Origin of the sequence: Undibacterium sp. RuTC16W, assembly GCF_049339445.1 — a bacterium.
Lineage (GTDB): Bacteria > Pseudomonadota > Gammaproteobacteria > Burkholderiales > Burkholderiaceae_D > Undibacterium.
Genome location: NZ_JBMPPE010000003.1, coordinates 173015 through 230685, shown reverse-complemented (window position 1 = coordinate 230685; position 57671 = coordinate 173015). Strand labels below are relative to the sequence as shown.

Annotated in this window: 54 protein-coding genes and 3 tRNA genes (2 of these 57 running past the window's edge); 39 read left to right on the top strand and 18 right to left on the bottom strand. The window is 48.3% G+C overall.

Going from position 1 to position 57671, the window contains the following annotated elements:
• The 15 genes from nuoG to ACO0K4_RS07705 all read left to right on the top strand — a co-directional run.
• A protein-coding gene (gene nuoG / locus ACO0K4_RS07775; protein ID WP_422956056.1) for an NADH-quinone oxidoreductase subunit NuoG crosses the window boundary here: on the top strand, positions 1 to 508 show its end. The gene continues 1820 nt to the left of window position 1, outside the view; the window shows 508 of its 2328 coding nt (coding positions 1821-2328); its start codon lies off the left edge, out of view; it ends in the stop codon at positions 506 to 508.
• Positions 508 to 1572 carry an NADH-quinone oxidoreductase subunit NuoH gene (gene nuoH / locus ACO0K4_RS07770; protein WP_422956055.1) on the top strand — a complete coding sequence of 355 codons (1065 nt, stop codon included), beginning with the start codon at positions 508 to 510 and terminating at the stop codon, positions 1570 to 1572. The genes nuoG and nuoH overlap by 1 nt, the downstream gene beginning before the upstream one ends.
• 12 nt (positions 1573 to 1584) lie before the next feature.
• Complete coding sequence (gene nuoI, locus ACO0K4_RS07765; RefSeq protein ID WP_422956054.1) at positions 1585 to 2073, top strand: NADH-quinone oxidoreductase subunit NuoI; 489 nt, start codon at positions 1585 to 1587, stop codon at positions 2071 to 2073.
• A 27-nt stretch (positions 2074 to 2100) separates the two neighbouring features.
• Positions 2101 to 2748 (top strand): NADH-quinone oxidoreductase subunit J, encoded by a 648-nt coding sequence (locus tag ACO0K4_RS07760; RefSeq protein WP_422956053.1) that lies wholly within the window; start codon positions 2101 to 2103, stop codon positions 2746 to 2748.
• Positions 2749 to 3057 (top strand): NADH-quinone oxidoreductase subunit NuoK, encoded by a 309-nt coding sequence (gene nuoK / locus ACO0K4_RS07755; RefSeq protein ID WP_262835889.1) that lies wholly within the window; start codon positions 2749 to 2751, stop codon positions 3055 to 3057. It abuts the gene before it with no gap.
• 101 nt (positions 3058 to 3158) lie between these two features.
• Entirely contained in the window at positions 3159 to 5219 is a 2061-nt protein-coding gene (gene nuoL, locus ACO0K4_RS07750) for an NADH-quinone oxidoreductase subunit L (RefSeq protein ID WP_422956052.1), read from the top strand.
• 21 nt (positions 5220 to 5240) lie between these two features.
• Entirely contained in the window at positions 5241 to 6734 is a 1494-nt protein-coding gene (locus tag ACO0K4_RS07745; RefSeq protein ID WP_422956051.1) for an NADH-quinone oxidoreductase subunit M, read from the top strand.
• Between the two features lie 158 nt (positions 6735 to 6892).
• Entirely contained in the window at positions 6893 to 8368 is a 1476-nt protein-coding gene (nuoN, locus tag ACO0K4_RS07740; protein WP_422956050.1) for an NADH-quinone oxidoreductase subunit NuoN, read from the top strand.
• Positions 8369 to 8390: 22 nt separating this feature from the next.
• Complete coding sequence (locus tag ACO0K4_RS07735) at positions 8391 to 8699, top strand: DUF2818 family protein (protein WP_422956049.1); 309 nt, start codon at positions 8391 to 8393, stop codon at positions 8697 to 8699.
• A complete protein-coding gene (locus ACO0K4_RS07730) occupies positions 8692 to 9267 on the top strand; it encodes an NUDIX domain-containing protein (protein WP_422956048.1) in 576 nt (191 codons plus the stop codon). Before ACO0K4_RS07735 ends, ACO0K4_RS07730 begins: the two co-directional genes overlap by 8 nt.
• 215 nt (positions 9268 to 9482) lie before the next feature.
• On the top strand, positions 9483 to 9914 hold the full coding sequence (locus ACO0K4_RS07725; protein WP_422956047.1) for a hypothetical protein: 432 nt from the start codon (positions 9483 to 9485) through the stop codon (positions 9912 to 9914).
• A gap of 92 nt (positions 9915 to 10006) precedes the next feature.
• On the top strand, positions 10007 to 11014 hold the full coding sequence (gene dapA / locus ACO0K4_RS07720; RefSeq protein ID WP_422956046.1) for a 4-hydroxy-tetrahydrodipicolinate synthase: 1008 nt from the start codon (positions 10007 to 10009) through the stop codon (positions 11012 to 11014).
• Between the two features lie 38 nt (positions 11015 to 11052).
• Positions 11053 to 11721, top strand: coding sequence for a ParA family protein (locus ACO0K4_RS07715; protein WP_422956045.1), 669 nt, complete (start codon positions 11053 to 11055; stop codon positions 11719 to 11721).
• Positions 11722 to 11740: 19 nt separating this feature from the next.
• On the top strand, positions 11741 to 12427 hold the full coding sequence (locus ACO0K4_RS07710; RefSeq protein WP_422956044.1) for a hypothetical protein: 687 nt from the start codon (positions 11741 to 11743) through the stop codon (positions 12425 to 12427).
• 19 nt (positions 12428 to 12446) lie between these two features.
• Positions 12447 to 13007: a hypothetical protein gene (locus ACO0K4_RS07705; protein ID WP_422956043.1), complete on the top strand. Its 561-nt coding sequence runs from the start codon at positions 12447 to 12449 to the stop codon at positions 13005 to 13007.
• A 293-nt stretch (positions 13008 to 13300) separates the two neighbouring features.
• On the opposite strand, the gene ACO0K4_RS07700 is transcribed toward ACO0K4_RS07705, so the two are convergent.
• A complete protein-coding gene (locus ACO0K4_RS07700) occupies positions 13301 to 14923 on the bottom strand; it encodes an electron transfer flavoprotein-ubiquinone oxidoreductase (RefSeq protein WP_422956278.1) in 1623 nt (540 codons plus the stop codon).
• A 395-nt stretch (positions 14924 to 15318) separates the two neighbouring features.
• Between ACO0K4_RS07700 and ACO0K4_RS07695 the strand changes: the two genes are divergently transcribed.
• Complete coding sequence (locus ACO0K4_RS07695; RefSeq protein ID WP_422956042.1) at positions 15319 to 16095, top strand: SDR family oxidoreductase; 777 nt, start codon at positions 15319 to 15321, stop codon at positions 16093 to 16095.
• Positions 16092 to 16556, top strand: coding sequence for an acyl-CoA thioesterase (locus tag ACO0K4_RS07690; protein ID WP_422956041.1), 465 nt, complete (start codon positions 16092 to 16094; stop codon positions 16554 to 16556). The genes ACO0K4_RS07695 and ACO0K4_RS07690 overlap by 4 nt, the downstream gene beginning before the upstream one ends.
• A gap of 40 nt (positions 16557 to 16596) precedes the next feature.
• Here ACO0K4_RS07690 and ACO0K4_RS07685 read toward each other — a convergent pair whose 3' ends face one another.
• On the bottom strand, positions 16597 to 17157 hold the full coding sequence (locus tag ACO0K4_RS07685; protein ID WP_422956040.1) for a LuxR C-terminal-related transcriptional regulator: 561 nt from the start codon (positions 17155 to 17157) through the stop codon (positions 16597 to 16599).
• A gap of 268 nt (positions 17158 to 17425) precedes the next feature.
• Here ACO0K4_RS07685 and ACO0K4_RS07680 point away from each other — a divergent pair, with 268 nt between their 5' ends.
• Together ACO0K4_RS07680 and ACO0K4_RS07675 are read left to right on the top strand one after the other, a co-directional pair.
• Positions 17426 to 18127: a CoA transferase subunit A gene (locus ACO0K4_RS07680; RefSeq protein WP_422956039.1), complete on the top strand. Its 702-nt coding sequence runs from the start codon at positions 17426 to 17428 to the stop codon at positions 18125 to 18127.
• Between the two features lie 10 nt (positions 18128 to 18137).
• On the top strand, positions 18138 to 18779 hold the full coding sequence (locus tag ACO0K4_RS07675; RefSeq protein ID WP_422956038.1) for a CoA transferase subunit B: 642 nt from the start codon (positions 18138 to 18140) through the stop codon (positions 18777 to 18779).
• 208 nt (positions 18780 to 18987) lie between these two features.
• On the opposite strand, the gene ACO0K4_RS07670 is transcribed toward ACO0K4_RS07675, so the two are convergent.
• Both ACO0K4_RS07670 and ACO0K4_RS07665 read right to left on the bottom strand, forming a co-directional pair.
• A complete protein-coding gene (locus tag ACO0K4_RS07670) occupies positions 18988 to 19539 on the bottom strand; it encodes a DUF3617 domain-containing protein (RefSeq protein ID WP_422956037.1) in 552 nt (183 codons plus the stop codon).
• Between the two features lie 373 nt (positions 19540 to 19912).
• A complete protein-coding gene (locus ACO0K4_RS07665; RefSeq protein ID WP_422956036.1) occupies positions 19913 to 20707 on the bottom strand; it encodes a 3-hydroxybutyrate dehydrogenase in 795 nt (264 codons plus the stop codon).
• A gap of 240 nt (positions 20708 to 20947) precedes the next feature.
• Between ACO0K4_RS07665 and ACO0K4_RS07660 the strand changes: the two genes are divergently transcribed.
• From ACO0K4_RS07660 to ACO0K4_RS07650, 3 genes are all read left to right on the top strand, one after another.
• Complete coding sequence (locus ACO0K4_RS07660) at positions 20948 to 21811, top strand: alpha/beta fold hydrolase (RefSeq protein WP_422956035.1); 864 nt, start codon at positions 20948 to 20950, stop codon at positions 21809 to 21811.
• Between the two features lie 65 nt (positions 21812 to 21876).
• The gene (locus ACO0K4_RS07655) at positions 21877 to 22227 is read left to right on the top strand and encodes a RidA family protein (protein ID WP_422956034.1); all 351 of its coding nucleotides are present in this window, start codon (positions 21877 to 21879) and stop codon (positions 22225 to 22227) included.
• Positions 22228 to 22231: 4 nt separating this feature from the next.
• Positions 22232 to 24469 (top strand): RelA/SpoT family protein, encoded by a 2238-nt coding sequence (locus ACO0K4_RS07650; RefSeq protein WP_422956033.1) that lies wholly within the window; start codon positions 22232 to 22234, stop codon positions 24467 to 24469.
• Positions 24470 to 24679: 210 nt separating this feature from the next.
• Here the strand turns inward: ACO0K4_RS07650 and ACO0K4_RS07645 are convergent, their stop codons facing one another.
• A complete protein-coding gene (locus tag ACO0K4_RS07645; RefSeq protein WP_422956032.1) occupies positions 24680 to 25630 on the bottom strand; it encodes a cation diffusion facilitator family transporter in 951 nt (316 codons plus the stop codon).
• Positions 25631 to 25855: 225 nt separating this feature from the next.
• On the opposite strand from ACO0K4_RS07645, the gene ACO0K4_RS07640 reads away from it, so the two are divergent.
• The 10 genes from ACO0K4_RS07640 (at position 25856) to ACO0K4_RS07595 (ending at position 35342) form a co-directional block, all read left to right on the top strand.
• Positions 25856 to 25932 (top strand) — tRNA-Val (locus ACO0K4_RS07640).
• A gap of 241 nt (positions 25933 to 26173) precedes the next feature.
• Positions 26174 to 28084 carry a threonine--tRNA ligase gene (thrS, locus tag ACO0K4_RS07635; RefSeq protein WP_422956031.1) on the top strand — a complete coding sequence of 637 codons (1911 nt, stop codon included), beginning with the start codon at positions 26174 to 26176 and terminating at the stop codon, positions 28082 to 28084.
• 43 nt (positions 28085 to 28127) lie between these two features.
• Complete coding sequence (gene infC / locus ACO0K4_RS07630) at positions 28128 to 28664, top strand: translation initiation factor IF-3 (protein WP_262835906.1); 537 nt, start codon at positions 28128 to 28130, stop codon at positions 28662 to 28664.
• Between the two features lie 157 nt (positions 28665 to 28821).
• Complete coding sequence (gene rpmI, locus ACO0K4_RS07625; protein WP_262835907.1) at positions 28822 to 29019, top strand: 50S ribosomal protein L35; 198 nt, start codon at positions 28822 to 28824, stop codon at positions 29017 to 29019.
• A gap of 27 nt (positions 29020 to 29046) precedes the next feature.
• Positions 29047 to 29406, top strand: coding sequence for a 50S ribosomal protein L20 (gene rplT / locus ACO0K4_RS07620; protein ID WP_262835908.1), 360 nt, complete (start codon positions 29047 to 29049; stop codon positions 29404 to 29406).
• 131 nt (positions 29407 to 29537) lie between these two features.
• On the top strand, positions 29538 to 30554 hold the full coding sequence (pheS, locus tag ACO0K4_RS07615) for a phenylalanine--tRNA ligase subunit alpha (protein WP_422956030.1): 1017 nt from the start codon (positions 29538 to 29540) through the stop codon (positions 30552 to 30554).
• A gap of 191 nt (positions 30555 to 30745) precedes the next feature.
• On the top strand, positions 30746 to 33172 hold the full coding sequence (gene pheT / locus ACO0K4_RS07610) for a phenylalanine--tRNA ligase subunit beta (RefSeq protein ID WP_422956029.1): 2427 nt from the start codon (positions 30746 to 30748) through the stop codon (positions 33170 to 33172).
• A 105-nt stretch (positions 33173 to 33277) separates the two neighbouring features.
• Complete coding sequence (locus ACO0K4_RS07605; RefSeq protein WP_422956028.1) at positions 33278 to 33691, top strand: integration host factor subunit alpha; 414 nt, start codon at positions 33278 to 33280, stop codon at positions 33689 to 33691.
• A gap of 8 nt (positions 33692 to 33699) precedes the next feature.
• A complete protein-coding gene (locus ACO0K4_RS07600) occupies positions 33700 to 34071 on the top strand; it encodes a MerR family transcriptional regulator (protein WP_422956027.1) in 372 nt (123 codons plus the stop codon).
• Between the two features lie 407 nt (positions 34072 to 34478).
• Positions 34479 to 35342 carry a class I SAM-dependent methyltransferase gene (locus ACO0K4_RS07595; protein ID WP_422956026.1) on the top strand — a complete coding sequence of 288 codons (864 nt, stop codon included), beginning with the start codon at positions 34479 to 34481 and terminating at the stop codon, positions 35340 to 35342.
• Positions 35343 to 35487: 145 nt separating this feature from the next.
• Here the strand turns inward: ACO0K4_RS07595 and ACO0K4_RS07590 are convergent.
• From ACO0K4_RS07590 to ACO0K4_RS07580, 3 genes are all read right to left on the bottom strand, one after another.
• Positions 35488 to 35563 (bottom strand) — tRNA-Asn (locus ACO0K4_RS07590).
• A 63-nt stretch (positions 35564 to 35626) separates the two neighbouring features.
• Positions 35627 to 35702, bottom strand: a tRNA-Asn gene (locus ACO0K4_RS07585).
• A 130-nt stretch (positions 35703 to 35832) separates the two neighbouring features.
• Positions 35833 to 37047, bottom strand: a complete 1215-nt coding sequence (locus ACO0K4_RS07580; RefSeq protein ID WP_422956025.1) for an amino acid aminotransferase — start codon at positions 37045 to 37047, stop codon at positions 35833 to 35835.
• Positions 37048 to 37168: 121 nt separating this feature from the next.
• Here ACO0K4_RS07580 and uvrB point away from each other — a divergent pair, with 121 nt between their 5' ends.
• Positions 37169 to 39283, top strand: coding sequence for an excinuclease ABC subunit UvrB (gene uvrB / locus ACO0K4_RS07575; protein WP_422956024.1), 2115 nt, complete (start codon positions 37169 to 37171; stop codon positions 39281 to 39283).
• A 342-nt stretch (positions 39284 to 39625) separates the two neighbouring features.
• Here the strand turns inward: uvrB and ACO0K4_RS07570 are convergent, their stop codons facing one another.
• The 7 genes from ACO0K4_RS07570 to ACO0K4_RS07540 form a co-directional block, all read right to left on the bottom strand.
• A complete protein-coding gene (locus ACO0K4_RS07570) occupies positions 39626 to 40837 on the bottom strand; it encodes a hypothetical protein (RefSeq protein ID WP_422956023.1) in 1212 nt (403 codons plus the stop codon).
• 54 nt (positions 40838 to 40891) lie between these two features.
• Positions 40892 to 41659 (bottom strand): hypothetical protein, encoded by a 768-nt coding sequence (locus tag ACO0K4_RS07565; RefSeq protein WP_422956022.1) that lies wholly within the window; start codon positions 41657 to 41659, stop codon positions 40892 to 40894.
• Between the two features lie 5 nt (positions 41660 to 41664).
• On the bottom strand, positions 41665 to 42243 hold the full coding sequence (locus ACO0K4_RS07560; protein WP_422956021.1) for a hypothetical protein: 579 nt from the start codon (positions 42241 to 42243) through the stop codon (positions 41665 to 41667).
• On the bottom strand, positions 42240 to 42518 hold the full coding sequence (locus tag ACO0K4_RS07555; RefSeq protein ID WP_422956020.1) for a DnaJ domain-containing protein: 279 nt from the start codon (positions 42516 to 42518) through the stop codon (positions 42240 to 42242). Before ACO0K4_RS07555 ends, ACO0K4_RS07560 begins: the two co-directional genes overlap by 4 nt.
• 195 nt (positions 42519 to 42713) lie before the next feature.
• Complete coding sequence (gene pcp, locus ACO0K4_RS07550) at positions 42714 to 43427, bottom strand: pyroglutamyl-peptidase I (protein WP_422956019.1); 714 nt, start codon at positions 43425 to 43427, stop codon at positions 42714 to 42716.
• 397 nt (positions 43428 to 43824) lie between these two features.
• Positions 43825 to 46089 carry an OPT family oligopeptide transporter gene (locus tag ACO0K4_RS07545; RefSeq protein ID WP_422956018.1) on the bottom strand — a complete coding sequence of 755 codons (2265 nt, stop codon included), beginning with the start codon at positions 46087 to 46089 and terminating at the stop codon, positions 43825 to 43827.
• Positions 46090 to 46271: 182 nt separating this feature from the next.
• Positions 46272 to 47549, bottom strand: coding sequence for an MFS transporter (locus ACO0K4_RS07540; RefSeq protein ID WP_422956017.1), 1278 nt, complete (start codon positions 47547 to 47549; stop codon positions 46272 to 46274).
• 302 nt (positions 47550 to 47851) lie between these two features.
• On the opposite strand from ACO0K4_RS07540, the gene ACO0K4_RS07535 reads away from it, so the two are divergent.
• From ACO0K4_RS07535 to dcd, 5 genes are all read left to right on the top strand, one after another.
• Positions 47852 to 48736, top strand: a complete 885-nt coding sequence (locus ACO0K4_RS07535; protein ID WP_422956016.1) for a DUF1653 domain-containing protein — start codon at positions 47852 to 47854, stop codon at positions 48734 to 48736.
• A 568-nt stretch (positions 48737 to 49304) separates the two neighbouring features.
• Positions 49305 to 49772, top strand: coding sequence for a (2Fe-2S)-binding protein (locus ACO0K4_RS07530; RefSeq protein WP_422956015.1), 468 nt, complete (start codon positions 49305 to 49307; stop codon positions 49770 to 49772).
• A gap of 10 nt (positions 49773 to 49782) precedes the next feature.
• Positions 49783 to 51921 (top strand): molybdopterin cofactor-binding domain-containing protein, encoded by a 2139-nt coding sequence (locus ACO0K4_RS07525; protein ID WP_422956014.1) that lies wholly within the window; start codon positions 49783 to 49785, stop codon positions 51919 to 51921.
• Between the two features lie 168 nt (positions 51922 to 52089).
• A complete protein-coding gene (locus tag ACO0K4_RS07520) occupies positions 52090 to 53109 on the top strand; it encodes an XdhC family protein (RefSeq protein WP_422956013.1) in 1020 nt (339 codons plus the stop codon).
• A 147-nt stretch (positions 53110 to 53256) separates the two neighbouring features.
• Positions 53257 to 53823 (top strand): dCTP deaminase, encoded by a 567-nt coding sequence (gene dcd / locus ACO0K4_RS07515; protein WP_422956012.1) that lies wholly within the window; start codon positions 53257 to 53259, stop codon positions 53821 to 53823.
• A gap of 67 nt (positions 53824 to 53890) precedes the next feature.
• On the opposite strand, the gene ACO0K4_RS07510 is transcribed toward dcd, so the two are convergent.
• A complete protein-coding gene (locus ACO0K4_RS07510; RefSeq protein WP_422956011.1) occupies positions 53891 to 54625 on the bottom strand; it encodes a substrate-binding periplasmic protein in 735 nt (244 codons plus the stop codon).
• Between the two features lie 10 nt (positions 54626 to 54635).
• Entirely contained in the window at positions 54636 to 55343 is a 708-nt protein-coding gene (locus ACO0K4_RS07505) for a hypothetical protein (RefSeq protein ID WP_422956010.1), read from the bottom strand.
• A 191-nt stretch (positions 55344 to 55534) separates the two neighbouring features.
• Here ACO0K4_RS07505 and ACO0K4_RS07500 point away from each other — a divergent pair, with 191 nt between their 5' ends.
• Entirely contained in the window at positions 55535 to 56467 is a 933-nt protein-coding gene (locus ACO0K4_RS07500; RefSeq protein ID WP_422956009.1) for a glutaminase, read from the top strand.
• A 125-nt stretch (positions 56468 to 56592) separates the two neighbouring features.
• On the opposite strand, the gene ACO0K4_RS07495 is transcribed toward ACO0K4_RS07500, so the two are convergent.
• A protein-coding gene (locus ACO0K4_RS07495; protein WP_422956008.1) for a DUF1501 domain-containing protein crosses the window boundary here: on the bottom strand, positions 56593 to 57671 show its 3' portion. The gene runs 367 nt beyond the window's last position; 1079 of the gene's 1446 nt are visible here — the last part of the coding sequence; its start codon lies beyond the right edge, outside the window — the gene reads right to left on this strand; its stop codon occupies positions 56593 to 56595.

The following is a 57671-nucleotide window of genomic DNA, read 5'->3' as shown; positions in this document are numbered from 1 at the left end:
GGTGAAGCCGCTGGGTGATACTCGTCCGGCTTGGAAAGTATTGCGCGTGCTCGGTAATCTGCTTGACTTGCCTGAGTTTGAGTTCGAAACCTCCGAGGCAATTCGCGATGCTTTGCTGGGCAAGGATGTCGCGACAGTAGCGACAAGCCTCAATAATATGAGTGTCACTGACATTCCTGTGCTGGCGAGTGCTGTTATTTCTCAAGGCCTGGAAAGGATTGCGGATGTGTCGATTTACAGTACAGATGCCATTGTCAGAAGATCTGAGTCCTTGCAAAAGACCAGAGATGCAAAGGCGCCTGAAATTCATCTGAGTGCAGCGCAGTTTGCAAAGTTAAGTTTAAAAGACGGCGATTACGTCAAGATCACACAAGGCCATGGGTCTGCAGTATTGCCAGTGGTTCTGGGTAAGAACTTACCTGATAACGTTGTCCGCCTTGCCGCAGGCCATATTTTAACTAAGTCATTAGGTCCAATGTTTGGTGCTGTTACTGTGGAGCGTGCGTAATGAATTTGTTACTCACTATTCAAGCATATGGACAGCAATATCTGGGCGGCCTATGGCCTCTGGTGTGGACTCTTATAAAAATTGTCTGCATCACTTTGCCTGTAATGGGTTGCGTTGCTTACCTGACCTTATGGGAACGTAAGATGATAGGTTGGATGCATATCCGCCTTGGTCCGAATCGCGTGGGTCCCGCTGGTTTACTGCAACCAATCGCTGATGCACTGAAATTGCTGCTGAAGGAAATTATTGTTCCCGCCAAGGCCAATAAAGTATTGTTTATTCTGGCTCCAATCATGACGATTATGCCGGCATTGGCTGCTTGGTCAGTGATTCCATTCGGACCAGAAACAGTACTGGCAAATGTCAACGCTGGTCTTTTGCTGGTAATGGCGATCACTTCAATGGAAGTGTACGGGATCATCATTGCCGGCTGGGCATCCAACTCAAAGTATGCATTTCTTGGTGCGATGCGGGCTTCAGCCCAAATGGTTTCGTATGAAATTGCGATGGGCTTCGTATTAGTCATCGTACTGATGGTCTCTGGTAGCTTAAATTTGACAGATATCGTGAATAGTCAAACTCACGGTTTTGCTGCCAGCCACGGATTGAATATTTTTTCATGGAATTGGTTACCTTTATTGCCGGTGTTCGTAGTTTATGTAATTTCTGGTATTGCAGAAACAAATCGTCATCCGTTCGACGTGGTTGAGGGTGAATCAGAGATTGTTGCCGGGCATATGGTGGAATATTCAGGAATGTCATTTGCAATGTTTTTCCTTGCCGAATATGCAAACATGATTTTGATTTCTGCAATGGCATCTCTGATGTTCCTCGGCGGTTGGTCTGCACCGCTAGGTTTCTTGGATTTCATACCAGGCTGGATCTGGCTTGGTATCAAGACCTTCTTCGTAGTTTCCATGTTTATTTGGGCACGTGCATCTTTCCCACGCTATCGCTATGATCAGATCATGCGTTTGGGCTGGAAAGTATTTATCCCGTTGACCCTAGTGTACCTGGTGATTGTCGCAGCATGGATGCAAACTCCATGGAATATTTGGAAGTAAGAGGCTAAAAAAATGGAAGCAATTAAGGATTTTTTTGGCAGCCTGATGCTGCGCGAATTACTAAAGGGACTGGCTTTGACTGGTCGCTATATGTTCGCACGCAAAATTACAGTGCAATTTCCAGAAGAAAAAACACCGCAATCTCCACGTTTTCGTGGTTTACATGCTTTACGTCGTTATCCGAACGGAGAAGAGCGTTGCATCGCCTGCAAGTTGTGTGAAGCAGTCTGTCCGGCAATGGCGATTACGATTGAGTCTGATCAACGGGAAGACGGATCACGTCGCACGACGCGTTACGATATCGATCTAACCAAGTGTATTTTTTGCGGATTTTGCGAAGAATCATGTCCGGTAGATTCGATTGTAGAAACTCACGTATTGGAATATCACGGTGAAAAGCGTGGTGATTTATATTTCACCAAAGAGATGCTGTTGGCCATAGGTGATCGCTATGAAACAGAAATCGCTGCCGCTCGCGCCGCTGATGCGGCTTACCGTTAATTCGGTGTAACTAGGATTTAGCTCGCTATGGAATTTACCACTGCTTTATTTTACGTGTTTGCTGCGATTCTGATTTTCGCATCGATTCAGGTTATTACCGCCCGAAGCCCGGTACATGCTGCGTTATTTTTAGTTCTCGCTTTTTTTACTGCAGCAGGTATCTGGTTGTTGTTGAAGGCTGAATTTTTGGCGATCGTACTGGTGCTAGTGTACGTCGGCGCAGTGATGGTGTTGTTCTTGTTTGTTGTGATGATGCTTGACATAAATATGGATAAGTTACGTCAGGGCTTCTGGAGTCATTTTCCTCTTGCTGCTTGTGTCGGTGTCGCCATTGTTCTGGAAATGTCAGCAGTGCTATGGCGCGGATTTTTGCGTCCTGATAATCATATTCCTGCTGCATCAGACAATATTGGTAACACCAAGTCACTAGGCATAGAAATCTTCACTCACTACATGTTTGCTTTCGAGGTTGCTGCTGCGATTCTCCTGGTGGCGATCGTAGCCGCTGTCGCGCTGACTTTACGCCGTCGTAAAGATAGTAAATATTTTGATCCTGCCGAAGCAGTCAAAGTGAAGCGTAATGACCGTGTTCGTATGGTCAGTATGGTTGCCGATTCTGAACGTGCCCGCGACAGAGCTGGCCTGGGTGGAACAACAGAACAGACAGAGGCGTAAATGACTTTAACATTGACACATTACCTGATATTGGGTGCGATTTTATTCGCTATCTCTATCGTCGGTATTTTTCTGAATCGTAAAAATATTATTGTTCTGTTGATGGCAATTGAGTTGATGCTGCTTGCCGTCAACATGAATTTCATTGCATTTTCGCATTATCTTGGTGATGCAGCGGGGCAGATTTTTGTGTTCTTTATCCTGACCGTGGCTGCTGCAGAATCTGCGATTGGCCTTGCTATCCTCGTGGTGATGTTCCGTAATATGGATACCATTGATGTAGAAGATCTGGATGCGCTCAAAGGATAATGAGTTTTGCCTGTTGTCTAATTGTGATCTTTGGATGCAATGACAACCAGATTAAACTCACTGGCGATTTAAAAAAAGTAATAAGCTAACAAAGGGTCATCATGGCGGGGCAACTTAACCCACATTTACTACTGGCTGTACCATTGGCACCTCTTGCAGGCTCTGCCATTGCGGGTCTGTTAGGTACAAAATTTTTTGGCAATCTGGTAGGTCGTAAGGTATCTCATACTGCGACTATTTCAGGCGTGTTGATTGCGTTCATTATTTCCTGCATGACGTTGTCAGCAGTGGCGGATGGCGCAACTTATAACGGTACTTTATATCAGTGGATGCAAGTCGCAGGCTTGAAACTGGAAGTCGGTTTCTTAGTCGATAGCCTGACAGCGATGATGATGTGCGTCGTTACCTTCGTTTCATTGATGGTACATATCTATACCATCGGCTATATGGCAGAAGATGAAGGTTACAACCGCTTCTTTTCATATATTTCCTTATTTACGTTCTCCATGCTGATGCTGGTCATGAGTAATAACTTCTTGCAGTTATTCTTTGGCTGGGAAGCGGTTGGTCTGGTCTCTTACTTGCTGATCGGTTTTTGGTATACCAAGCCAACGGCGATTTACGCAAATATGAAAGCCTTCCTGGTAAATCGAGTAGGCGACTTTGGTTTCATTTTGGGAATTGGTTTGTTATTAGCCTATGCAGGTTCGATGAACTATGCGGAAGTGTTTGCTAAAAAAGAAGAGCTGGCGAAGGTTTTATTGCCCGGAACAGATTGGATGCTAATTACTGTTGCGTGTATCTGCTTGTTTATTGGCGCAATGGGTAAGTCTGCACAATTCCCGCTGCATGTCTGGTTGCCAGATTCGATGGAAGGCCCGACCCCGATCTCCGCTTTAATCCACGCGGCGACCATGGTTACCGCAGGTATCTTCATGGTATCGCGCATGTCGCCATTGTTTGAACTGTCTGATACGGCCTTATCCTTTATTTTGGTGATCGGTTCGATTACTGCGTTATTCATGGGTTTCCTGGGTATCATCCAGAATGACATCAAACGCGTCGTGGCGTATTCAACTCTGTCGCAGTTAGGCTACATGACGGTTGCCTTGGGTGCTTCCGCTTATTCTGTCGCTGTATTTCACCTGATGACTCATGCGTTCTTCAAAGCGTTATTGTTCTTAGCCGCTGGTTCAGTGATCATTGGAATGCATCATGATCAGGATATCCGCAACATGGGCGGCTTGCGTAAATACATGCCAATTACCTGGATCACTTCTTTGCTGGGTTCATTAGCATTGATTGGTACGCCGTTTTTCTCTGGTTTCTATTCCAAAGATAGCATTATTGAAGCGGTACAGGCATCCCACTTACCAGGCGCAAGCTTTGCCCAATTTGCAGTACTTGCCGGTGTGTTCGTTACCGCTTTTTATTCCTTCCGTATGTATTTCCTGGTGTTCCACGGAAAAGAGAATTTCGGACAGACGCATCATCACGATGCCCATGACGATCACCACGCAGGTGCGCACGATGACCATGATCATCATCACGGTTTGGCTCCGGGTCAAAAACCACATGAGTCACCAATGGTCGTCTGGCTGCCCCTGGTCTTGCTGGCGATTCCATCTGTCGTGATAGGGTTCCTCGCGATAGAGCCAATGTTGTTCGGTGACTTCTTCAAGGGCGTTATTTTTGTTGATGAAGCGCATCATGCAATGGAAGAGCTTAAACACGAATTCCATGGCCCGGTAGCGATGGCAATACATGCACTGACATCTCTACCATTCTGGCTGGCTCTGGCTGGCGTAGCGACTTCTTATGTGTTTTATATGTTTAAGCCATCAATTCCTGCGGCAATTAAAAAGAACGTAGGTCCAATCTACGCGCTGCTTGATAATAAATATTATATGGACAGGTTTAATGAAATCGTCTTTGCTGGTGGCGCACGTTTATTGGGTGGCGGCTTGTGGAATGTCGGCGATAAAAGCTTGATTGATGGCCTCATCGTTAACGGTAGTGCCAAACTGGTTGGTTGGTTATCTAAGGGAGTGCGTTTGTTGCAGACTGGTTATCTGTATCACTATGCGTTTGTGATGATTCTTGGAGTATTAGGCTTCTTGTCTTACTTCATGTTCCCCTTCATGTTCCCGTTAGCTAAATAAGTAATTCATAAAAAAGAACTCATGATGCAGTCAACTTCTTACTTACTCAGTCTCGCAATATGGTGTCCCATTATTTTTGGACTCTTTGTGCTGGCATTTGGTCGCGATAGCAATCCTGGTCTGACACGGGGTGTCTCGTTAATCGGCTCACTAGCTAGCCTGCTAGTGACAGTCCCTTTGATTGAACGCTTTGATAATGCAGCGCATGGTATGCAGTTTGTAGAAAAGAGTGCCTGGATCGAGCGCTTGAACGTCTTTTACGCATTAGGCATCGACGGTATCTCACTATGGCTGGTGCCATTGACTGCCTTCATTACGGTAATTGTTGTGATTGCTGCCTGGGAAGTCATCGAAAAACAAGTGGCGCAATACATGGGCGCTTTCCTGATATTGTCAGGTCTGATGATTGGTGTTTTCTGTGCCACTGACGGATTGCTGTTTTATGTATTTTTTGAGGCGACTCTGATACCGATGTTCATTATCGTTGGTGTCTGGGGGGGGCCAAATCGCGTGTATGCCGCATTCAAGTTCTTCCTCTACACATTGATGGGTTCCCTGCTGACTTTGGTCGCCATTATCTACCTGTATTTTAAGGCTGGGAATAGCTTCGATATTTTGGCCTGGCATCAGTTGCCATTGCCATTGTCAACACAGATTATGATTTTCCTGGCGTTCCTGATGGCGTTTGCGGTCAAAGTACCAATGTGGCCAGTACATACGTGGTTGCCTGATGCCCACGTAGAAGCGCCAACCGGCGGTTCGGTTGTTCTGGCGGCCATCATGTTGAAATTGGGTGCCTATGGTTTCTTGCGTTTTTCTCTGCCGATTGCACCAGATGCTAGTCATTATTTGTCCGGATTTATTATTACCTTGTCCCTGATCGCCGTTATCTACATTGGTCTGGTGGCACTGGTACAGGCAGATATGAAGAAGCTGGTTGCGTATTCTTCCATCGCTCACATGGGTTTTGTGACACTAGGTTTCTTCATGTTTAACGACATGTCGGTGCAAGGTGCGATTGTTCAGATGATTTCGCATGGCTTTATTTCCGGTGCGATGTTCTTGTGTATCGGTGTTTTGTATGACCGCGTGCATTCTCGTCAGATCGTTGATTACGGCGGCGTTGTGAACACGATGCCTAAATTTGCCGCTTTATTTGTTCTCTTCTCAATGGCGAACTGTGGCTTACCAGCGACATCGGGATTTGTCGGCGAATTCATGGTGATCCTTGGTGCGGTCCAATTTAATTTCTGGATTGGTATGCTAGCGGCAACCGCGCTGATCTTCGGTGCTGCTTACTCCCTCTGGATGGTAAAGCGGGTTGTGTTCGGTGCGATTGTGCATGAGCATGTCGCACAATTGACAGACCTTAATAAACGCGAATTTTTCATGTTGGGTGTTTTAGCGATTGCGGTGATTGCAATGGGTTTGTATCCAGCGCCATTCACTGATGCAATGCAAGTGTCTGTTGCGGATTTATTAAAGCATGTTGCAGCGACAAAGATCACACCCTGAGTACGTTGAGTAATTTGCTGAACAATGAGTTGAGCGGCTAACTGAGCAATAAGCCGGACGATACGCTTGGAAATAATAAAAGACTGGATTGTGAACGAGCATACAAAATGCTTGCGCAACTACAGATCGATGCTAGCACTTAGTACAAACGAAACTATATGAACCTGATACCACTTTATCCTGAAATCTTTTTGCTCCTGGCGATCTGCGTAATTTTGTTGATCGACATGTTTTTAGCAGATGATAAACGTAACGTGACATACGCACTGAGTATCCTGACTCTGGCGGTATGTGGCGTGTTGACAGTGATGAATCCTAGCGGAGATATTTCGGTTTACCTAAGTAATAAAATGTTCGTGTCTGACCCGATGTCGAATTTGCTTAAATTATTTTCTTATATAGCAGTCGGTTTGACATTGATTTATGGTCGCCAATATGCGGCTGATCGTGGCATGACTAATGATAAATTAGGTGGCGAGTTCTATGTACTTGCCTTGTTTTCTTTGCTTGGTCAGATGGTAATGATTTCGGGTAATAATTTCCTGGTGATTTATCTTGGTTTGGAATTGATGTCATTATCTCTTTACGCCCTGGTTGCATTGCGCAGAGATCATACTGTGTCAACAGAAGCGGCAATGAAGTATTTCATTCTCGGCGCTCTGGCATCTGGTTTCCTGTTGTATGGGATATCCATGTTGTATGGTGCAACTGGGTCGCTGGATCTGGCAGAAGTAGCCAAGGCGGCCGCTTCACCTGCTGCAAACAAGCAGATTTTAGTATTTGGTATTGTCTTCCTTGTCGCTGGTCTGGCATTTAAACTAGGTGTCGTACCCTTCCATATGTGGGTGCCTGACGTTTATCAGGGATCTCCAACCGCAGTTACGTTGTTACTGGGCGGTGCGCCGAAACTCGCTGCGTTCGCTATTTGTTTCCGTCTGCTTGTTGAAGGACTTTTCCCACAAGCGATAGACTGGCAGCAAATGCTGGTCGTATTAGCTGTCATGTCAATGGCAATCGGTAACATCACGGCGATCGCTCAGACAAATCTGAAGCGTATGCTTGCTTACTCGACGATCTCCCAGATGGGATTTATGCTATTGGGCTTGTTGTCAGGTGTGGTAGGTCACAATACAAGTTTTGCTGCCGAGGCTTACAGTGCCTCTATGTTCTACAGCATCACTTACGTGCTGACGACGCTGGGTACTTTTGGCGTGATTATGTTACTGGCGCGTTCAGGTTTTGAAGCTGAAAATCTCGACGATTTGAAAGGCCTGAACAAACGTAGCCCATGGTTTGCACTGGTGATGCTGCTATTGATGTTCTCATTGGCGGGTATCCCGCCAATGATGGGTTTCTACGCAAAATTGTCTGTATTAAAAGCTGTGTTGGCAACTGGCCAGGTATGGCTCGCTGTGGCAGCGGTTCTGTTCTCATTGATAGGCGCTTTCTACTACATTCGCGTAGTGAAATTGATGTACTTTGATCAGCCGGCAGATCAGCATGCGATCGTCGCTAGCACAGATATGCGTATTGTTCTTAGTATTAACGGCATTGCTGTTCTGGTGATGGGTTTAATGCCAGGTTCTTTGATGTCGGCTTGCACCAATGCAATCATCAAGACCCTGGCGTCTTGATGTATTTTCCGGACACTCCGTAGTGGAAGTTTCTGCATCTGCCTGGCTGGTGATTATCCTGGCGATAATCGCAGCCAATTTACCGTTTTTCAACGATCGCCTGTTTGGAATCATTCCATTATCAAGCTGGCTCGCAAAGCCTTTTTGGTTACGGTTGCTTGAACTAACTACTTTCTATTTCTCGCTCGGGTTTATCGCAAGTTTGCTCGAATCTACAGCAGGTAATCGCTTCCCACAGACCTGGGAATTTTATGCGATCACCTCATGCCTGTTCATAGTTCTTGCGTTTCCGGGTTTTGTATATCGCTACCTGAGAAAACAGCATGGATAAGCTGACACTGAGTCCGGATGCGAATCCTCATCTCGCTGAAATAAAACTGAGTGGTGAGCTCGCTTACTCGGGTAGTTTTCTTAAAGTCGAAAAAGATATCGTTCGTTTACCTGATTCTAATCAAGTTACCCGTGAATATATAAAGCATCCTGGCGCGGTCGTCATTTTGCCATTGCTTGATGACGGTACTGTGTTGATGGAGCGTCAGTTTCGCTATCCGCTCAATCAGGTATTTATCGAATTCCCGGCTGGTAAAATTGATCCGGATGAAGATGCCTTAGTTTGCGCTAAGCGCGAATTGCTTGAAGAGACTGGCTATACCGCAACCGATTGGCGCTATCTGTGTACGATTCATAACGCAATTGCGTACTCAGACGAGCATTTGGATATTTTTCTCGCCAAAGGCTTAGTCGCCGGAAAAGCGCAGTTAGATGAAGAAGAGTTTCTCGAAACGTTTACTGCGACTATTCCTGAACTTTTAGACTGGGTGAAAACTGGCAAAATCACGGATGTGAAAACTATCATCGGCAGTTTCTGGCTTCAAAAAATAATTTCTGAAAACTGGTGATGCTTTAATAGTCATTAGAAAAATTGACAATGTAAGTTGAAAATCCACATCAAAATCAAACCAGCCACTTTGTGAAAAGTGGCTTTTTTATTGCCGTGAAAAAAACAGACGTAAGTCATTTTTACGTCATGTTTATATCTTGAACGGACCTTTTTAGAGAATCTTTACCGTGCTGGTGCTATCTTGAAATCACCACAACAACTTGTGTTACTTCTATGAATCGCATTACCTCAGCATCTAGTTCTTCGCGCTTTTCTTTGGTTTCCGCATTGACCTCCGCAAAAACTCTCTCATCGGGTAGTAGCAATAATAACCCGTCTCTTGCGAAACCAAAATACACGTCAACAACAGTTACGTTTCCTAAGGTGTCTTATCGTATTCAACGACAAGTTGTGGCACCAGATTTTATGATGAGAATTACTGTGGATAGTGATTGCGCTGCCGAATTAAGGCATCTGATATTAAATCGTTGTGGCAAGTTGGTTACCTATATCCGCATGCAGCCTGTGGATCACGCTAGTCGTATGATCGTTTGGTTGTGTCTGGCAAAACCAGCAATTGAAATCATTATTCATACAGTTATGATGGCTTTGCCAAGTGCTGAGTTTGGAAAAATTACGCCACTGTCTCCGACGCTTATCCGTTAAGTTTCTGATCTGATCAACGGGAAGATGAGTGGCTAAAAGCATACTCATTTTTTGCAATTAATCCCTCTTTGTATCAATAGGAGAAAACGATTATGACTACTTTTGATGGTATTTGGGTGCCTTTGGTTACACCATTCCAACAACAAAAAATTGATTTGAGAGCTGCTCAGCAACTCGCTGTGCGGATAACTGATGCTGGGGTAAAAGGTCTGGTTGTTTGTGGCACTACCGGTGAGGCAGCGACTCTGGATGATGCGGAACAAGCGCGATTACTCGCTGCGATTCAAGAAGCTGTTCCTGCCAATTGTCCTGTCGCACTAGGTTTAAGTGGTAGCGGCACGTACGCAATGGTAGAGCGCTTGAAACGTTTTGGTACTTCGCCTGCCGCTTACCTGATTTCTGCACCAGTTTATGTTCGCCCATCGCAAGAAGGTATTCGCTTACATTTTGAAGCCCTGGCCGTAGCGAGTGAGCGTCCCATTATTTTATATAACATTCCCTCCAGGACCGGAGTGAATATTGATGTAGAAACGGTCGCCGCGCTTGCCGTTAATCCTAAGTTTGTCGCAATCAAAGATTGCGGCGGTCAATTAAATCAGACCAGCGCACTGCTTAGTCAGAGCGGATTCAATGTTTTATGTGGTGATGACGGATTGATGTTGGATGTATTTGCTATGGGCGGGCAGGGCGCTATTTCTGCATCTGCACACATACGCCCTGATTTATTTGTCCATTTATTGCACTTAATACGGCACTCAAAAATGCGAGAAGCCTTAGCCTTATTTAGTCAACTACTACCATTGATTAAAGCCTTGTTTTCAGAACCTAATCCGGCGCCAATCAAAGCTGCTCTATCCATGTTGTGGGGTATGGAAGACAGCGTGCGTTTACCGATGACTCCTATGTCCAATAAAGGAAAACTCCAGTTAGCAAAAGTCCTAGAGCAAGTAATGTCAATACCTAGTCCTAGTGTATCCAATTTTAATTCGCCAAAAATATCACAGAGCGAATTGCAATTACAGTTAATCACCGAGACGACATTTTGTCCTAAATGTTCTGCTGATCTGGCTTCCGAACATTGCGCAGAACTGATTCATTAAACTCCGACTAAAACTGAGTCAGTACAAAAGGGAACACTATGATAGTTACGATTGCAAACCAGACTGGCGGTACCGAAAAATCAATGCTGGCGGATAGTCTTGCGGCCTTACGCACCCAAACCGGTCGCAGAGTTTTGTTGCTTGACAATGATCCCAAACAATCCTCTTTAGGTTGGTGCGCTGAACGCAATGCCAGTGGCATCCGTCCCGCCGTAATGGCGCGTGCCATCAGTGGCAAAGGTATGCAGCCAGAGCTAGAGAATTTAGGCTGTCGTTTTCAAGACATCGTGATCGATACAGAAGCCCGCGACTCTCTTGGTAGCAGATCAGCGTTGATTGCCGCACGTTTGGTCATCATTGTCTTGGACTCCGATCAATTTAATGTAGGTAAGCTTGATTCTGAGAGCTCAAATTGCTTTAGCGAAGATAAACTCACCGCAAGAATCGCCACCGCACGTGAACTCAATCCCAGTCTTCGTATTCTCGTTGTAATTACTTACCGTTCTACCTATCCCACATTTGCCTGTTTAGACGCTGCCAGACAATTTGTCGCTGGCATTCCTTGCGCGGAGTTCTTTGCCAGACCGATACATGCCGATGCAGTTTTGCATCAATCCTACTTGGAAGGGCTGGCAATCAGCGAATGTGCGGATCAGCAAACAGCGCAAGAAATACAAGATTTATACAGCAAAGTTTTTGGTGATTAAGTGATCTTTTAGCGCGGCTATGTCATTTACCTTCTCATTTTTTATTGTTTTACTTTTGGTGCTCAATCCCATGTTAAGTATGCCGCCTAAGTTGATCGTAAAGTCTCAGCCCGATTTGCTAACGATGTCGAAAATGACTGCGGGAGTAAGCTCAGGAGTGGCTTCGTCACCAAGCGATCGCCAGATTTTCGCAGCGTGTGCGGGTTTGTTGTTGACACTGCTTTTGCTTTCATTCTTCGGTCAGTCGTTTCGATATTGGATTCCAATATCGATAGCCAATACGGCGAGTCTGCAAGTGAGTGCTGGATTGATTTTGCTGGTGGCTGCGCTAGGTATGGTATTTTTTTCCAAGACGAAGAAGGTATTTTCGCCTACAAATCGGCAAACAGATCGTCAAGCTAATCAAACCTCCGATCTGTTTAATGATAAGTGCTGGTCTTTGTGGCGACTTTTTAGCCCGACAGCAATGCTGACAGTCTTGTTGTTAAGCGCGACACAGCCAGAACATGTGGGGCAAAATGTGGCTGCTTTGGCTGCCGCCATGCTGGTGTTGGCCATCCTTCTTATCGCTCTAAAAAATATACAAAACTATCGCAGATTTGCATTAGTCGCTAATGGTGTCCAGACCTTGTTAGGTTTGATTCTGGTGTTGATTGCGATCGATAGAATGTTGACTGGTCTTCATCTATATTTTCAGCATGGATAGGACTCAGATGATTTTGACCATGGTAGCTGATTCCTCGCTGCATTCAATGCGCGCCAGCGCTATGCTGGCGAAAGCTGTTGCACAACAGCGGGCAGATGCCGGTAGAAATGTACTGCTGGTTTCTCAGCAGTCTGATGCTGAGCTTGGTTGGAATGCGATCGAACTAAAAGCTGGCGCCGCATTGCATTCAATTTACGCCGGTAGTCTTGCAGCCAAACTTGAAACGACTTACTGCTCTTATCACACTACCTTGATCCATTTATATCAGGACCAAGACCGGCTGCAGCATCTCGAACATCATGTATTGATGGCATCCTGTGATATGGCTATATTTCATTTGCACGCGGCACATTTTGATGTCCAGGCGCAGCAACGCTTACTCACGCAGATTGCCGCAGTGCGCCTCAGTCGTTGGGATCGACCGGTCCTATTGGCGATTGAATCTACAGCAGCCAGCCTTGAACAAATTGCCAGCCTCATCGCGTTGGAGAAAAATCTACAAATCAAAATCGTTTTGCTACCCGCTGATATAGATAGTCCGGACAGATGCAAAAGTCTGTATCGAGCGCTATTTCGTTGACTTCAGCTGTTTTTATATATTCTGAATAACACTTATTTTAATAAGCCTCTCATATGAAACATTTAATTTACTTTAGCACTTGCACCTAATAGTCATATGGACGCCTGATATATTCAAATCGACATTTTATTGTGGAGGTAATTTGTTATGTGAGGTATCACTAAATAGCTTGGACCTTGATGTCGCAAGATAATTCAAGGAAACCGATAAACGATATAGATACAAACTGCATACAAAAAAACCACGATTTCCCGTGGTTTTTTGTATTCATGTGAAAGCAAGCAAGTAGCGTGTTACATACTTGGATAGTTAGGACCGCCGCCACCTTCTGGAGTAACCCACACAATATTTTGTGTCGGATCTTTGATATCGCAGGTTTTGCAATGGACACAGTTTTGCGCATTGATTTGTAAACGGTCTGCACCTTCTTCCGTCTTCACAAACTCATATACGCCTGCAGGACAATAGCGGGATTCTGGTCCTGCATAGGTCGCCAGATTGATGCTGACCGGGACGTTCGCATCTTTTAATGTTAAATGAATGGGCTGATCCTCTGCGTGGTTCGTATTGGAAATAAATACTGACGACAGGCGGTCAAATGTCAATTTGCCGTCCGGCTTCGGATACACAATCGGCTGGAATTCGGACGCAGGACGCAAACATTCATGATCGGCTTTTGAGTGATGCAAAGTCCATGGTGCCTTGCCGCGCAAGACAACCTGATCCAGCCAGACCAACGGAGAACCATAGGTTCCTTTTTTCAATAACGGTTTTACATTGCGTGCAGTATACAATTCCTCATGTAGCCAGGACTGTTCAAATGCTGTTGAGTACGCTGTCAGTTCATCATGCTGACGTTGCGCACCCAAGGCATCAAAAGCGGCGGTCGCCGCCATCATGCCTGTTTTAATCGCAGCATGGCTACCCTTGATGCGGCTCATATTCAAGAAGCCAGCATCACAACCAACTAAAGCGCCACCTGGGAATGTCAGTTTAGGCAGGGATTGCAAGCCGCCAGCAGTAATCGCACGTGCGCCATAAGAAATACGTTTACCACCTTCAAAGAAACCGCAAATCGCCGGATGCGTTTTAAAGCGCTGAAACTCCTCATACGGTGATAGGTAAGGGTTTTCATAGGCCAGCCCAACAACATAGCCGACTGCAACCTGATTATTTTCCAGGTGATACAGAAAAGATCCACTGTACTGATCCATTAACGGCCAGCCTGTCGTGTGAACGACCAGGCCGGGCTTATGTTGCTTTGGATCGATTTCCCATAATTCTTTGATGCCGATACCGTATGACTGCGGATCCTTACCTTTGCTCAGATCGTATTTTGCGATCACTTGTTTACCCAGATGACCACGCGCACCCTCGGCGAATAAAGTGTATTTCGCATGCAGCTCCATACCTAACTGGAAGGCCGGAGAGGCCTCGCCATGACGGTCTACGCCCATATTGCCCGTTGCTACGCCCTTCACCGATCCATCTTCGTTGTACAGCACTTCAGCAGCGGCAAAGCCCGGAAACACCTCGACACCCAGCGCCTCGGCTTGCTGGCCTAGCCAGCGCGTGACATTTGCCAGTGAGACGATGTAATTGCCATGATTCTCGAAGCAGGCTGGCAACATCCAGTTCGGTGTTTTGTACGCTTTTTTCTCGGTCAGAACGAGGACACGATCCTCGGTGACTTCGGTATTTAACGGTGCGCCCATTTCCTTCCAGTTCGGAAATAACTCGCTTAGCGCTTTGGGATCCATGACGGCACCGGACAGGATGTGCGCGCCAGGTTCGCCGCCTTTTTCAAGAACGCAGACCGACACTTCATTGCCTTTTTCTGCAGCGAGTTGTTTGAGCTTGATCGCAGCGGACAGACCGGCAGGGCCGCCACCGACGATGACGACGTCATATTCCATCGCATCGCGCGGACCGTATTGCTCTACTAGGCTTTGTGTCATGGTGATTATCGCTTTCAGAAAATTTACGAACGAACGTGCTTATTTGTTGTCAGCATGTTATATGCTGTGACTTTATTCTGCAAGCTGAGCATCTGTTCTAAAAATGGTGCGATGCCCGCTTTTATTGTGGATGAATTATCGCAGAGCACTTGGCAAGATGCAGCATTTTCATGCTTTTTCTCTCTTCAGTTTGAGAAAAATAGTCATGAAACCGGGAATTTATAAAACACAAACATGGTGACTATGTCATCATAGCGGCACATTTAGAGTGGTACGCTTACTCAAGCTTTTAGCGGGATTTCGATTACAGTTTTTGGCCGATATTTTGGCAGCATTTTCATCCGGAGAATCAAATGGGTATTGAAGTTAATTTTGAGGGAAAAATTGCATTAGTCACAGGAGCGTCCAGCGGCCTTGGTGCCCGGTTTGCTAAAATTCTTGCGCAGGCAGGTGCTCAGGTGGTGCTGGCATCGCGTCGTATTGACCGCTTAAAAGAATTACGCGCAGAGATTGAGGCAGAGGGCGGTGCTGCCCATGTTGTCGCGCTCGATGTGACAGATTATGCAAGCATCAAATCGGCGATTGCTCACGCAGAAACCGAAGCGGGCCCGATTGATATCCTCATCAATAACTCCGGCGTCTCAACGACACAACGCCTGATTGACGTGACGCCAGAAGACTATGCCTATGTGATGGACACCAATCAACGTGGTGCTTTTTTCGTTGCCCAGGAAGCTGCTAAACGGATGATTGCACGCTACAAAGGTGATCCCAAAAAACAACATCGCATCATTAATATTGCCTCGGTAGCTGGTTTACGTGTCTTGCCGCAAATTGGCATTTACTGCGTCAGTAAAGCCGCAGTCGTGCATATGACGAAATCAATGGCCGTCGAATGGGGCAAGTTTGGTATCAACGTCAATGCAATTTGCCCCGGCTATATTTCTACAGAAATTAATCAGGATCATTTCAGCAGCGAGCAAGGTCAGAAACTGATCGACATGTTGCCGAGAAAACGCGTTGGCGTGCCGGAAGATCTTGATGGTTTATTGTTGCTGCTGGCTGCAGAAGAGTCACGTTTCCTGAACGGAGCGATAGTGACGGCTGATGATGGAATGAGTGCGCAATGATCGATCAGAAAGTGCCTGATAAAAAATTGGTTTATACCGTGACCATTCCTATTCGCTGGGGCGATATGGATGCGATGGGGCATGTCAATAATACGGTGTACTTTCGTTATATGGAGCAGGCGCGTATCGAGTGGCTGACGATGCTGGGTTGTCTGCCGGATGACAAAGGTAATGGGCCGGTGATCGTGAATGCGCATTGCACTTTCAAGCGTCCTCTGAAATATCCTGACCAGGTCGAGGTTTGTACTTACATCGGTGATGCCGGACGTAGCAGCTTTGAAACAATCCAGGAAATGCGCAGCGTCGGTGATGGTTATGCTTTGTACGCCGAGGGTGGCGCCAAAGTCGTCTGGGTAGACGCGCAAACGCAAAAATCGACAGCATTACCTGAGGCGATCAAGCAAAAACTGACGGAGTTGAAGTCAGCTGCCAAACCACAGCGTCGCGCGAGAACAGCCTAACTGCCTTGAGGTAGTATTTGCTGCCGTACTTACTGTGGTATCAACTGACGATACGTAATAATTTGTGCACCAGTTCACTCGAGGTCGATGCTGTAAATTTGCGCATCAGCTTAGCCCGGTGCATTTCCACGGTTCTGGGACTGAGTCCGATTTGACGAGCGATCAGCTTACTGGTTTTGCCCTCCACCAGTAAGGCGGCAATTTCTCTCTCGCGAGGCGTTAGTTCGGCGGTCACAGAACGTTTTGAGCTCAGGTCTTCGAAGGTCCATATGCCAGCGGCATGTGCATCTTCTTTGTGCAGTCCACGTCCCGATACGTGGCACCAGAAGAGTTCCTGATTGGCGCGCTTCATGATGCGTTCGTCGGAATAGTAGCCTTTGCTGCTCATGATTGGTGTGATGCGTGCACCCGTCCGTTCGAATTCATCGGGAGTGGGGTAAAGTACGAGAAATGATTGGCCGAGCAGCTCCTCTTTTTGATAGCCAAACATGTGTGCTAAATCATCGTTGCAGGCGCGGATGATGCGGTTCTGAGAGACGCACATACCGACGGGAGCCTGCTGAAAGATAGTTTCAAAATTGATGGCCTGCGCTACATTCATAGTGAGTAATCTGGTCTCGAATGGGTATGGGAATTTCGTTTTTACATCATGGATGCTGTCATTGCCTTAGTCTGCACAGCCATGATTGATCAATGAAATAAAGGTCAAAAAAATTAAATAAAATCAGGTATTTTTACGGTATTGCGCGGCATAGAGTAGCATCTTATGCTGTGTGTATCATAAGAGATGCGCATCAAAAAAGCATAAAAAATTTCCGCCTGGACGGAATGCGTGTGACGAGACGTTTTCATCATTAAAAAGGGACAAAATGAATAAGGTTTATCCTGACGCTGCCTCGGCTCTGGCAGATATCGTCAAAGACGGTCAAACCATAGCGGTCGGCGGTTTTGGACTCTGCGGTATCCCCGAGGCGCTGATTGCCGCTTTGCGCGATTCCGGTGTTCAGAACCTGACAGCGATTTCGAATAATGCCGGTGTGGATGGCTTTGGACTGGGGCAGTTGTTGACCACCCGCCAGATTAAAAAAATGATCGCGTCTTATGTTGGTGAGAATAAGGAGTTTGAACGTCAGTATCTGGCTGGCGAACTGGCACTTGAATTTACACCACAGGGCACTCTCGCTGAGAAATTACGCGCAGGCGGCGCGGGTATTCCTGCATTTTTCACGAAAACCGGTGTCGGCACGATTGTGGCGGACGGTAAAGAGATACGCGAATTTGACGGACAGCGTTATGTGATGGAGCGTTCTCTGGTTGCCGATGTGTCGCTGGTCAAAGCCTATAAGGCCGATAAGTCAGGCAATCTGGTCTATCGCAAAACAGCACGCAACTTCAATCCAAATGTCGCTATGGCAGGCAAGATCACCGTGGTTGAAGTAGAACAACTGGTAGAAATAGGTGAGATTGATCCTGATGACGTTCATACGCCAGGCATTTTTGTTCACCGCATCGTTGTGAATGCAACGCCTGAAAAACGCATAGAACAGCGCACTGTTCGCCCAGCAGAATAAGGAGAACAAGATGGCTTGGAATCGTGATGAAATGGCTGCGCGTGCGGCAAAAGAATTGCAGGACGGGTATTACGTCAATCTGGGCATTGGTTTGCCAACCCTGGTTGCGAATCATGTGCCGCAAGGCATGGAAGTCTGGTTGCAATCTGAAAATGGCTTGTTGGGAATCGGCCCGTTTCCGACAGAAGCAGAAGTAGATCCCGATATGATTAATGCCGGTAAGCAGACCGTGACAACATTGCCCGGATCATCGATATTCAGCTCGGCAGATTCTTTTGCGATGATACGCGGTGGCAAGATCAATCTTGCTATTTTGGGTGCAATGCAGGTCAGTGAGCATGGCGATCTGGCGAACTGGATGATCCCTGGCAAGATGGTCAAAGGCATGGGAGGTGCGATGGATCTGGTTGCCGGCGTCGGTCATGTTGTGGTCTTGATGGAGCATGTCGCAAAAGGCGACACGCACAAAATCCTGAAATCCTGCAATTTGCCTTTAACCGGTGTAGGTGTCGTGAATCGTATCATCACTGATCTTGGCGTGATCGACGTGACACCGGCAGGATTGAAATTGATCGAACTGGCGCCCGGTGTCAGCACCGAAGAAATTACTGCGAAAACAGAAGCTACATTGGACATCGGCGCATTTGCCTGATGAGACTCTGTTAATCCGGTGACGTTCATGTAAAACGCCAGCACATATTGCTGGCGTTTTTTTGCAGAAGTGATTCCGGTCTCACGGAGAGTCTGGATTAAATATACTGGGTGCTGTATAGGGATTAATACCTCATTTCCCTATGATTGATGAGCGGATTCGGGAATCTGAGGCAGATACTCCCTGTTTTTATAAATTTGATCTGTTTTTACTGTTTTTTCTTCGCCATCTCGCCGGCTGGTTTGACATCGCCGCAATCAGCTGATAACCACTTACCCTTGGTTTCCATGTGTTGGCTAATGGGTTTGCCATGAGAAACGCCTTTAAAATCATAGGTCGATTGCATTGCGCTATCTCCGCTATACATGCCTTTGACTGTTCCTGTACCCTTCATGTCGGGACTGTCGCAGATCAGGTCCATTGACCATGTACCGCCACTGTTTTGCATGTTTTTAGGCTGGCATGCAGCGTCTTCTTTTTGCCCCGTGCCGGGGTGATCGCGCTCCGCCATTTCCTTCGTGATGCAGACCTGATGTGTCATGCCGCCATTTTGCATCATCGGTATTTTGATGCCCATCTGCTTCATTTTTTCTAGCTGTTCTGGAGGAATCGCCGGCATATTTTTCATCGCATCCGATTGCATGGTCATTTCCCACAAGCCGGGCTTCATTTTGCCTGCGGCAAAAACAGCAGGAGTTGCTATAGCGATGAATAAGCCTAGTAAAGTGGGCAGGATGACAGATGTTGGTTGCGCGCGCATAGCTTGCCTCATGGATAGATAGTGGGGTAAGGGAACATCAATAGGACTGACGAAAAAACAAGACCTTTCACCACGGAGGAGCGGAGACACAGAGAAAAGGCCGGATGTAGCAGTTTCATGGAATATCAATTGAAGGGTTTTAGAAGCTCTTCAAACGAATCCGCAAGCCTAATGCGCCTGTTGGCATGAAATGTCTCTGGAAGCCGCACCCAGCCTGCGGGTTCAATGTGAATAGTGGTAAGAAAATGTCGTTTTGCGTAAGTCTCGATCAGCTAAATAGATGATGAATTACTAATATAGTTCGCTAGGAACGAAATTCAAAGTTATTTCGCCCCCGATCCGTTCAAACTCTCGCCTTTTTTGCTACAAGCCGTTATTGGGCGACCCAGCCACCATCCATATTCCACGCCACGCCGCGCACCTGATTGGCGGCGTCGCTACAGAAAAACACAGCGAGAGCACCTAATTGTTCAGGTGTAACGAATTCGCCTGAGGGTTGTTTTTCAGCGAGCAGGGCTTTCTTGGCGTCATCATTGCTCAGGTTGTCGGCGGCTGCACGTGCATCGACTTGCTTCTGGACCAGCGGCGTCAACACCCAGCCCGGACAAATAGCGTTACAGGTGATGCCGGTGTGGGCAGTTTCTAACGCCGTAGTTTTGGTAAAGCCAATCAGGCCATGTTTGGCGGCGACATAGGCAGATTTTTGCGCTGACGCGACCAAGCCATGGACTGAGGCGATATTGATAATGCGACCCCAGTTTTTGGTTTTCATTCCTGGTAAGGCCAGGCGTGTCGTATGGAATGCCGAGCTCAGATTAATTGCAATGATGGCATCCCATTTTTCGACCGGAAAATCCTCAATGTTCGCCACATGTTGGATGCCAGCGTTATTCACCAGGATATCGACGCCGCCAAATTGACTCGTCGCATAATCCATCATCGCCGTGATCTCGGTGGCTTTGCTCATATCGGCATTGTGATAGGCCGTTTTTACCGAAAATTCTTGAGCCACAGCAGTTTGCAGGGCTGCGATTTCCTGCGCATCTCCGAAACCATTAAAAATAATATTGGCACCGGCCTCGGCAAATGATCTGGCAATACCCAGGCCAATACCGGAGGTTGAGCCAGTAACCAGTGCTGTTTTGCCTTTGAGTGAATGATTTTGCATCGCGACCCCTTGTATATGTTTAAAATGATGGTTGTAGAACTTACCTATGCTATCCGGCATGCACTCGCTGTGAGGCCGGTAGGTGACGTGGACCCTAAGCATTCAAATGGCGTCAATGATTTTAAGCGCTAGCCTAGTGAAATAGTGCGACGACTTGATGACATAGTAATACTACTAGAACTCTGCTATTGATATTCTTCGTATTCTCTTCACTGCGCTTATTCTTGAAAGGTGCTCCTCATGTCAGCCCAACGCAAGTCAGTTCAATGTTTGTCTCCTGCTGGATTGCATCGGGTCTCGTATAAAGAGTGGGGCGATCCCCGTAATCCTCGCGTGCTGTTATGTGTGCACGGTGTAACGCGGGTAGCAGACGATTTTGATGCGTTGGCTGAGGTGATGTCTGACGCTTACCGTGTGGTCTGTCCTGACATCGTCGGGCGCGGACAATCCGACTGGTTACGTAATCCACAGTTTTATCAGATACCGCAATATGTCAGCGATATGGTGACACTGCTGGCGCGACTGGATGCGGATGTGATTGACTGGTTTGGTACGTCGATGGGTGGTTTGATCGGTATGGGGATGGCGGCGCTGCCAGATAATCCGATCCGGAAATTATTACTCAATGACGTCGGTCCCGTACTCAGTCCCGCAGCGATTGCACGGATTGCTGATTACATTGGACAAGACATGCGTTTTGCCAGCTTCGATGAGGGTGCTGCTTATATTCGCCTGGTATCTGCATCATTTGGCCCGCATACAGAAGCGCAGTGGCATAAGCTGGCCACCGATGTTTTACGCCAGAATAAGGAAGGGCAGTGGATACGCCATTATGATTTAAATTTATCCATACCGATTAAGGCAACCACACCGGAAATGGCATTGGCCGGTCAGGCCATGTTGTGGGCGACGTATGATGCGATTCAGTGTCAGACACTGGTCGTCAGGGGCGCTGAGTCTGATTTGCTGAGCGCAGAAACAGCAGCAGAAATGCAGCAACGTGGACCACATGCAAAGGTGATTGAGCTGGCGGGAGTCGGGCATGCACCGACCTTTGTCCAGCCGGAGCAAATCGCTATCGCCAGAGAATTTTTATTAACTTAAGCTGCTGAGGCGAAGGCCTCGTAGTCATGTTGTTATCAACTAGTTTTGCTGTTATCAGGAATGTAATGAGCTTACAACGTTTTCATGTCGGACAGCGTCTGTCCGAGACCGCTATCTTTAATCAAGTGATTTACCTTGCCGGACAAATTCCTGAAGATACGAGCAAGGATATTATCGGCCAGACCGCTGAAGTATTAGGACATGTTGATCGCTTATTGGCAGAAGCCGGTAGCGATAAGTCGCGCATTTTAATGTGCCAGATTTTCTTATCCGATATCCAGCAAATCGATGGCATGAATCAGGCATGGGACGCCTGGGTTGCGGCAGGTAATGCGCCACCGCGTGCGACAGTTCAGGCGGCGCTGGTAAATCCTGCATGGTTAATTGAGGTTGTCGTCACAGCCGCACAAAATTAAGTATATGGTTTCCATTTCGGCGACAGGGTCGCAATCTCAACTACTTGAGGGTTTGTCTGAAAACGAGTGTGATCGCGTCATGGCGGCATTGGAATTCGTCACACCTTTATATGCACATCGTCAGGTTGTGACGGAGCAAAATGCATTGCAGTTTGTGCAGGGCGTCGTCGCTACTCTGGCGATGTTACGCACGGATGTCGATACCCGGATCGCAGGCTTGCTCTTTGAATTGCCAGAGTTGAGTCCCGTCGCCGCCGAACAGATTGAATCAAGGTTTGGTAAGGAGATTGCTGATCTGGTAAGCGGTATCCGTCGTCTGATGCGTCTGCGTGAAGCGGCATTGACGCAACATGATGTCGGACGCGGTAAAGACGCCGCTGAAAAAACAGCAACGCAAATGGAGACGCTGCGCAAGATGGTTCTGGCGATGGCGACGGATATGCGGGTAGTGCTGGTAAGGCTGGCTTCGCGTGTCACGACCTTGCGGTATTTTGCTGATTGTAAACGTGACGACGGCGCTGCACAGCAATACGCGAGTGAGACCATGGATTTGTACGCACCTCTGGCGAACAGGCTTGGGGTGTGGCAATTGAAATGGGAGCTAGAGGATTTGTCATTCCGTTTTCTGGAGCCGGAACAATACAAACGTATTGCAAAAATGCTCGAAGAGAAGCGACTCGAGCGCGAAAGTTTTGTGGTCTCCGCTATCGCTCGTCTGAATACAGAATTGAAGGTCGCTGGCGTCAAGGCAGAAGTGTCCGGTCGTCCTAAACACATCTATAGCATTTGGAAAAAAATGCGCGGCAAGGATGTTGATTTTGACGAGTTGTATGACGTGCGCGCTTTCCGTGTCGTCGTTGATGATATTCGAGACTGCTACACCGTATTAGGAATCGTCCACAATGCTTGGACGCCGATTCCCAAAGAGTTCGACGACTATATTTCCCGGCCTAAGCCTAATGGTTATAAGTCATTGCATACCGTGGTGATCGTTGAAGACGGTCGTCCGCTTGAAGTGCAGATCCGCACACGCGAAATGCATCAGTTCGCCGAATACGGCGTCGCAGCGCATTGGCGTTATAAAGAATCTGGTGGATCGAATTTTTCTGCGCAGGAATACGACGAAAAAATTGCCTGGCTGCGGCAATTGCTGGCATGGAAAACCGAGGTCGCCGACGTCGTTGTCGGACAAGAAGAGTTGCAGCGTGAATGGGTTGAAAAAATCAAGGCAGCGAGCCTGGACGACCGGATTTATGTGCTGACGCCGCAGGCGCGCGTGATCGAATTGCCGAGTAACTCAACTCCGGTCGATTTTGCGTATCACTTGCATACGGATGTCGGACATCGTTGCCGTGGTGCGCGTGTTGATAACGTGATGGTGCCTCTGAATACACCGCTGAAAAACGGTCAGACGATAGAGATCATTACGCTCAAGGTCGGTTCTCCGCAAACCGGACCGTCACGCGACTGGCTCAATGCAGAATACTCGGCAAGTACCAGAACGCGCAGCAAGATCCGCGCATGGTTCAATGTGATTGATCAGCAAGAGACCCTATCAAACGGACGTGCCCTGGTTGAAAAAACCTTGCAGCGCGAAGGAAAGACGGCCGTCAATCTGGAGGACCTTGCGCATAAGCTGGGCTTTGCCAGTGTCGATGAATTATTCTTGTCCGTTGGCAAAGACGAATTCAGCTTGCGTCAGATTGAAAATGTCTTACGCGAGAACGTAGAGGTTGTTGATCCGGACGAAGTCAGTATCACCAATAAAAGCCGGGCATCGAGTGTGACCCAAGGTGCCAAGTCAGGTGTGCTGGTGGTGGGGACGGAGGGACTGATGACGCAACTCGCGCGCTGCTGTAAGCCTGCGCCGCCTGATGAAATCGTTGGTTTTGTCACGCGAGGCAAAGGTGTTTCTATCCATCGACTGAACTGCAAAAATTTTGCAGAGATGCGCCATAAAGCACCAGAGCGCGTCATCCAGACGACATGGGGGGAGCACGGTAAAGAAACGGTTTATCCTGTCGATATTTTTGTATTGGCGCAAGACAGGCAAGGCCTGCTCCGGGATATTTCTGAAGTATTTTCCCGGGAAAAAATCAATGTGATTGGCGTGAATACCCAAAGCGCAAAATCACAGGCAAGAATGTCGTTTACTGCCGAGATTGGCGGCACAGCACAATTGCAAAAAGCATTGACTGTGATTCGCGAAGTCAATGGTGTGCTTGAAGTCCGCAGGCAGTGATGTGTGTTTGCAAGAGGATTTAATCTCTCTTATTGATTCCGCAATGTGAATGCGCCTTCTAGTAGTATTTGGTTCCAGGAGGCGCGTGAATACTAGGGTGTGCCTGTTGCGATTTGAAATAACACTTGAGCGTATTACTTCAAGGCGGGCCAACTCTTTTTGACCCGATATCTTCCCGATGTATTTTTTCGGCCTCTGCCTGGCGGCAGTTCAACTGTAGTCGCCCACGCCTTCATCTTCCGCCATGCCTGGCGCTTCTGCCTGCAAGGTGATGTGATCAATTTTATGTTTTTCCAAGAGCATATTTTTGACGCTTTCAAGGATGCGCGGCCATGCGCTCAGATCGTCAATTTCTAAATGCCCGATCAGTGCCGGGTAGCCAGGTGACATTTCCCAAACGTGTAAATCATGCACGGAAAGCACGCCGGAGATAGCTTCTAGGTCATCGCCAATCTGTACATAGTCGATATGGTGCGGAACGCCTTCCATCAAGAAATGGTATGACTCACCCAAGACGCCAAAGGTCGATTTCAAGATCAAAAGAGAAACAAAGATCGATAAAATAGGATCAATCTGCATCCAGCCAACGTAGTAAATGACGGCACCCGAGATAATCGCGGCAACCGAACCAAGCAAATCCCCCATGACATGCACCAGCGCCGCTTTCGTGTTCACACTTTCTTTGTCGTGGGACAGCACCCACGCGACTACGATATTGATTGCAAGACCAATACTGGCCACCAGCATGACTGCGCCACCTTGAACTGACTCCGGATGCGACAGTCTTTGTACTGCCTCAAAGACGATCCACCCCACGACGGCCAGCATCACCAGGCCATTGACGAACGCTGCCAGCGCTTCAGCCCGGCCAAAACCGAAGGAGTTTTTGGCGGTAGGCGGGCGTTTGGCAATGATTTGGGCGAGCAGAGCCAAGCCTAGTGCTGCAGCATCCGTCACCATGTGCCCTGCATCTGAGATCAGCGCCAGAGAATTCGACCAAAAGCCAAAGCCGACTTCAACCCCCGCAAAACTTAAAGTGAGGCCAAGCGCCCAGGTGAGGATTTTTTGACTGCGGTTTTCAAAAAAATGCTGATGCTGTGCATCGCCGCGACGATGGGCATGCAGGTGGTCGCTTTTGTGCGTAGATGTTTTTTGATGCATGAGTTGTGGGAGTGATAAATACGATGACTATCAAATACGATGACTATCGTCAGTGTAAACGTGATACGTGACAATGTGGTGAAAGCCCGCAAGAGATTGAGGGAGACTGATGACTGGCTGATGGGCTTATCTCAGTGAAATTTCCCCAAGAATTTTACAAAATTAATAAAAACACAGAAAAGGTGTTTACGTTTTCGCCTTGGTTTGCTATAGTCTCGGCTCTTCGGGCGGTTAGTTCAGCTGGTTAGAATACTTGGTCGACATCCAAGGGGTCGCAGATTCGAATTCTGCACCGCCCACCAGAATTTTTATCACGCAATGTATAAGCATTGCTACATAGGTAAGAGCGAGAAAGGCATCATGGTTATGACACCGCGAACTACGATCACAGCAATTTGTGAGCGACGTTAGTCGAGGGTCTTTTTCGTTTGTAATTTTTGAAAAAAACGCGGCTAGCCCGCGTTTTTTTTCGTCCGCATTTTCTTCTATTTCTTTTTGAACGTTGTAAGTATTCGGCAAATATTGCCGGCATGGAGACTTAAAATGGTTTCAGTTCGACTTCCCGATGGTTCGCAGCGTCAGTTTGACGCCCCAGTCACTGTTGCTCAGGTGGCGGCAAGCATTGGTGCCGGTCTCGCCAAGGCGGCATTGGCTGGCAAGGTAGATGGTAAATTGGTAGATACCTCGCATTTGATTTCTTCCGATGTTGATCTGGCGATTGTGACGGACAAGGATGCTGATGGCCTTGAAGTCATTCGTCACTCGACAGCCCATTTGCTGGCATATGCCGTGAAAGAGCTGTTTCCTGACGCACAAGTCACTATTGGTCCAGTCATCGAAAACGGTTTTTACTACGACTTTTCATACAAGCGTCCATTTACTCCGGATGATCTGGTGGCGATTGAAAAGAAGATGCAGGAATTGGCTAAGAAGGATGAGCTGGTTACTCGCAAGGTCTTGCCGCGTGATGAGGCTGTTGCTTACTTCAACTCGATTGGTGAAGCATACAAGGCGGAAATTATTGAGTCGATTCCGGCGGATCAAGATGTATCGCTGTATTCAGAGGGCAGCTTTACCGATTTGTGCCGTGGTCCGCACGTACCTTCAACTGGTAAGTTGAAAGTATTCAAGCTGATGAAGTTGGCGGGCGCGTACTGGCGAGGCGACTCCAAGAATGAAATGTTGCAACGGATTTACGGTACAGCATTTGCCAAGAAGGAAGATCAGGAGCAATACCTGCATATGCTGGAAGAGGCTGAAAAGCGCGACCATCGTAAGCTGGGTAAAGCGCTTGATTTATTTCACTTCCAGGATGAAGCACCGGGCCTGGTATTTTGGCACGCTAAGGGCTGGACGATCTGGCAGCAAGTGGAGCAATACATGCGCAAGGTGTATCAGGAATGCGGTTATCAGGAAGTGAAGGGGCCGCAGATTCTCGATAGTAGCTTATGGGGTAAGACTGGCCACTGGGATAATTATAAAGACAATATGTTTATCACTGAGTCGGAAAACCGCTCGTATGCGTTAAAGCCGATGAATTGCCCCGGTCATGTGCAGATTTTTAATTCTGGCATGAAGAGCTACCGCGACCTGCCGTTGCGTTTTGGTGAATTTGGACAGTGTCATCGTAACGAACCCTCAGGTGCTTTGCATGGCATTATGCGTGTGCGTGGCTTCACTCAGGATGATGGGCATATCTTCTGTAGTGAAGAGCAGATTCAATCGGAAGTAATCGCATTTCATCCGCAAGCAATGAAAGTGTATAAAGACTTCGGTTTTGAGCACATTCAGGTGAAGCTCGCTTTACGTCCGGATAACCGTATTGGTAGCGACGAAGTCTGGGATACTGCGGAAGAGACGCTGAGAGCTGGCTTGCGTGCCTGTGGTTTGACCGAGTGGGATGAATTGCCGGGTGAAGGAGCATTCTACGGACCTAAAATCGAATATCACTTGAAGGATAGTCTCGGACGTCCTTGGCAGGTAGGTACTATGCAGGTTGATTTCTTTATGCCTGGTCGCCTCGGAGCTGAATATGTGGCAGATGATAATAGCCGTAAAGTGCCGGTGATGTTACATCGCGCTATTGTCGGTTCGCTCGAGCGGTTTATTGGAATGTTGATAGAAAATCACGCTGGTGCGATGCCAGTATGGCTGGCTCCAGTACAAATCGCAGTCTTGAATATCTCGGAATCACAAGCTGAATACGCTAAATCCGTTGCGGAAAACCTGAAGAAACAAGGGTTTAGAGTACACACGGATTTGCGTAATGAGAAAATAACCTATAAAATACGCGAGCATTCAATGCAGAAATTACCTTACATCATCGTGATTGGTGATAAGGAGCGGGATGCAAACACAGTGGCTGTGCGTACACGTGGCAATCTGGATCTGGGTGTAATGACCCAAGATGCCTTCTTGGAACGTCTGAAAAATGACATCGACACCAAGGCTTAACCGGAATTGTTGCGCAAAGAAGCACAGCCAAATTATTTAATTTTTGAAGGAAACTGCAATAGCTACTGACAAGTCACATCGCATCAACGGTGAAATTACAGCGCCAGAAGTGCGCTTATCCGGCGTTGAAAACGAGCCGTTAGGCATCGTCAAACTAGTTGAGGCTTTTCGCTTAGCGGAAGAGGCCAATGTTGATTTGGTGGAGATTGCGCCTACAGCGCAACCCCCAGTTTGCCGTTTGATGGATTACGGCAAATTCAAGTACCAGGAACAGAAGAAGGCGCATGAAGCCAAGCTGAAGCAAAAAGTCATTCTGGTCAAGGAAGTAAAATTCCGTCCTGGTACAGATGATGGTGATTACAACATTAAGTTGCGTAATTTGACCAAGTTTCTGGATGATGGCGATAAAACCAAAATTACTCTGCGCTTCCGTGGTCGTGAAATGGCGCATCAGGAAATTGGTATGCGTATGCTGGAGCGTCTGAAGCTGGATCTGGAGCCGTATGGTCAGGTTGAACAGTTTCCTAAGATGGAAGGTCGTCAGATGATCATGATTCTGGCGCCTAAGAAAAAGAAATAAGATTTGCGAGAATCATTGATGTAAGTCAGTGGTTGTTGCGATGAGTATGGACTCGATTTCATGCTCCAACAAGTGAGAGTAGGCATCCAAGTGCATCGTAATCGTTGCCACCTACAATCATGTTAAAAAGGAACTGTCCTAAACAGACAGGTGTTTTATGCCTAAAATGAAAACAAAAAGCTCTGCCAAGAAGCGCTTTCGCGTTCGCCCAGGTGGAACTGTTAAATGTGGTCACGCTTTCAAACGTCATATCTTGACTAAGAAAACAACCAAGAACAAACGCCAATTGCGCGGTATCACGAACGTAAATGCAGCAGACGTAACATCAGTCATGCGCATGATGCCAACAGCTTAACCTCTACTCACTATTTAAGGAGTTACTATGCCTAGAGTAAAACGTGGGGTTACAGCTCGTGCCCGTCATAAGAAAGTTCTCGATTTAGCCAAAGGCTATCGTGGTCGCCGCAGCAAGGTATACCGTATTGCCAAGCAAGCAGTTATGCGCGCTGGCCAATATGCTTACCGTGATCGTCGTAACAAAAAACGTGTATTCCGCGCTTTGTGGATCACACGTATCAATGCAGCTAGTCGTCAACACGGTCTGACATACAGCGTGTTCATGAATGGCCTGAAAAAAGCCTCTATCGAACTGGATCGTAAAGTCCTGGCCGATATGGCGGTGACTGACAAGCCAGCATTCGCTGCGATTGTTAATCAAGTTAAGGCCAACCTGGCAGCGTAATTGTTAGGTGCGGTTTTCCTGGCAGCTGTAGGGTCGGGCAATATCGCAAGATGAGCGGGGCAGAGGTTGAATCCTGTGCCCCGTTTTATTTTCAGTAGTCAAATTTCAGCTTCCCAGTCGGGAATAATCGCATGAACCCCTTAGATCATCTTGTAATTCAAGCGCGTGCAGACTTCTCTGCCGCACAAGACGCTGCTGCACTGGAAAACGCCAAGGCACTATATCTTGGAAAAACCGGACAGATAACAGAGCAAATGAAAAGTCTGAGCAAATTAGCGCCAGATGAGCGCAAAGCGCAAGGCGCGATTATCAACGCTGTAAAAGAACAGATAGAAAATTTATTGACAGAACGTCGTGACGCTTTGTCGAACGCACAAATGCAGTCCCGTTTAAATGCTGAAGCGATTGATGTTAGCTTGCCCGGGCGCGGTCGTGGCATGGGGGGTATTCATCCTGTCATGCGCACCTGGCAGAGAGTCGAGGAGATTTTTCGCTCGATTGGTTTTGATGTGGCCGATGGTCCAGAAATCGAAAACGACTGGACTAATTTCACCGCGCTGAACAGTCCTGAGAATCATCCTGCACGCTCAATGCAAGACACTTTTTATGTCGAGGGTAATGACAGCACGGGCAAGCCTCTCCTTCTGCGTACCCACACTAGTCCTATGCAGGTACGCTATGCTCGTATGAATCAGCCACCGATCAAGGTGATCGCGCCCGGTCGTACTTATCGCGTAGATAGTGACGCAACACATTCTCCTATGTTTCATCAGGTCGAAGGTTTATGGATTGATGAGAATATCAGTTTTGCCGACTTAAAAGGCGTGTATCTGAATTTCGTCAAAGCTTTCTTTGAGACAGATGATTTGCAAGTACGTTTTCGTCCTTCTTATTTCCCGTTTACAGAACCTTCTGCGGAGATCGATATTGCTTTTGGCAGCGGTCCGCTGAAAGGGCGCTGGTTGGAAGTATCTGGCTCCGGTCAAGTGCATCCAGCGGTGATCCGGAATATGGGATTGGATCCCGAGAAATACATTGGCTTCGCCTTCGGTTCAGGCTTAGAGCGCCTGGCGATGCTGCGTTATGGAATTAACGATCTGCGTTTATTTTACGAAGGCGATTTGCGATTCTTAAAGCAATTTAATTAATGTAGACATCTATAAATCTAATTCTCGGGCGCATATCTTCGTTACAAAGCCTCGCAGTACTGACGTATTGCTACGTTTTGCGCCTCAATCTGCATCCCGATAATTGAATTTCTAGACGCTCCATTTATATTGTTTAGACGGTATTAAATTTCCCGTACTGCAAAGTACACCATCAACATCACGGTTGAATTATGCAATTTTCTGAAAACTGGCTACGCACTATGGTTGATCCGAAGATGTCTTCGGATGAATTGTCTCATTTACTGACAATGTCAGGGTTGGAAGTCGAGGAAGTCGAGGCGGTTGCGCCACCTTTTAGTCATGTGGTTGTCGCCGAAGTTCGCGAGATTGCCAAGCATCCGGACGCTGACCGTCTTAATGTGTGTCAGGTCGATGTTGGTACCGGTACTTTGCTCAATATCGTCTGTGGCGCACCAAACGTCCGCGTTGGTATGAAGGTACCTTGTGCGATGGCAGGTGCCATTTTGCCACCTGGTGCCGATGGCAAACCTTTTGAAATCAAAGTTGGTAAATTGCGTGGCGTTGAATCGCAAGGCATGCTGTGCTCTGCACGTGAATTGAAATTATCTGAGGATCATGGCGGTCTGCTTGATTTGCCTGCGGATGCGCCGGTCGGTCAAAATTTCCGTGATTATTACCAGCTGAATGATCTTAAATTCACCATTAAACTGACTCCTAACAAAGCAGATTGTTTATCTGTTCTGGGGGTGGCACGTGAAGTGTCCGCACTGACCGGCACCACTTTAGTGACGCCGGAAATTCATCCCGTCGCAGTAACTTTGCAAGAAACGCTCAAAGTAAACATTTCAGCCCCTGATTTATGTGGTCGGTTCAGTGGTCGTGTTATCCGTGGTGTGAACGCAAAAGCGGCGACCCCTGACTGGATGAAGCAGCGCCTGGAGCGCAGCGGCCAACGTCCGATTTCGGCATTGGTCGATATTTCTAATTATGTGATGCTGGAACTAGGGCGTCCAACCCATGTATTTGACCTTGATAAAATTCATGGTGACCTGGACGTTCGCTGGGGTAAAGCCGGCGAATCTCTCAAACTATTAAATGGTAATACCGTCAGTGTTGATGAGTGGGTTGGCGTCATTTCTGACGATAAAGAGATTGAATCGTTGGCCGGTATCATGGGTGGCGACTCAACTGCTGTGAGTCTGGATACGCAAAATATTTATCTCGAAGCAGCATTCTGGTGGCCTCAGTCCATACAAGGTCGGGCCCGCAAATATAACTTCTCTACTGATGCGGCACATCGCTTCGAACGTGGTGTTGATTACGCGACGACCGTTGAGCACATCGAACGGATTACCGCATTGATCGTCGAAATTTGCGGTGGGTCTTCCCAGGTGAAAGTGGGGCCAGTGGATGACCAGATCGTTAATTTGCCGCAGCGTCCCGCCGTGCGTTTGCGTACTGCGCGCGCCGTAAAAATCATCGGTGTAGCACTGGATGACGCACAAATTGCTGATATTTTTACTCGACTTGGATTGGATTTTACCCAGACAGTGGGAGAGTTTCTGGTGACGCCGCCTAGCTATCGTTTCGACATCGAGATTGAAGAAGATCTGATTGAAGAGGTCGCGCGCGTTTATGGCTTTGAGAATATCCCGACCCGGCCACCAGTTGCTGCCAATGCGATGTTGATTGCACCGGAAAATCATCGTTCTTTATTTACTTTGCGTCGTCAAATTGCGGATCTCGACTATCAAGAAGTCGTCAATTACAGTTTTGTTGAAGCAGCATGGGAAAAGGATTTTGCCGGCAACGATATGCCGGTTAAATTACTGAATCCAATTGCAAGTCAGATGAGCGTCATGCGCTCAGGTTTGATCGGTAGTCTGGTTGCGAACGCCCGTTACAATCTGAATCGCAAACTTAATCGCATACGTATTTTTGAAATTGGTGCGGTGTATCTGCGCGATGCATCAATCCCTGATGGTCCCTTGACCGTTGCTGGCTATGATCAGCCTAAGCGTATCGCAGCCTTGGCATATGGTCCTGTCGCAGATGAGCAATGGGGACAGGCAACTCGCAATGTTGATTTCTTTGATGTGAAGGCTGATTTGGAAGCGCTGTTTGCACCTAAAGTTTTACGCTTCTCTAAAGCCGAACACCTCGCCTTGCATCCGGGGCGTTCAGCGAGTATTGAATGTGAAGGCCAATTCGTCGGCATGATTGGTGAGTTGCATCCGCGTCTGCAGCAGAAATACGACTTGCCTTTAGCGCCTGTTGTTTTTGAAATCAGTACGAATGCTTTACAAACGATTCAGTTACCTGTTTATAAGGAAATTTCAAAATTCCAGATGGTGACGCGCGATATGGCATTGCAGGTAAAACAGTCAGTATCGGTACAAGATTTGATGGATGTATTTCATCATGAGGCAGCAAGTAATGAAACATGTAAAATCTTGCAAGCCGTTGTTTTATTTGATGAATATCGTGGTAAGGGATTAGAATTCGACGAAAAAAGTCTTGCTTTCCGCTTTAGCTTGCAAGATACTCAAAGTACGTTACAAGACGATAAAGTTGAGGCAGCGATGGCCGCTTTGCTTGCTGCTGTCGCTACTAAATTCTCCGCTAAATTACGTTAACAATTTGGTGCAGTTCAGTTAAATAAATAAAAATTATCATGATCATATTTTGCATAGATGCTTAAAATGATTGGGTATGTTTTCAGTAAGTAGGATACAAATATAATGAATGACCTGACTTCCGCAGAACTGCAATCGGTTCTTGATGCAGATTTGAACCGGGCGATGCGAGAAGCCAAAGCGCGCTCACAAGCGGAAAAAGAGCTGCCAACTCTGACAAAGGCTGAGTTGGCTGAACTCTTGTTTGAACAAGTCGGTTTGAACAAGCGCGAGGCCAAAGATATGGTGGAAACCTTCTTTGACGAAATCCGTGATGCGCTGGAGCGAGGTGAGGCGGTCAAGTTGTCTGGCTTTGGTAATTTTCAGTTGCGTGATAAGCCTCAGCGCCCTGGTCGTAATCCTAAAACTGGTGAAGAAATTCCTATTACCGCACGTCGCGTAGTGACTTTTCATGCGAGCCAAAAACTCAAAGGTATGGTCGACTCTGTTGGTAATCAACCTCTTGCACATGCAGCCTGAATTCCCTTATGAGTGAAATCAAGTTAGACGCGTTTGTGTTGCCTCCCATCCCTGCGAAACGTTACTTTACGATTGGTGAAGTGAGCGAGCTGTGTGGCGTCAAGCCGCACGTACTGCGCTATTGGGAGCAAGAATTCACTCAACTAAAACCCGTGAAGCGACGTGGTAATCGTCGTTATTATCAACATCACGAAGTTTTACTGATACGTCGTATTCGCGAGCTTTTATATGAGCAAGGTTTTACGATTAATGGCGCACGTAATAAACTAAATATGCATGCAGCAGTCATCGAAGAAATTTCTGATATCGACGTTGCGCCGGTTAATTTTTTACGGATTCGTAGTGAATTGAATGCTGTATTGACCTTGCTGAAGCGCTAGGACGACTAGGCATCTCATTGATATTATGCTGGATGATCTTCAGGAATAAAAAAGCGATGATTGTTCACTCAATCATCGCTTTTTTATTCCTGTCTACTAAGCTGTGTCGATATGTCCATTGAACGACATCTTCATGTTAAAACATGTGGCGAGCTAATTTGTAAATGACTATTCGCTTGCTGACCTGAGCGCCATATAGCCTTTGCCAGTTGCTTGCTCTGATGGCGTTGCCATACATCGTGCTTTTTCCCCCATTCAGCCTCATCCGGTTCCTTGGTTGCAGGTGCACAGATGTGAATTCCTGATCTGTCGTATGATGCATTCCGTTGCTATTAACTTTCTGAAATCGCAATAATTAATTGAACAAACGCGCATCGACACAGTCAATAAAGATTTGGAGCGAATCAATGAATACAATGAAATCTCAATCAACACAAAAATTACGTCGTTTGATCATTTTGGGTTCGATCATGTTCGCCACATTCCATCACTCAAACGTGATGGCGGCTGAGGCAGATAGTTTAGATAAGGCGATTAACGGTAGTTGGCGTTCGGACGAGAATCGTGCCCGCGATCCATTCCGTCACCCAAAGCAAACGCTGGAATTTTTCGGTATTAAAGCAGATGCGCGTGTCATAGAAGTCACGCCCGGTGGCGCTGCCTGGTATGGTGAAATTCTTGCGCCATATCTGAAAGATCGTGGCCAGTACATTGCAGCTAATGCGGCTAGTGAAAAAGCATCGGCTAGCACGATGACTTATTACAACCGTGTTAAAGCAACTCAGGAGAAGAAGTTTTTAGCGGATCCGGAGCGTTATAGTAAAGTTCAAACTATTAATTTTGATCCATCTACACCGCAGTTTGGGGCGGTAAGTTCGGCGGACTTTGTGCTGACTTTCCGTAACGTACACAATTGGGTCGCCGATCACAATGAGGCGATCATCTTTAAAGCCATGTTCGATGTATTGAAGCCAGGCGGTGTGCTTGGCGTTGTTGATCATCGCGCTAAAGTTGGTAAAACGCTCGATGCTACACTCATCGATTCGGGCTACCTGCCTGAAGATTATGTTATTACGCTGGCTCAGCAAGCTGGATTTAAATTGCTGGCAAAAAGTGACATCAATGCGAATCCTAAAGATAGTAGCGATTATCCGAAAGGCGTCTGGACCTTGCCACCAACTTATGCCGAAGGTTTGAAGGATAAAGAGAAATATGCAGCAATAGGCGAGAGTGATCGCTTCACCTTGAAGTTCATTAAGCCAAATCAATAATGTTCGTATGATTTTGCTTTCCTAGTAAAAAGAGTTGCGCTCGCACCCGGCACTCTTTTTATTTTGAATATGACGCCGGCATTGACTAATGTTGCTGCTATAAACAAAAAGGTCTGACTAAAAATTTAGTCAGACCTTTATATTTTGGCTCCCCGACCTGGACTCGAACCAGGGACCTGCGGATTAACAGTCCGTCGCTCTACCAACTGAGCTATCAGGGAATAGAAGAATGATGATCTTCGTTAAACTATTTTTGCAGCTAATGCTGCGTACTTCAAATTCTGTGGCTCCCCGACCTGGACTCGAACCAGGGACCTGCGGATTAACAGTCCGTCGCTCTACCAACTGAGCTATCAGGGAACAGAGACAAAGATTATATGCGCTTTTGCCCGAGCTGTCAAAATTTTTCTATTGGCAAATGCCTAAGCTCCCAGTATTCGGCACGAAAGCGGCATCTTACGTCGCTCTCGTACCGGCTACTGATGCCTACTTAAAGCACGTTGGCAATCGCGTCGATGACCGCATCAATATTGCGGTTGTTGAGTGCGGCTACACAAATACGGCCTGTGTCTACAGCGTAGATGGAATTGTGGTCGCGCAGCTTTTCTACTTGTTCCTTCGTCAGGCCTGAGTAGGAGAACATGCCGCGTTGTTGCGTAACAAAATCAAAATTGTGAGCAGGTGCCTGAGCTTTCAGTTTTGCGACAAACGCTGTACGCATTTCGCGGATGCGGACGCGCATGCCAGCCAGCTCTTCTTCCCATAGCTGACGCAGCTCTGGTGTTGCTAATACCGTTGCGACGACTTGTCCGCCATGGGTTGGCGGATTCGAGTAGTTAGTACGAATGACGCGTTTGAGTTGCGACATGATGCGCGCCGCTTCTTCAGCACTGGAGGCAGCGATGCTCAAAGCACCGACGCGCTCGCCATACAGGGAGAAAGATTTAGAGAATGAGTTGGAGACGAACAGCGCACCACCTGCTTCAGCGAAACGGCGTACGACTTTACCATCGGATTCGATGCCGTCGCCAAAGCCTTGATACGCCATATCCAGGAACGGCACTAACTTACGATCAGTAACTACCTGAATTACTTGTGTCCACTGTTCGTCGCTCAGGTCCGCACCGGTCGGGTTATGGCAGCAAGCGTGCAGCAACACGATAGAGCCTTCTGCCATAGTTTTGAGTGCGCCCAGCATGCCGTCAAAATTAACACCTCTAGTGACTGCATCGTAGTATGGATAAGCATTTACCACGAAACCTGCAGATTCAAACAAAGCGCGATGATTTTCCCAGCTTGGGTCACTGATCCAGACCTGGGCATCAGGTGCGAAGCGTTTTAAAAAATCTGCACCGAGTTTCAAAGCGCCTGTGCCGCCAATTGCCTGCGCAGTGATCGCACGTTTTTCTGTAACAACGGCGCTATCAGCACCGAATACCAGTTCTTGTACAGCTTTATCGTATGCGGCCAGACCTTCGATTGGCAAATAAGTGCGTGGAGCGTATTTTTCCATCAAAATAGCTTCTGCTTTTTTGACGCATTCCAGCAGTGGTACTTTGCCATTGTCATCGTAGTAGACACCAACGCCGAGATTGACTTTTGCCGGATTTTTGTCCGCATTAAAGCCTTCGGTGATGCCTAATATCGGGTCGCGTGGCGCCATTTCGATGGCGGAGAACAGGGAGGAAGAAACAGGAGCGTTCATCGTGATAATATGAAAAATTAGCCGTCAATTTTCTGACAGTGAGGTTGGAATAATGCCAATTGGTAACAATCTGGTAATGCCTTAAATTTCAGCCATCCATTCTAACAAAGGTAAGCGCCTCATGGCTGTAGCATCGACAATTTCTGCTGAAAATAATAGCAGCACCACTATGCTGGACGAAGCGAAGTTTGTGAGCTTCCCCGACTCGCCGTTTCAGTTATATCAACCATTCCCGCCTGCGGGTGATCAGCCGACCGCTATCGCGAAGCTGGTTGAGGGCGTTAATGACGGTTTGTTTTTTCAGACCTTACTTGGTGTCACCGGGTCTGGTAAGACCTACACGATGGCCAATGTGATTGCGCGCAGCGGTCGCCCCGCGATTATCTTTGCGCCGAACAAAACATTGGCCGCCCAGCTGTACAGCGAGTTTCGCGAATTTTTTCCGCGTAATGCGGTGGAATATTTCGTTAGCTATTACGACTATTATCAGCCTGAAGCCTATGTGCCGCAGCGCGACTTATTTATCGAAAAAGATTCGGCGATCAATGAGCATATTGAGCAGATGCGTTTGTCCTGCACCAAATCGCTGATGGAGCGACGCGACGTGATTATTGTTGCCACCGTTTCTGCCATTTACGGTATCGGTAATCCTAACGAGTACCACAAAATGATTTTGACCTTGCGTGCCAAGGACAAGGTCAGTCAACGAGAAGTGATTGCCCGTCTGATCCAGATGCAATACACGCGTAATGAAATCGATTTTGGACGCGGTACGTTTCGGGTTCGTGGCGATACCATCGACATCTTCCCCGCGGAGCATGCCGAGCTTGCCGTGCGCGTTGAGATGTTTGATGATGAGATTGAAAACCTGCAATTGTTTGATCCGCTGACAGGGCGCGTGAAACAAAAAATTCCTCGCTTTACCGTCTATCCCGGCTCACATTATGTGACACCGCGCGAGACCGTATTGCGTGCGGTAGAAACGATTAAAGAAGAGCTGCGCGAGCGTCTCGAATTTTTCCGTAAAGAGAATAAACTCATCGAAGAACAACGTATCGAGCAGCGTACCCGCTTCGATCTGGAGATGATGGCGGAGATTGGTTTTACTAAAGGAATTGAAAATTATTCGCGCCATCTTAGCGGCGCCAAACCCGGTGATCCGCCACCGACGCTGGTTGATTATTTACCCGCTGATGCACTCATGTTTCTGGACGAATCTCATGTGCTGACAGGGCAGCTTAACGGTATGTATAACGGCGACAGAGCACGTAAAACCAATCTGGTTGATTATGGTTTTCGCTTGCCGTCTGCACTGGACAACCGACCCTTGAAGTTTGCCGAATTCGAGAGCAAGATGCGCCAGACTGTGTTCGTCTCAGCGACGCCGGCTGAATATGAAAAGCAGCATGCGGATCAGGTGGTTGAGCAAGTCGTGCGGCCAACCGGTCTGGTCGATCCGCTGATTGAGGTACGTCCTGCGTTGACTCAGGTAGATGATCTGATGAATGAGATCACATTGCGAGTCAGTAAGAATGAGCGCGTTCTGGTCACAACATTGACCAAACGTATGTCGGAACAGCTCACGGATTTTTTGAGTGATAACGGTGTCAAGGTTCGCTACCTGCACAGCGATATCGATACAGTAGAGCGCGTCGAAATTATCCGTGATCTGCGTCTCGGAACATTCGATGTGCTGGTCGGTATTAACTTGCTGCGTGAGGGCTTGGATATTCCTGAAGTCTCGCTGGTCGCTATCCTCGATGCCGATAAAGAAGGCTTCCTCCGTTCAGAGCGCAGCCTGATTCAGACCATCGGCCGCGCTGCGCGTAATTTGAACGGCATGGCGATACTGTATGGCGACAAAATCACCGATTCCATGCGCAGGGCGATGGATGAAACAGAACGTCGCCGCACCAAGCAGGTCGCCTTTAACCTGGCAAACAACATCACGCCAGTCGGTATTAAAAAACAGATCAAAGAGTTGATTGATGGCGTCTACAATCCGCAAGAAGCCAAGCAGGAACTTGAGGTGGCTCAGGAGCATGCGCGCTACGAAGTCATGAGTGAAAAACAAATCAGCCGTGAAATTAAACGCCTCGAAAAACTCATGCTCGATCACGCCAAAAATCTCGAATTCGAAAAAGCCGCTCAAGTCCGCGATCAGTTATCGCATGTGAAGGAGTTGGTATTTGGTGCAGGCGGTAGTGACAATGTGTTGACACTAAATCCGAAATAATCAACGCAGTCGAACTTGCGTTACATCAGGGAACGGATTCTCTGCAAACAAGGTTTTTAGAAATTTTGTATAGGGAGCTTCTAAAAACTCTTGACCGGTATTCGATGAAATGGCTTGCCCCTGTCTTTTCTCTGTGCCTCAGTGTCTCTGTGGTGAGAGGTCCTGGTTTTTGTGTAAGGTCCAATGGGGGTGATTTTTTAATGGGAGTTTTGAAAAAATTCTCGAACAGATTGCGCAATGCCTGTGCGCCTCTTAGGCCAAAAAGCCTCTGAAAGCCGCACAGGCATTGCGGGGTGCTGTTTGACTATGTGATAGTTGAGCATGTGAAGAGACAGAAATTACCTATTTCTTCGATTTTTCTATATCGCAATGCTTGTCCAGAAAGCGCAGTGCGCCACTGAAAGTGTTGTCCCAGTCGTCGAGCAGATATGTGTCGGCTTCTTGTACGAAATCAGCCCATTCTTCCAGCAGACTTTCTTGCTTTTCATGCGGTGCTGCACTGTTGATAAAGTCGATGGCTAGGTCGGGATGGAAGCCATCTTTGCGAATTTTTTTTACCAGCGTTCTGGCGTTGGCTTCCGTGATGACGGTCTTTGGCGTACCACCTGCAGCGATGCAAAAAAACAGAGTGAGCAGGGCGTAGACATCGGTCTTGCCTTTGGTGAGCTTTGTCCATTCTTTCGACACCAGTGCATCATATTCGGATGTATCTTCCATCTCGTAATCGCGGATGAAATAACGATCTTTGAGTTCGAACACGACCGTATCCAGAGGCAAGGCGGTATTCAGGATTTTGGGTAAATCATGGGCTTGAATTTCTTGCGAAATCCGCTCGGCGATGGCTTGATAATCGCCTGGTATGGTGTCGAGAGTGTCTTTACTTTTTTTGCTGATTTTTCCTTTTTTACGCACTGCATCAACCAGCTTGGCAAACTCGACTTGATTTACTAAAGTTTCGTCAGATTTGCCCAGAATGCGTAACAGCATGGCGGTACGGATGACCGAGCCAGCATCCGCATCTTGCTCTTGCAGCGACGAGCGTGAGACATCTAACTGATCGCCAAACCAGTACGCTGCAGCGATCTCAATTGCATTCGCCTGACGTTGCGCGAGTACATTCAGATAGTCGGCATCACCGTCCTTGCGTGACCAGATATCCAGAAAATCTTCAACACGCCCTTTTTCTTCCCTGCCCAGCAGCGCATATTCCGGCATGGCGAACAGCGCTTTGAGTAAGCCTGAGCCGCCGCGTGACAGCGTTAAAAAAGTATTGTCAGCGATCATCTTGGCCGCCAGAGCGAGATCACTTTGCGTGGTTTGCTTCAGGTACAAGCTAACCAGATTGACGATACGTTTTTGTGCCATATCGATTTCTGGCCGCAAATATTTACTGCCAAAGGCTTCAGCGATTTGTACCATGCCTTTGGGAGCTTCATTTTCGATCGCGGTGATTTTTTCGGACGTGATGAGACCGTGCTGTACGCCGTAGCGCAACGCGCTTTCAAAAAAAGGGCGATTGTCTACGGTGGCGACTTGAAATGAATTGTCTGACATAGATTTCGATTAAATTGAGAGAATGAACATGTCTGAATCGTGCGCGGCTAGCGGTTAAAGCGCAGATTCTTCGTCATCATCCTTGTCATCGCCATCATCATTGTTTGGCTTGTCATGTTCGTCATCTTCATCTTCCTCGGCCAGTTCGGCCGCTGCGAATTGCAAGCTGGCTTTGTAGCGGGCGCGCAGCTTCATCATCACTTCGCGGAAAATTTCTGGCAATTCATAGCGCAGCAGATAGGTGACTTCCATCCAGTCGTGATCGACCAGATTTGCCATGTCTGATGAGGCACCACGTGGTTCTTCATCGCGGCTAAGATTCATCAGGTCGTCGTCAATCGCCTGGACTTTGGCGTCGTCACCGTAGTGGAACAGATCGAATGTCGCATAGCGATAAAAATGCTCAACCATTTCTACCCGGTCGTACAGATAATCAACCAGCGCATCGTAGCCGCCGTCGACTTCGGCAATCTCGTACAAGAATTCTGCCGGATCGCCGCCCTCGCGAAAGATCACGGAGTTGACCATGCTGCGTAATTGTTCGTGCGTCTGGTCGCCATAACGACGTTCCAGCACGACAGCTTGGGCGAATTGTTCCGGTGTCACCAGCAGGTTCACCAGTGATTCTTTCGATGCATCATATTCGCGGATAATCGCCAGCAGATCTTTGGCCGGAAATTCATCCAGCGCAGCAACCAGGGCTTTGTCACCTTCGGTTTCTGCAAGGGTTGCCAGTGCCGATTCTGCGCCGACGATATCACCGACTTTGACCAGGTTTTGTGCTGCGATCAGTGCCGGGTAGTGCATTTTTGTATTGTCCATCTTCATTAATCCTTACGGTCAAAGCCTTGTTCTGCTAAAAAGTCTGCGCCTGCTTCTTCTAGGTCGTAGCCATCTTCGCTGTCGCCGTCATCCATGTCGTTGCGCACACCGTGTACGTCATGTACGCCATCGTCTTCGTGCTCGGACTCCTCATCCTGATCATCATCTGCTACGGATGGGCTGCTTGCGCGTGATAATTGGCATTTGTTCAGATACTCGAGCGCGGCAGCAATCACCATGAATTGTTCACCATCGGCGTGTTGCAGTACGGTTTTGCTCAAGCTTTCTGCCCATGCCTCCAGGCGCAAATGCTTGGATAGCTCAGCCCAGGGCGTCAGTTGCTGCAAGGACTTGGACAGCAATAATTCGATTTTTAAAGGATTGAGATATTTAAATCCATCGTGAAAGGCGACCGCGACCATCTCTGGATTGCTCTTCATCATCGGCAATAAAAATGGTACTTGTTCGCGTTTTTCTTTCAGGCGGTGCCGCAAAATATCCTTACCTTCGGAGTCGCTGGTTAAATCTTCCAGCTCGGCGTCATACACCGACTGAAGTTCTTGAAAATACTGGGAAAGCTTCACTGCAATACTCCTGATAAATAATTTTTCCAGATTTCGCTGGCAGTTTCCAGCGGATCATCGAGCAAATTGCGACGACGGTTTTCATCATAAGCAGTGCGTGCTGCTTCATCGGATAGCACGTCGTAGGCTTCTTTGCACTCGTGGAATTTTTGTGGCGCCAGGGCTGAGCTGTTACGGTCCGGATGGAATTCAGCTGCCTTTTGGCGGAAGGCTTTTTTTACCTCGGCTAGTGTCGCGGTGGTCGCGATCCCAAGAACAAAATAGTAATCTTTCATGCAATCTCGTATTGGGTAAGATGGGTGCCAGTATGTCCCGCAGGACACAATGAATCACCTCTGGTAAATAACCCTACATCATACCATTTTTGCTGGTCTGTCCTGCTTCAGTGGGGTTTTAGCTGTCTCCGGCCGGATTTGTCGCTTGATTAGGTTCGCTGTCGGGCAGTTAGTGAAGTGAGTTAGTGAAGTGAGTTAGGGGAGTTGCCCACCTGTTTCAACAAGATCGGTTGTGATGTTGAGTGTCGTCTGTATTGCCTGCTGTATGCCTTTGATCATGACGTCCAAGGACATGCTAGGCATGCCAGACATATCCAGTGTAGCCGCGCTGGCCGTAATTTGTTTCGGTAAGTAGGGAATGTGTATGAAGCCACCGCGTACTGGCGGTCGTTTTTTTGCTGCTCTGGATGGACGATTTTTCTGCGCAATGATATGCATCAGTCCGAAGAAGACATGGTTGCAGACAAACGTGCCTGCGGTGTTGGAGACTGATGCGGCAATACCGGCATCATTCATCTGGCGCACGATCGCTTTGATCGGCAGGCTGGAAAAATAAGCATCCGGTGCCCCGGCAATGATGACATGATCAATCGGCTGTTGGCCTGCATTGTCAGGGATCCTGGCGTCATCAACATTGATCGCGACTCGTTCGGGTGATATGTCCGGTCTGCCGCCTGCCTGTCCAAGACAGATAATGATTGTGGGGGCGATGCTATCTATCGCTTGTTGCAGATCAGTGATTGCCTGATGAAATACGCAAGGGAGCTGACGCGCTATAACAGTCGCACCGTCACATTGCCAGCCATCCAGCGCACGCGCGACTTCCCAAGAGGGGTTGATCGTCTGATCTTCAAAGGGCTCAAACCCGGTCAACAGGATGTGTGCAGGAGACGATTTGGCTTTGGTCATAATGACTTTCTCAGGATACATCCGGGACTTATACGAAAACGAAAACCTCTCACCTCAGAGACACTGAGCCTCAGAGAAAGACAAAGAGAAAAAAGCAGAAGCATTCTATTTTATGGAATATTGATACAAAATGAATCCGTAAGCAGAATGCGCCTGTTGACATAAAATGACTCTGAAAGCCGCATCCAGCCTGCGGGTTCAATATTTATGCTGATAAGTAATTTATCTTTTTGGTGCAAGTCCTGATATGGATAAAACTGGGCCAATAATTCGCCATCAAAAAAAGAGCTTAAACGCGGTGGACGTTTAAGCTCTTTTTTAGTTCACGCTCTTGTTAATACGATGATACGACGAATCCAGTGAATGTCTGTTTGATAACTAGATGTTGATCTCCGTTTTAAGCAGGTTTCTTTTCACGTGCTACATAGTACAGCAGCAGGATGATCAAGGCATAAGGGATCATCGACAGCGCGTTAGCGTTGATCCCCTCAAAGAATGGATTGTGCGCTGTTGCCCAGTCATTCAGTGACTTGTCGAAATTCGTCAGAATGCCGGCGCTGAAAGCGATGACGATACCTGCCAGTGCACCACCGGCAATATAGCCGGATGACAGTAATACACCGGAGCTGCTGTCGCCAGCCGCTTGTTTTTCTTCTTCCGTCAGGTTCTTGTTATGGTCGAGTTTGTTATTGCGACGATCAACCAGCCAGCGAATCATGCCGCCGACAAATAATGGTGCTGAGGAAGACAGTGGCAGATAGACGCCGACGGCGAATGCCAGTGACGGAATACCAGCCATTTCGAGAATGATCGCAATCATCACGCCGAAGATCACCAGTGTCCAAGGTAATTGCTGATCCAGAATTCCTTTGATGATATAGGACATCAGGACAGCTTTCGGTGCGTCAAATTTTTTGACCTTGGTGCCATCTGGCAAATCTGTGTAGGTGCCGTTGATGCCCGGATCCACCATGTAGACGACTTTGCCACTCTGATCGACCAGGTATTTGCCAGCAGGACCGCCGACGGTATCGCTTTTTTGCCAGACTTTGTAGGTGGCTTTGTCGCTGTCGGCTTGCGGACCGCTGAGTTGCATCGTGCTGCTGAGCTTGGTGGCGTCCGTGGTCAGGTTAGGTGCAACTTGCGCCGCAGGTACGAAGGTCGTTGCGCTCTCGTTTAGCTTTAACAGGATCGGGCCGAGAATCAGGGCAGATGTGAGCGCACCGGCCAGAATTGCAAACTGTTGCAGACGCGGCGTGGCACCGACCAGATAACCGGTTTTCAAATCTTGTGAAGTCGAGCCAGCGTTACTGGAGGCGATGCAGACAATCGCGCCGACCGACAGGGCGGTGACGTAGTACTGACCGCCAGTCCATCCCATGATCAGGAAAATCAGGCAAGTGAACAGCAGAGTCGCGACAGTCATGCCAGAAATAGGATTGGAGGATGAGCCGATTTCTCCGGTGAGACGGGAGGACACAGTCGCAAACAAGAAGCCAAATACCAGAATCAGGATTGCACCGAGGAAATTCATGTGTAATGGCGTTGCGGCCGTGATGATAGCGATAATTGTCAGCGCACCGATAACGACCCACTTCATCGGAATGTCTTTGTCCGTACGCAAAGTGGATTGCACTGCATTGGCGGTGTTACGCATGCCAGACAAGCCAGCGGTCAGGCTGCGCCAGATCGTTGGCATTGCACGCAACAAGCTGATCAGACCGCCAGCAGCTACAGCACCAGCGCCGATGTACAGAATGTAGGCACTACGGATATTGCCAGGGCTCATTTCGCTGATGAGTTTGGTGCCTGGACTGACCGGCACACTTAGCGCATCGCCGAAAAATTTGATCATCGGGATCAGCAGCAGATAAGACATCACACCGCCGGCAGCCATGGTGGCCGCGATACGTGGTCCGATGACGTAGCCTACACCCAGCAATTCTGGGGAGATTTCAGCGCCGATGGAGCCAGCTTTGAGAGGTGCGCCGAAAGTCGCTTCTGGCGTATCTTTCCAGCCGCGCAGGGCGACGTTGGCGATTTTGTAGATCAGGCCAACGGCAAAACCACCGAAGATGATTTTGGCGCGTTTTGCTGCTTCTGCATGGGCGTTAGGATTATTTGCTTCACCGGCGGCCTCGCGTGAGCTCTGGTCTGCGGCAGCTTTCAAGACTTCGGCGCAGGCAGTGCCTTCCGGGTATTTTAATATGCCGTGCTGTTCTACAATCAGGGCGCGGCGCATCGGGATCATTAACAGAATACCCAGCAAACCGCCAAGCACACCGACCAGCATGACGCGCCAGATTTCCAGGTCAAAACCCAGAATCAAAATCGCTGGCATGGTTACGCCAAGACCAAACGCAATCGACTCACCAGCAGAGCCAGCGGTCTGGGTAATATTGTTCTCAAGAATCGTTGAGTCTTTACCACCGAGTTTTTGTGTCAGACGGAACAGGGTGATCGCGATCACTGCAACCGGAATCGACGCACTGACGGTTAAACCGACTTTCAATACCAGATACAGCGACGATGCACCGAAGATCATACCGAGTATGACGCCCATCACCAGAGCACGGATGCTCAGTTCAGGGAGATTGGCCGAAGCGGGAATATAGGGCTTGAATGCGGGCTTCGAAGCGGTTGATGACAATTCTTTTGGCATTTGTTGTACCTTGTGTTTAGTCAAAAGTAAGCTGGCAGCATTGTGTGCCGCTGGCCGTGATGAGGTCGTAGTCAGCAATCGTCATGGCTTGTGAGCGTAGATTGTTTGCTAATCGGGCATTATGCGGTGAATTCCTTACGCGGCGCAATGGGCGCAGCGGAGAACGAGGTAGAGACAGGGGTTTAGGCGTCGTGCCTGTTTAAATTTGGCAACACCGTGATGCCACGGATGATGGGATTGCGCCATGCCAGGACTGTCAGGATCAATGCACTGATCCCTGCAAATCCCAGCGAATACCGCAATCCTAGGTGCTCGCCCATCCAGCCGCCGATCAGTGCACCGGGACCGGCAGGTAATAAAATCAACCAGCGCATCGTCGATGTCATGCGTCCCAGCATCGGTTCCGGCGTCACTGCCTGACGCAGAGCCAGAAAATTAATAAAAATCAGGACGCCGCCGATCGAGAAACAAATCAGCATAAAACCAAATGCGGCGATGCCCCAATGATTTAATGGCGCAATCGCGAGCAAAGACCAGCCCACGCCGCAGACGGCGATTCCTAATACCATGCAGGGGCCGGGACCCATGCTGCGGCTAATCCGGTTGCCATAAATGCTAGCGATCACTGTGCCTATGCCCATGCCCATATAACTCAGGCCGACTGCCTGTTCGGATAATCCCAATAGCCGGGTAGCGAACAGAATTTGCACCACCAGCGCTGCGTTGTAGCAAAGCTGCCAGCCGCCGACTGTCAGGGCTAGTGCAATCAGGAGTCGTTTGTTGGAAACGAAATTGACGCCAGCTTTCAGGTCGTTCCAAAAATGTGCATCTGCTCTGACCGGACGGATTTCGTTCACATGAATACCGCGCAAAATACCGGCTGAACTCAATAATAAAAAAGCGTCAGTTAGCAAAGCCAATGGCGCACCCATCAGATTGATCAGTCCGCCAGCGGCAGCAGGACCCGCGACCTCTGCTCCCGAGGTCGCCAGCGCATTTTTTGCATACGCCTCGATCAGACGTTCTCTCGGGACAATTTGTGTCAGTACGATCTGCGCCGCCGTGCCGGCAGTCGTATTGACTGCCCCGATGACGAAGCCGACCATATACAACCAGACCATCGTCAGCGAGCCCAGCCACCAGACCAGAGGGACGCTAGCGACGGCGATTGCCAGCAAAGTTTCGCCAACAAAGTACACCGGCAACTTGCGTACCCGGTCCAGCCATACACCCGATGGCAGCGACAGAATGACAAAGGGTAGTGTCTCCATGAAAGTCAGGATGCCCATTTGTGTCGGACTCGCATGCATCAGGACGGCAGCCGTCAACGGCAGCGCGAGCATGGTGACTTGTGCTCCAAATGAGCTGATCAGAATCGATGTCCAGAGGCGACGATAGACCAGGTCGCGCAGCAGATCTTTAGGGTGTAGCGTGAAGTTGTCGAGCAAGTTTTTTATCATCTTTTATCGTTGCAGCGCATTTTGTGGATGTGCTGCGCATGCTGATCAGGCGATTGCCTGACGCCTGAAGGCTTATTTTTTTAGGTATGTGTTCAGTCTGTTTGCGCTGACGACTGAGGGTGATTTGTTGTGTCCCTAACGAATTTCACCCATTACTCACCGAGTGTCCCAACGTAATCAGAATCACGCCAGTCGCGGCGCGGTTTACAATGAGCGAATCAGCTCATGCATCTTACACAGATTTTTATCGTAAAAGATGGAGTGCGGCGCAAAAAAATTAGTTCCCGAAAACAGGTAAAAAAATGTTTGAAAAACCGATCGTCATGCTAGATTTTGAAACCTCCGGCATGAGTCCCGAACAAGGCGGGCGTGTTACTGAAGTCGCTGCAATACGTATTGTTGGCGACCAGATCGTTGACCGTTACGTCTCACTCGTCAATTGCAACATCCGCATCTCACCGTTTATTACAGAATTAACTGGTATCACGCAAGCGATGGTCAACAGAGCGCCACCCGCGTCGGAGGTCATTCCTGAGCTGGTCGAGTTTATCGGAAGCGATACTCTGGCAGCGCATAACGCTAGCTTCGATGAAAAATTTTTACAGGCAGAAAGTGATCGTCTGGGGCTATGGCCAAGTTATGACGGCGTTGTTTGCTCGGTTAAGTTGTCGCGCCGGGTATTTCCCGGATTGAGTAGCTACTCGCTGGGACGACTGGCATCGGATTTAGGTATCCGCTTCCATGGCGCAGCGCACAGAGCAGAAGCGGATGCCGAAGTATCTGCACATCTGTTATTGCGTATCGCGGAAAAATTGCATCAGGATTATGGCATCCATCATGTTGATCCGCGCTTGCTGCAAGAAATTAACAAGCTGACCGCTGCCAAGGTGCCGGCATATCTGAAAAAGCTGATGGCAAAACCGGTATTAAAATCTCCCGGAATGACTGGATCTGCCAACCCGTCAAGCGACACGAATCCTGCCGTCAAGCGCTATCGGCACTACAAGGGTGGTATCTATGAGTTCATCTGCGAGGCAACCCATGAGGCGGATTTGACACCTGTCGTCGTGTATCGCTCTCAAAATGGGAGTGTCTGGACGCGTAACCGCGACGTGTTTTTTGAAGAGATTGATCTGGATGGCGTCAAGATGCCAAGATTCGCTCTGATCGACGAAGGTAGTTACTGACATAGTGGGTGTTGGACAGTATCAGTAGTTTTAGCAATCTCAGTATTTGGCCGCATTCGTCAGATCGTGTCCCCCTCCATACTTAGCCGAGTGCGTCAGCAGAATCAGGCACGGCATTTTTCCGCAAAATAGATGAAGATTTTTCGCTAGTGGAGTCACTATAGTCCTGTCAGACTCTTACCTAGATTCAGGTCCTTTTTTACGCACAATCAGACAAAGGCAAAACGTGCGAGAATAAAAAACCTTACAGCCTCCGTCTTTACTTCCTGTCAGAAACTTCTATGTTGAAAAGTACGTATTGAACTGTTCTTATCGGAAGAGACGGCATGTTTTTTCAAGGCAATATTAAATAGGCTGACTGGCTAAATGAGTGCGGCTGAAAGTTAAAGGAAATTCGCGGAATTGGAGGTCAACGGGCCGCTTTATGCTCTCCGTCCTACAAAAAGATAAGCCGTTGCCGTAAAAAACCGGTGTGCGTTGCAAATAGTCGTAAATGCGTGAATCAGTCGTAGCAGTGCCGTGCTAAAAACGGGTCAAATTGACACAAAATACAATCAGGGAGACAAAGATGAGTATCGGTTTCAATATCAATGGCAAGTCAGTATCGTCAAGTTCTGAGGTGGACACGCCGCTGCTGTGGGTGATCCGTGATGAACTCGGTCTGACAGGAACCAAATTCGGCTGTGGTGCCGCACTGTGTGGTGCGTGTACCGTACATCTTGATGGTGTACCGATTCGTTCCTGCCAGACACCTGTCTCCGCGGTTGCGGGTAAAAAAATAGCCACGGTCGAATCGCTCTCTACCGACAATATGCACGTGTTACAAAAAGCCTGGATCGCGCATGATGTACCGCAATGCGGCTACTGTCAGTCAGGTCAGCTGATGAGTGCCGCGGCCTTGCTCGCTGCGAACAAAAATCCTAGCGATACCGATATCGATAACGCCATGAGCGGCAATATCTGCCGCTGTGGCACCTACAACCGTATTCGTGCCGCGATCAAGTCTGCCGCTGCCGAAATGCGTAAATCAGCTTAAGGAGCGCGCCATGACAACGACAAGACGCGATTTCCTTAAAACTTCGGTGCTGGCTGGTGGTGGACTGATGATGGGGATCAGCCTGCCTGCTGCCGTGGGCGTAAGCGAGGCTCAGGCCGCGGGTACGGTGTACACGCCAAATGCCTGGGTACATATTGCTGACGACAACACGATTACTCTGATCTCTGCACGGTCCGAAATGGGGCAGGGTGTCTATACCTCCATGCCGATGCTGATCGCAGAAGAGCTCGACGTTGACCTGAAAAAAATCAAGGTCGATATTGCGCCGCCAGATGCGGTGTATGTGAATGCATTGCTAGGAGCACAAATCACCGGCGGCTCGACTTCCGTACGTGATGCTTGGGAAAAACTGCGTATTGGTGGTGCTCAGGTCCGCATGATGCTGGTATCTGCAGCAGCCCAAAAATGGAGTGTCGATGCCAGTAAATTGACGACCGCCAATGGGATGGTCAAGGGGCCGGATGGCAAGCAAGCCAGTTACGGCGAATTAGCGGCTGCCGCTTCTAAGTTGCCGGTACCTAAGGATGTCGTTCTGAGAGATCCTAAAGACTTTAAGATCATCGGTAAAGCGACCAAACGTCTTGATACACCGAACAAAGTCAATGGCAAAACCCAATACGGTATCGATGTGAGCTTACCGGGAATGGTGTATGCGTCACTAGAGCAATGTCCGGTGATTGGCGGCACGGTAAAAAGTGTTGATGCGACCAAGGCGCGCAGTATGCCCGGCGTGATCGATGTGGTGCAAATCCCCGACGGCGTTGCCGTGGTAGCAAACAGCTACTGGCGAGCTAAAAAAGCACGTGAAACTTTAGTCGTGCAATGGGATGAAGGTAGCGTCGCTAAAATCAATAACGCCAATATGATGGACGGCATTCGTGCAGCAGCGGCGACCGGTAAAAAAATCAATATCAAGAAGACCGGCGGTGATGTGGATGCCGCGATCAAAGGCGCTGCAAAAATGGTGCAAGCGGAATACAGCTCACCCTTGTTAGCGCATGCCACACTGGAGCCGATGAACTTTACGGCTGATTTTAAAGATGGCAAATGTTTGCTGATCGGGCCGACGCAATTCCAGCAAGGTGCGCAAGGTGCCGTGGCTGCTGCGCTGGCGATCAAGCCTGAAGACATCACGCTAAAAACGACGTTCCTTGGCGGTGGCTTTGGTCGTCGCCTGGAGCTGGATTTTATCGTCCAGGCAGCGCAAATTTCGAAAGCGGTCGGCAAGCCGGTTAAATTATTGTGGACTCGTGAGGACGACACGACCCATGATTTTTATCGCCCTATGGCTTTAAACCGTTTGTCAGCCGGTCTGGACGCGAGTGGTAAGCCAGTCGGCCTGAAGTTTGAGCTGACGTCGCAATCGGTAACGCAGCGCGCTTTTGGTTTGCCGAAAGATACGCTGGATCCTTTCATGGCGGAAGCTTCTGTTGTGCCGTATGACATACCGAACATGACGCAGGATATGGTCATCCATGACGCGGGTTTGCGTGTTGGCTACTGGCGCTCGGTGAGTCATGCATTGAACGCTTTCCCGAACGAGAGTTTTGTCGATGAGATGGCCAAGGCCGCCGGTAAGGATCCGTATAGCTATCGTATGTCCTTGCTCGATAAGCAGCCACGTTTTGCGAATGTGCTGAAGCAGGCTGCTGCCAAGGCAGGCTGGGGCAAACCTTTGCCAGCCGGACACAAGCACGGCATCGCGCTGATGGAAGGCTACGATACCTACATGGCACAAATTGCAGAGATCTCAGTCAATAAATCTAACGAGATCAAAGTGCATAAAGTCACTGTCGTTGCGGATCTTGGTCATATGGTTAATCCGGATACGGTCGAGGCGCAGATTCAATCAAGTATTGCGTTTGGTCTCACTGCGGCCTTATATGGTGACATTACGCTGGTTGATGGCCGGGTTCAGCAAACTAATTTTCACAACTATCCGGTCTTGCGCATGAATGAAATGCCAAAGATCAATGTCACCCTGGTTCAGAGTACAGAAAAACCTGGTGGCATCGGTGAGCCAGCAACGGCACTGATCGGACCTGCGGTAGCAAATGCCCTATGCGCCGCGACCGGCAAGCGTTTGCGCAGCTTACCTCTGACACCGGAGAAAATTGCCAGGGCATGATAGTGTCGTAAAAACGCTCCTCGCAACACTGAGGGGAGCGTTTTTTTGACTACTTCGTGCTTGGAGTTTTTAGAAGTTTTCAACATTAACCACGCAGTATTGATGCGGCTTGCAGAGCCTTTTTGGCCTGTAAGCCGCATCAATACTGCGGTATCTGCCTGAGCAATTATGGATAGCATCGATTTAGAAGTCCTCAAAGCGTGCAATCGCTGGACACAAGCCGGATTGAAATGCCAGCTGGTGACCGTGATTAAAACCTGGGGTTCCAGCCCGCGCCCGGAAGGCGCTATGCTGACTATCTGCGAAGACGGACAGGTAGTCGGATCAGTCTCGGGCGGCTGTATTGAAGACGATTTGATCGAGCGGGTCAGAAACGAGGGCATACAAAGAACCTTGCCAGACATAGTCACCTATGGCATCACCGCCGACGAGGCACATCGTTTTGGCCTGCCTTGTGGCGGTACTATTCAGCTTGCTTTAGAACCCTTGTCCCCACAAAGCCGGATTGCAGAGCTATTGGAGCGCCTGGGTGCGCATCAGCTCGTTGCGCGCCGTCTCGATTTGCAAACAGGAGAGGTCCGGCTTGATCAGGCCAGTTCTGGTATGAGCTTGCAGGTTTCCGCCACTGCACTCACGACCATACACGGCCCACGCTGGCGCCTGCTCATCATCGGCGCAGGACAGCTGTCACGCTTTTTGGCCAGCATCGCCGTGGGGATGGATTACCACGTGACGGTATGTGATCCTCGTGAAGAATACCGGACAGGCTGGCAAGTCGACGGCGTCCAAGTCGTCCACGCGATGCCGGATGATCTGGTCATCGATATGCAATTAGACAGTCGCAGCGCGGTCGTTGCATTGACCCATGACCCCAAGCTAGACGACCTCGCCTTAATGGAAGCACTGAAGTCAGACGCGTTTTATGTCGGTGCCATCGGATCCAGATCCAATAACGCCAAACGCCGTGAACGGCTGAAAGAATTTGACCTAACAGACGCAGAGCTGGCAAAACTACACGGACCGATCGGTCTGTATATAGGTAGCAAAACCCCCGCCGAAATAGCAATCTCCATCCTCGCCGAATTGACTGCAGTAAAAAATAATATTCATCTGCCAGCTGAGGTGCAGGTGGAGCATGCGAAAGAAGTTGCATCTCAGACGGCAACGGCACCTGCTTGTGGAGTGTAATTACCTTAGCTTTACGGCTTGTTGACGTCCACGGTACGGTTAAAAATCGAATTTTCATAACAAATTCGCGTAAAATCTTACCCAAAATCAAACAAAGGCTATTCTGCTGATTCAGCAAAGAAGAAACCTTTCACTAAGGTAGAGAATATGAGTATCAAATCAGACAAATGGATACGCCGTATGGCGCAAGAGTACGCCATGATCGAGCCTTTCGAGCCTGGTCAGGTTCGTACTCGCGGTGAAGAAAAAATCGTCAGCTATGGCACCTCTTCATACGGTTACGATATTCGGTGTGCGGATGAGTTTAAAATTTTTACGAATATCAACAGCACAATCGTTGACCCTAAGAATTTTGATGAAAAATCTTTTGTGGATTTTAAAGGTGATGTTTGTATCATTCCGCCAAATTCATTTGCGTTGGCCAGAACCATGGAGTATTTCCGCATTCCTCGCAGTGTTCTGACAATTTGTCTGGGTAAGTCGACTTATGCTCGTTGCGGCATCATTGTGAACGTAACCCCGTTCGAACCTGAGTGGGAAGGCTACGTGACGCTGGAATTCTCTAATACGACGCCGTTGCCGGCAAAGATTTATGCAGGCGAGGGATGTGCTCAGGTCTTGTTCTTTGAGAGCGATGAGATTTGCGAGACATCCTATAAGGATCGCGGCGGTAAATATCAGGGGCAGCACGGCGTTACTTTGCCTAAAGCCTGATCCCAATAAACATGTCAGCAAGTTGTAATTGTGCTGGCATGTTTATTGGTTTTTATATGCTGTTTTTTCAGTGATAGTGCTGAATTAAATCTGTCAATTTGCCATTCTTGAGAATGGTGTCTATTGCTTTATTTACCTCGTCTGCCTTCACATTACCATTCTTTGAAATGGCGCATTGCGTTTTGAATTCCCTGATGGTTAGTGGTGCATGCAATGGCAGCGAAAAATCCTTTTGCATAGTCTGTGAGTAGAGACCTGCTGCCGTAGTGGCCACGTGGTCGAAGCGGCCCGTTGCTAATTTACGCATGGAAGATTCTATCGATGGCGCATCATCACGTATAAAATTTTCACCCAGAGCCTTTTCCAGGTCAGGATAGACAAAGCCGATTAAGGTACCAATTCTTTGCCCTTTTAGTTCAAGAATGCTTGCCGGTTTCTTTGCCCGTTTTGCCGTGACCACAATTTCTGCTACTGGCAGGAAGGGTTTGCTCCAGTCGAAGGCGCCTGGTAGCCACTCTGGTAAATAGCCGCACAAAACATCGGCCTCACCTGCTTCTAGCGCCTCAGCAAATCGTTTGCGTGGTAAATCGAGGTATCGGACCTTGCGATTCATTTGTTCTGCCAGGGCTTGACCTAGTGCGGACTGGAAGCGCAGGGGCGGTGGCACAGCGGAGGAATTTTTCTGTAGTTCTTCCTTTTGCATGACGATCAGTTCCGCTGCGTTGGCGTTGAACAAACTCGCAGACAAGATTGCGATGATGAGATTAAATCGCAGAGCGCTTAATTGTCGGCATTGTCTCATCGGGATAAATTTATTGAAGTGATCGCTGCGCTGAGTCACAGCCGAATGATTTTAATTCGCTCTCAGTGTTGCGACGCTGTTGGGCGAGAGTGTCCATTGTGCCAGCGCTACCACCGGATTTTTGATCAAGCCGGGCGGTCGCTAACTGGTTTTTGAGAAGATCACATTGCATGCGTTTACGTGCTGCAGCATTCGTTGTATTTGCTGTATCGCTCGTATTGTTAATTGGCTTGTCTTGCTCTGCGTTTGCCCGCTGGGTGGCAGCACGAGCCTGACCCGGTATATCTTCATCTATTCTGGTGCCAAATTGCTGTGCCCGTGTTTTTTCAGCCATACAGTCATTTTCTATGGCGGCTCTGACGTCGCCGGAATTGCCACGGATGGCATACACATCTGCGATCAGTTTGCGGCGCTCACTGGTACTGGCTTCTGCCATTAATTTATCTTGTAGTGCACCGCCCTCACGCATCCAGATGATTTTTTTTGCTTCCTCACCGCGACGGGTACAGCTCAAGTCTAATGCAGGTTTGTCTGACGGGCCGGGTGTTTTGATGGTGCCAATGACTTTTTGCTGGCCACTTTCGCAAGGCTTGTCCTGAAAAACACTGCCGCACCGGTACATTGTTTGCGCTTGCGCTGATATCACTGAGCCTGACGTAAGTGTCGCAAACAAGGTCAATATCAATGCGGAACGATGGAGAGAGTTGCTGTAGTTCATAGGAGGTAAGTCGATACACTAAACCTTTACTTTATCATTTTGAGAAAGGCTTGTGATGCGCATTCTGGCGTCGCCCGTTTCTTTATTTTTCTTGTTAGTGGGACTGTGGCAATTGGTTCACGGAATAAGTGGTCCTTAACATGCTCTTGCTCATATGCTAATCTGTGTGCCCGTTCCAGATTTGAGAAACCATGTCCGTCATTCATTCACCTGATTATCAAGATATTCTGAGTGCGATTTATTACGAAGTACAGCCACTGTTGTCGCAAGGCAAAGTTGCGAGTTATATTCCGCAATTATCCAAGGTCTCACCTGAACAGTTCGGAATGGCGGTATATTGCCTTGACGGGCGCCAGTTTTCGATTGGTGCTGCCGGAGTAAAATTTTCATTGCAGAGTGTGACGAAGTTATTTGCGCTGGCATTGGCTTTTTCACGGGAAGGTGATGCGATCTGGACTCGCGTTGGTCGTGAGCCATCCGGCAGTCCATTTAATTCTCTGGTGCAGCTCGAATACGAGCGTGGTAAGCCGCGCAATCCTTTCATCAATGCTGGAGCATTGGTGATCAACGATATTTTATCCAGTCGTTTTGTTCAGTCAGATATTGCGATTTTACAATTTGCACGTTTGATTGCAGATCAGCTGGATATTGATTTTGATGTGACGGTCGCTCAGTCAGAGCGCGAGACTGCGCATAGAAATTATGCGATTGCGCATCTGATGAAGGATTTTGGTAATCTGCATAATCCGGTGAAGATGGTAATCGATAGTTATTGCCGTCAATGTTCCATCACGATGACATGTGCGGAACTGGCTAAAGCAGGGAGCTTTCTGGCTCAGCATGGAACGATTCCCTGGAGCGGCCAGCAGATCCTCGATGCGAGCTCGGCGAAACGACTGAATGCCTTGATGCTGACTTGCGGTACTTATGATGCCGCGGGTGATTTTGCGTACCGTGTCGGTTTGCCAGCCAAGAGCGGTGTTGGCGGCGGGATTCTGGCGCTGGTGCCGGGAGAACTTGCTGTCGCAGTCTGGTCCCCGGGCTTAGATCCGACCGGTAATTCGCTGGCCGGTACCTATGCGTTGGAACGTTTTACGACCTTGACAGCACGTTCAATTTTTTAGTGAAAATCCATCGCCTGTAGTTAAGATTTTGCTGACGAATTTTAGCTTATGAATCTCAGCTTATGAATCTCAGCTTATGAATCTCAGCTTATGAATCTCAGCTTATGAATCTCAGCTTACGAATTTCAGGCCATGAATCCCAGATTACGATTGGTGAAGTTTGTAATATTCGGGAATACATCGTTGATTTGTGTGGTGCTGAGGCCAAACCAATTTGCCAGCGTCGCACCATATTGATCTACTGAGAATTGGGGTAACAAACTACCTGAGCCCACGTCCTGGTCATGCTTGAGCCCGGTGACAGGGAAGGTACCATAGATGTCCTTGCCCTTGACTGCACCACCGACGATAAAATGGTGAGAGCCCCATCCATGGTCAGTGCCATCGCCGTTACTCGTGAAGGTGCGGCCGAAGTCGGATGCGGTAAACAGGGTGACTGAATTGCGTACGTCAGCACCTTGCAAATTTCCCATAACACCATCGAAATAGGCAATTGCGTGCGACACTTTTGCCAGCAAATCCGCTTGCGAGGTCCGCTGAAAATCATGGGTATCGAAGCCGCCCATACTGACAAAAAACACCTGGCGTTTTGCGCCTAATGCACTGCGTCCCGCAATAATTCGCGCCACAGTTTGTAGTTGAACTGCCAGCGAGTTGGTCGCAAGTGTGCCGGTATTGGGATTCGTGTACTGAGTCGGATTTGGGACGCCGGTGCCGCCAGCTGGTGCCATCGATGGACTGAGTAAGCTTTGCGCATTGATGGAGCGGCTGGTAACAACCGCATGTTCTTTCTGAAGTAAATGAGAGGAATTCGCGGTGATGATCGCTTGTAAGGGATTGGCCCCGGCACTGGACCCGAATAAAGCACCGCTGAGGCCGCCAATCGGTACTGCTCCGGATGCATTGACCTGGTATTGGTTAACGGTTCTGCCCGCGAGAAATACGGCATTACCCGAAGCAGAAATTGATGTGAAAATAGGGTTGCTGTTATTGGCTGCCATCAAATCACCCATACGGCCACCCCAGCCATAAGCAGCACCCTCGGGCGCATACGCTTGCCACAGTGATTGCTGATCGTTGTGCGAAAATAGTTTCGGTGGAAGCGGCACACTGGCAGCCTTGTACTGAGCGAGTGTCGTCGGCACGACCAGAGGGCCGACGTTACTGATAATCGCAGCACGACCATTATCGAACAATCCTTTTA

Excerpts from the sequence above, each read along its gene's own strand:
- nuoH (WP_422956055.1), top strand. The coding sequence starts at position 508 with ATGAATTTGTTACTCACTATTCAAGCATATGGACAGCAATATCTGGGC.
- nuoI (WP_422956054.1), top strand. The coding sequence starts at position 1,585 with ATGGAAGCAATTAAGGATTTTTTTGGCAGCCTGATGCTGCGCGAATTA.
- ACO0K4_RS07760 (WP_422956053.1), top strand. The coding sequence starts at position 2,101 with ATGGAATTTACCACTGCTTTATTTTACGTGTTTGCTGCGATTCTGATT.
- nuoK (WP_262835889.1), top strand. The coding sequence starts at position 2,749 with ATGACTTTAACATTGACACATTACCTGATATTGGGTGCGATTTTATTC.
- nuoL (WP_422956052.1), top strand. The coding sequence starts at position 3,159 with ATGGCGGGGCAACTTAACCCACATTTACTACTGGCTGTACCATTGGCA.
- ACO0K4_RS07745 (WP_422956051.1), top strand. The coding sequence starts at position 5,241 with ATGATGCAGTCAACTTCTTACTTACTCAGTCTCGCAATATGGTGTCCC.
- nuoN (WP_422956050.1), top strand. The coding sequence starts at position 6,893 with ATGAACCTGATACCACTTTATCCTGAAATCTTTTTGCTCCTGGCGATC.
- ACO0K4_RS07730 (WP_422956048.1), top strand. The coding sequence starts at position 8,692 with ATGGATAAGCTGACACTGAGTCCGGATGCGAATCCTCATCTCGCTGAA.
- ACO0K4_RS07725 (WP_422956047.1), top strand. The coding sequence starts at position 9,483 with ATGAATCGCATTACCTCAGCATCTAGTTCTTCGCGCTTTTCTTTGGTT.
- dapA (WP_422956046.1), top strand. The coding sequence starts at position 10,007 with ATGACTACTTTTGATGGTATTTGGGTGCCTTTGGTTACACCATTCCAA.
- ACO0K4_RS07715 (WP_422956045.1), top strand. The coding sequence starts at position 11,053 with ATGATAGTTACGATTGCAAACCAGACTGGCGGTACCGAAAAATCAATG.
- ACO0K4_RS07710 (WP_422956044.1), top strand. The coding sequence starts at position 11,741 with ATGTCATTTACCTTCTCATTTTTTATTGTTTTACTTTTGGTGCTCAAT.
- ACO0K4_RS07705 (WP_422956043.1), top strand. The coding sequence starts at position 12,447 with ATGGTAGCTGATTCCTCGCTGCATTCAATGCGCGCCAGCGCTATGCTG.
- ACO0K4_RS07700 (WP_422956278.1), bottom strand. The coding sequence starts at position 14,923 with ATGGAATATGACGTCGTCATCGTCGGTGGCGGCCCTGCCGGTCTGTCC.
- ACO0K4_RS07695 (WP_422956042.1), top strand. The coding sequence starts at position 15,319 with ATGGGTATTGAAGTTAATTTTGAGGGAAAAATTGCATTAGTCACAGGA.
- ACO0K4_RS07690 (WP_422956041.1), top strand. The coding sequence starts at position 16,092 with ATGATCGATCAGAAAGTGCCTGATAAAAAATTGGTTTATACCGTGACC.
- ACO0K4_RS07685 (WP_422956040.1), bottom strand. The coding sequence starts at position 17,157 with ATGAATGTAGCGCAGGCCATCAATTTTGAAACTATCTTTCAGCAGGCT.
- ACO0K4_RS07680 (WP_422956039.1), top strand. The coding sequence starts at position 17,426 with ATGAATAAGGTTTATCCTGACGCTGCCTCGGCTCTGGCAGATATCGTC.
- ACO0K4_RS07675 (WP_422956038.1), top strand. The coding sequence starts at position 18,138 with ATGGCTTGGAATCGTGATGAAATGGCTGCGCGTGCGGCAAAAGAATTG.
- ACO0K4_RS07670 (WP_422956037.1), bottom strand. The coding sequence starts at position 19,539 with ATGCGCGCGCAACCAACATCTGTCATCCTGCCCACTTTACTAGGCTTA.
- ACO0K4_RS07665 (WP_422956036.1), bottom strand. The coding sequence starts at position 20,707 with ATGCAAAATCATTCACTCAAAGGCAAAACAGCACTGGTTACTGGCTCA.
- ACO0K4_RS07660 (WP_422956035.1), top strand. The coding sequence starts at position 20,948 with ATGTCAGCCCAACGCAAGTCAGTTCAATGTTTGTCTCCTGCTGGATTG.
- ACO0K4_RS07655 (WP_422956034.1), top strand. The coding sequence starts at position 21,877 with ATGAGCTTACAACGTTTTCATGTCGGACAGCGTCTGTCCGAGACCGCT.
- ACO0K4_RS07650 (WP_422956033.1), top strand. The coding sequence starts at position 22,232 with ATGGTTTCCATTTCGGCGACAGGGTCGCAATCTCAACTACTTGAGGGT.
- ACO0K4_RS07645 (WP_422956032.1), bottom strand. The coding sequence starts at position 25,630 with ATGCATCAAAAAACATCTACGCACAAAAGCGACCACCTGCATGCCCAT.
- thrS (WP_422956031.1), top strand. The coding sequence starts at position 26,174 with ATGGTTTCAGTTCGACTTCCCGATGGTTCGCAGCGTCAGTTTGACGCC.
- rpmI (WP_262835907.1), top strand. The coding sequence starts at position 28,822 with ATGCCTAAAATGAAAACAAAAAGCTCTGCCAAGAAGCGCTTTCGCGTT.
- rplT (WP_262835908.1), top strand. The coding sequence starts at position 29,047 with ATGCCTAGAGTAAAACGTGGGGTTACAGCTCGTGCCCGTCATAAGAAA.
- pheS (WP_422956030.1), top strand. The coding sequence starts at position 29,538 with ATGAACCCCTTAGATCATCTTGTAATTCAAGCGCGTGCAGACTTCTCT.
- pheT (WP_422956029.1), top strand. The coding sequence starts at position 30,746 with ATGCAATTTTCTGAAAACTGGCTACGCACTATGGTTGATCCGAAGATG.
- ACO0K4_RS07605 (WP_422956028.1), top strand. The coding sequence starts at position 33,278 with ATGAATGACCTGACTTCCGCAGAACTGCAATCGGTTCTTGATGCAGAT.
- ACO0K4_RS07600 (WP_422956027.1), top strand. The coding sequence starts at position 33,700 with ATGAGTGAAATCAAGTTAGACGCGTTTGTGTTGCCTCCCATCCCTGCG.
- ACO0K4_RS07595 (WP_422956026.1), top strand. The coding sequence starts at position 34,479 with ATGAATACAATGAAATCTCAATCAACACAAAAATTACGTCGTTTGATC.
- ACO0K4_RS07580 (WP_422956025.1), bottom strand. The coding sequence starts at position 37,047 with ATGAACGCTCCTGTTTCTTCCTCCCTGTTCTCCGCCATCGAAATGGCG.
- uvrB (WP_422956024.1), top strand. The coding sequence starts at position 37,169 with ATGGCTGTAGCATCGACAATTTCTGCTGAAAATAATAGCAGCACCACT.
- ACO0K4_RS07570 (WP_422956023.1), bottom strand. The coding sequence starts at position 40,837 with ATGTCAGACAATTCATTTCAAGTCGCCACCGTAGACAATCGCCCTTTT.
- ACO0K4_RS07565 (WP_422956022.1), bottom strand. The coding sequence starts at position 41,659 with ATGGACAATACAAAAATGCACTACCCGGCACTGATCGCAGCACAAAAC.
- ACO0K4_RS07555 (WP_422956020.1), bottom strand. The coding sequence starts at position 42,518 with ATGAAAGATTACTATTTTGTTCTTGGGATCGCGACCACCGCGACACTA.
- pcp (WP_422956019.1), bottom strand. The coding sequence starts at position 43,427 with ATGACCAAAGCCAAATCGTCTCCTGCACACATCCTGTTGACCGGGTTT.
- ACO0K4_RS07545 (WP_422956018.1), bottom strand. The coding sequence starts at position 46,089 with ATGCCAAAAGAATTGTCATCAACCGCTTCGAAGCCCGCATTCAAGCCC.
- ACO0K4_RS07540 (WP_422956017.1), bottom strand. The coding sequence starts at position 47,549 with ATGATAAAAAACTTGCTCGACAACTTCACGCTACACCCTAAAGATCTG.
- ACO0K4_RS07535 (WP_422956016.1), top strand. The coding sequence starts at position 47,852 with ATGTTTGAAAAACCGATCGTCATGCTAGATTTTGAAACCTCCGGCATG.
- ACO0K4_RS07530 (WP_422956015.1), top strand. The coding sequence starts at position 49,305 with ATGAGTATCGGTTTCAATATCAATGGCAAGTCAGTATCGTCAAGTTCT.
- ACO0K4_RS07525 (WP_422956014.1), top strand. The coding sequence starts at position 49,783 with ATGACAACGACAAGACGCGATTTCCTTAAAACTTCGGTGCTGGCTGGT.
- ACO0K4_RS07520 (WP_422956013.1), top strand. The coding sequence starts at position 52,090 with ATGGATAGCATCGATTTAGAAGTCCTCAAAGCGTGCAATCGCTGGACA.
- dcd (WP_422956012.1), top strand. The coding sequence starts at position 53,257 with ATGAGTATCAAATCAGACAAATGGATACGCCGTATGGCGCAAGAGTAC.
- ACO0K4_RS07510 (WP_422956011.1), bottom strand. The coding sequence starts at position 54,625 with ATGAGACAATGCCGACAATTAAGCGCTCTGCGATTTAATCTCATCATC.
- ACO0K4_RS07505 (WP_422956010.1), bottom strand. The coding sequence starts at position 55,343 with ATGAACTACAGCAACTCTCTCCATCGTTCCGCATTGATATTGACCTTG.
- ACO0K4_RS07500 (WP_422956009.1), top strand. The coding sequence starts at position 55,535 with ATGTCCGTCATTCATTCACCTGATTATCAAGATATTCTGAGTGCGATT.